The following is a 57,671-nucleotide window of genomic DNA, read 5'->3' on the forward strand; positions in this document are numbered from 1 at the left end:
GAATTGGTAGACGCGCTGGATTTAGGTTCCAGTATCTTCGGATGTGAGAGTTCAAGTCTCTCTTTCCGCACCAAGTTCTCGATAAGAACTAAAATAATCAACCACCTTTGTTGGAGTATCGCCAAGCGGTAAGGCAGCGGGTTTTGATCCCGCCATTCCCAGGTTCAAATCCTGGTACTCCAGCCATCTCTTTATGAGATAGAATATGCGGAAGTGGCGGAATTGGTAGACGCGCTGGATTTAGGTTCCAGTATCTTCGGATGTGAGAGTTCAAGTCTCTCCTTCCGCACCATGTTCTTAAAGTTTGAACTAAAATAACTTTGACTACCTTTGTTGGAGTATCGCCAAGCGGTAAGGCAGCGGGTTTTGATCCCGCCATTCCCAGGTTCAAATCCTGGTACTCCAGCCAATTATCTACTATAGATAATTATTAAACATTGCGGAAGTGGCGGAATTGGTAGACGCGCTGGATTTAGGTTCCAGTATCTTCGGATGTGAGAGTTCAAGTCTCTCCTTCCGCACCATGTTTAAATACTCTCTCAAAATACCTCATCAAAAAATACTTTCTTAATATTCCAACGACTTCTTTATTATATTTTTATTCATACTTAGATTCTTCATTGAAGACAATTTTTACGCTTCATTTTGATATAAAAAAGGAAGCCTAATGCTCCCTTTTATCGCAGCCTTGTTTGGCACAGTTTAAAAACTGCCACCCATTGCATGTTTGAGGACTTCCCGCTTAATTGGCCCCGCTTTATTCGCCATTTTTAACGCAAGACTACGCAGCGACTTTAATGGCTTGATCTCATTTGAAAAGCCGAAATAGCAGGCATCCATCATGCTCATCATCAATAAATTATCTTTACGACGCATTTTTTCGTATTGATGCAATCTAGCAAGCTCACCAACATCGTCAAATCCCTGTAAACATCCGCCTAGCGCTGCCACATCTTTAAAGCCAAGGTTAACGCCCTGCCCCGCAAGTGGATTAATCGTATGGGCCGCATCTCCAACTAACACCAAACGCCCTTTGCTATATTGGTTGGCATGTTGGCGCGCAAGTGGAAATACCGCACTTCGTTCAACGGTAAAATCTCCCGGCAATTCAAAAAAGTGCTCCAGTATTTCTTGTTTTAACGCCTCATTAGATAAACCTTTTAAGCGTTTTAGTTCACTGCCATGGTGATACCAAATTAAATTGGCATAAGGTGCTTGCATAGGTAAAAATGCGATTGGACCTGTGGGTTTAAACTCTTGCCATGTTTTTACTTGTTGTGGGCCATCGAGCTTTATCAGAATCCCCATACAGTGCTGCTGGTACTGCCATCCCGTCACACCGATACCCGCAAGGCTTCGCAGCGCAGATCGTCCGCCATCTGCAGCAATGATTAAATCTGCACTAAAGCGTTGCTCAGGATAAACCAAATCAATGCTGCTAATATGTTGTTCAATGGCAACTGGTGCATCTTTTACCGTCACCACCTTGATATTGTTTTCTTCAAACTGTGCCCATAAAGAAGCTTGAATTATGCTGTTTTCAACCAAGTGGCCCAAATGAGATGTCGATACCTCTTCTCTGTCAAACAGCAGATGCTCACTACCATGCTCATACGCTTCTAATTGATGATAAGGCGCATTACGGCTAAGACGTATCAATGGCATGGCACCGAGTTTATCTAACAATGCTTCCGAAAAACGGTTGATCGCCGATACACGAATATCTACTTGCTCACCTTCGAGTATCGCTATCGGGTCTATGGGGTTATTTTCAATCACGGTGACCTGACATCCTTGACGGGCAAGCTCCACTGCCGCAGCTGCGCCAACCATGCCGCCACCGACTATCAACACGTTATTTTTCATAAATTTGCCTAAATTAGCTGGTGTATTTACATTGTATCTTAATTAGTGAGAAAAAGATCTCTTTGCATGATTGTAGTCGAATAATTACAGCCGTCCTTGATCCCTACTTTGAAAGATGAAATCTATACTTGGCTAGTGACTATAGGTCAGATAAAATACGCCTCTTTTTAAGCTATTTTAGTAAGTGTTTGCCAGTTGTAGGGGTATTTTATTAACTGGCAAGACGTTGTGCTGATCATCGAATTGAAAACGAGGCTTTATTTCAATGGGTAAAAAATTGCATATCAAAACCTGGGGCTGTCAAATGAATGAATATGACTCCCAGAAAATGGCGGATCTGCTTGATGCCACCAATGGCTATCAGCTGACAGAGGAAGCTGAACAGGCGGATGTGATCCTACTCAACACGTGTTCAATTCGAGAGAAGGCACAAGAGAAAGTATTTCATCAGCTGGGTCGCTGGAAGCTATTAAAAGAAGATAACCCAGATTTGGTTATCGGTGTGGGAGGCTGTGTTGCTTCTCAAGAAGGTGACACTATCCGTCAGCGTGCACCTTTTGTTGATATCGTATTCGGCCCTCAGACACTTCACCGCCTACCTGAAATGATTAAACAGGTTCAGAGCAAAGAAGGATCTGTCGTTGACATTTCTTTCCCTGAAATCGAAAAATTTGACCGTCTACCTGAACCGAAAGCTGAAGGCCCTAGTGCATTCGTATCGATCATGGAAGGCTGTTCTAAATACTGTACATTCTGCGTTGTGCCTTACACTCGTGGCGAAGAAGTAAGTCGTCCTCTTGACGATGTTATCTTAGAAGTTGCGCAGCTTGCGGAGCAAGGTGTACGTGAAGTAAACCTATTGGGACAAAACGTAAATGCATTTCGCGGTGAGATGCATGACGGTGAAGTATGCTACTTCTCTGATCTATTGCGTTACGTCGCAGCCATTGACGGTATTGACCGTATTCGTTATACGACTTCTCACCCGGTTGAGTTTACGCCAGACATCATCGAAGCTTACAAAGATGTGCCAGAGCTAGTAGATCACCTGCATCTACCTGTACAAAGTGGTTCGGACCGCGTACTTAACCTAATGAAGCGAGGCCACACCGCCCTTGAGTACAAGTCGACTATCCGTAAACTGCGTAAGATCCGTCCAAACCTAAGTATGAGTTCAGATTTCATCATTGGTTTCCCTGGCGAAAGCAAAGCAGACTTTGAAGAAACAATGAACCTTATCAACGCGATTGGCTTTGATATGAGCTTCAGCTTCATTTACTCAGCGCGCCCAGGAACCCCTGCGGCAGACTTGCCTGATGATGTACCTGAGCAAGAAAAGAAAGAGCGTCTTTATCTTTTACAAAACCGTATCAACCAAATGGCACAAGATATCAGCCGTAAGATGTTTGATACTGAGCAACGTATTTTGGTTGAAGGCCCTTCGAAAAAGAACCCAATGGAACTACGCGGACGTACAGAGAACAACCGTGTTGTGAACTTTGAAGGCCCACATTCAGTGATCGGTCAATTCGTTGATGTACGTATTACAGAGGCGCTACCTAACTCGCTACGTGGCGAGTTAATACGTACTGAGTCTGAAATGGACTTGCGCCGTGATGTTGCACCGTCAGATATCTTAAGCAGAGCGCCTTCAGAACCTGAAGCCAATGAGATTGGTGTTGCAACCTTTACACCATAGAACATCTGTTTTGCGCCAGCACTTTGCTGGCGCATTCAATCTTAGGAAGTCATTTTGAGCAATCAAGTAAAGAATATTGAGTTTTATCTAGAACCTGCCGACAATAACCGCCTCTCTTCTCTTTGTGGTCCTTTTGACGATAATCTAAAACAAATTGAACGCCGTCTAGGTGTCGAAGTCGCGCATAGAGACAATTGGTTTAAAGTCACAGGCAATCAAGTCACAGCCAAAGCCGCTGTGGATATTATAAAGTCTCTGTATGTTGATACTCAGCCAGTAAAAGGCAAAGCCAAAGACATTGAGCCTGATAATGTGCATTTGGCAATTACCGAAGCAAATTGCCTGGAACAAGATGCACCTAACGTTTGGGAAAAAGAGGTGTTTATCAAAACTCGCCGTGGTGTCGTCAAACCGCGCAACCCAAACCAAAGTCAATACGTCGCCAATATCCTAACTCATGACATTAGCTTTGGCATCGGCCCTGCTGGTACCGGTAAAACCTACCTCGCAGTCGCTGCCGCTGTAGATGCGTTGGAAAGACAAGAAATAAGGCGTATTCTTCTAACTCGACCAGCCGTCGAAGCTGGTGAGAAACTAGGCTTTTTACCCGGTGACCTAACTCAGAAAATTGATCCCTACTTACGCCCTCTTTATGACGCCTTATTTGAGATGCTTGGTTTCGAAAAAGTTGAACGCTTAATTGAAAAAAATGTCATAGAAGTAGCACCACTTGCCTACATGCGCGGTAGAACATTGAACGATGCCTTTATCATCCTAGATGAGAGCCAAAATACCACAACTGAACAAATGAAAATGTTCTTAACACGTATCGGTTTTAATTCAAAAGCCGTTATTACTGGTGATATTACCCAAGTTGACTTGCCGAGGGGCGCGCGTTCAGGTCTACGCCATGCAATTGAAGTACTCAGCAATGTCGATGAAATTTCATTTAACTTCTTTAAATCACATGATGTAGTTCGTCATCCAGTTGTGGCACGAATTGTGGAAGCATATGAAGCCAAAGAAGAGCAAGAGCGTCAAGAAAAAGTCGCGAAGCAAAAAGCGAGACAACAAATTGCTGAACAACAAGGCCCAGAGTCATGAGTGTTGATGTAGATTTGCAGCTGGCCTGCGAGTTTGACAATCTGCCCAATGAGGAACAATTTCAAAATTGGGCCGAAAAAGCACTTCTGCCGTATAGAGAATACGCGGAAGTCACAATACGTATCGCAGACGAAGCAGAGAGCCAAGAGTTAAACAGCCAATACCGAGGTAAAGACAAGTCAACCAATGTTTTGTCTTTCCCATTTGAAGCACCACCAGGTATTGAATTACCCTTGGTCGGTGACTTAATTATCTGTCCTCAGGTGGTTTTTCATGAGGCACAGGAGCAAGAGAAAACCTTCCATGATCATTTTGCACATATGGTCATACATGGGTGCTTGCATTTATTAGGCTTTGACCATATAAATGAACAAGACGCCATGGAAATGGAAAGTCTTGAAAAAGAATTCTTAGCCGATTTGGGCATAGCTGACCCTTATCGTGATGATATTAATTAATTGGAGTAAAGAACTACAATGAGCGACGATAACTCGCAAAGTAGCCAGGGTTCTTCTAGCAGAAACTGGCTGGGACGCATCACTCAGATGCTGCAAGGGGAACCCCAAAATAAAGAAGAGTTGGTAGAAGTCATTGCTGACGCTCAAGAACGAGCGCTTATCGACCCTGAGACCAAAGACATGATGGAAGGCGTATTGAGCGTTTCTGAGCTCAAAGTACGAGACATCATGATACCTCGATCTCAAATGATAACCCTCGATGTGGAGCAAGACTTAGAGTCGCAACTTCCTGCCATGGTTGAATCAAGTCACTCTCGCTTTCCTGTAGTGTGCGAAGACAAAGACCATGTAGAAGGTATTTTGCTAGCAAAAGATCTATTGCCTTTGATTTTGAAGCGCAATGGTACGCTACCAGCCATCAAAGAGTATTTACGTCCGGCAATTGTAGTCCCTGAAAGTAAACGTGTAGACACTTTACTCAACGAATTTAGACAAAAACGCTACCATATGGCAATTGTCATTGATGAATATGGTGGTGTCTCAGGTCTTGTTACCATTGAAGATATTCTCGAAACCATTGTAGGTGAAATTGAGGATGAACATGATGACGAGGATGAGCAACAAGATATTCGCCAGCTCTCAAAGCACGTATTTAATGTGCAAGCATTAACGCCTCTTGATGAGTTTAATGAATACTTTAAAACTGAATATGATACACAAGAAGCAGACACCATAGGTGGGATCATCTTACACGCATTTGGTCATATGCCGAGCAAAGGCGAAATTATTGATGTAGAACCACTGCAGTTTAAAGTAACAAACTCAGATAACCGCCGTATACTACAACTTCAGGTCACTGTTCCGAAAACAGAGCATGTTGAAGACACCGCTGAATAAGCTTATCTCACTCGTAAAAGATAAGTATGCATGGCTTGCGTTAAGCGCAGGCTGTGCCCTAACCTTTGCATATGCACCATTTGGCATTTGGCCATTAACCTTGCTGTGCCTCGCCATTGCCATTTACGTTACTGATCAACCAACTCCTAAAAAAGCGGCAAAATACGGCTTTCTTTTTGGTTTTGGGTGGTTTGCATTAGGTATTAGCTGGGTCCATGTATCTATCGCACAATTTGGCGGTTTGCCTATTTTTGCTTCCATTTTGGCGATGGCTTTACTGTGCGCCTATTTAGCAATTTATCCAGCTTTGGCATTTGCCTTTGCAGTTCGCTACGGTAAACAGCACTGGCAAAAATTAGCGCTCCTTATCAGTGGATTTGCAATCACAGAGTATCTAAGAGGTAGCTTGCTAACTGGCTTTCCATGGCTTAGTTTTGGCTATACGCTCACAGACTCCCCCCTTAACACACTTGCTCCTTGGATAGGAGAGTTTGGCCTGACCTTAATATGTGTTGCTTTGAGCTATGCACTTTACTGGTTGGTTCGTTATCAGCGCTACAAAGCAGTTGCCGCCACCCTGCTTCCTATCGCACTGCTGTATTTGATCACTACACAAACTTCAGATACACGTTATAGTGGCCAACAGCTCAAAACGCTGTTAGTACAGGGAAATATTGCCCAAAGCTTGCGCTGGGAGCCCGAACAGTTTTGGCCTACTATGTCTAAATACCAAGATATGACTCGTCCAAATTGGACGGATGTTGACTTGGTTGTTTGGCCAGAAGCTGCTATCCCAGAAATAGAAGATTATGCTTTCGATTATCTGATTAATTTGGACAAAGCGGCTGCGTTTAATAATACCGCCTTAATTACAGGTATTCCTGATTATCAGTTTGCCACACGCAATGTATATAACACCCTCATTGTATTGGGCAAAGAACAAAGAGAAGATAGCGAAGGACAATATCGCTACCTCCACCGTAACCGCTATCAAAAGCATCAATTGCTCCCCATTGGTGAGTTTGTTCCTTTCGAAGATTTGCTCAGACCATTGGCTCCTTTGTTTGATTTACCAATGTCCTCCTTCTCGCGTGGAGATGCAGTGCAGAATAATTTGATCGCAAATGGCATTCACGTTTTACCAACCATTTGTTATGAAATTGCTTTTAGTGAGCTGGTGCGTGGCAACTATACCCATGATTCAGACATATTATTTACCGTCAGCAATGATGCGTGGTTTGGCGATTCTCATGGCCCACACCAACATATGCAAATTGCAAGAATGCGTGCACTGGAACTGCAAAGACCTCTTGTCAGGGTGACCAATAATGGTATCAGTGGCGTCTATGACCCAATCTCAAATCAGCAGATTACGATCCCGCAATTTACTAGCGATATACTCAGCACAGAATTAAAACTGATATCCGGCCATAGTTTTTTTAGTAAACACGGACATATGCCAGTATGGATATTTGTCGGTCTACTTTTACTCCTAGTAGGCGCAGTTAACAGCAAAAGTTATATCTCATCCAAAATGGAAAAGGCATTTTTTTAATGCCTTTTCCATTTGCCTCATTCTGGTGCAAGTTTAGAAACAAAGCCCCTAAATAGCGCAAAACTCCCCACTGAAAAACCAGTAAGCGCCTGAAAATATAGACTTTTAATTCTTGGCACTGTTCTTTCATATACCTAGCTTTAATATGAAAGCAGGAAGTCAGTCATGGACGCGTCCCAAATTAAGTACAGCAGTGCTCTCAGGCATGCAGTGGACTTGGTTCATAAACATGGTTTTAGTATCAGTGATACTGCTACATCGTGTCAGATCTCTAAACAGGCTCTATACCGAGCCGTGCGTGCACACAACACCCCACCGAATACACAGCTCGATAAACTAATTAAAAAGAAAGAAAAATTGCAACAGCAGCTGCGAGCGTTAGAAATTGAAATTAACCAACTTACTATCCAGAAATAAGATGATCACAACCAAACAATTACACTATATTGATGATAATACACAAAACCAACTCTCAATATTATTGCAGGCATGTATAGAAACAGGCGCTTCACTGGGCTTTTACCAATCTGCAGATAAACTCGCTTTGAGCGATTATTGGCAATCTGTCAGCACTGAAGTGAATGCTGGCGATCGACAACTTTATGCGCTTTATCATCATCAAGAATTAGTCGCCACTGTACAGCTCGCTCTGTGCTCTAAGCAAAATGGTCGCCACCGCGCTGAAGTAGCAAAGTTGCTCGTACACCCTCGTATGCAGCGCAAAGGGTTCGCAACCATATTGATGAAATATATGGAGCAGCAAGCCTCTCTCAACACACTTTCTTTACTCGTATTAGATACTCAAAGTGGCGACAAAGCTGAGCAGTTTTATCAAGCTATTGGTTATACCAAAGTCGGTCAGATCCCAAATTATGTTTCTGATATCAATGGCCAGCTTCATAGCACAAGCTATTACTATAAATACCTTGCAACCACAAACGTATCGCGCTTTGTAAATAAAATGCAAATGAAATAAGGTCGACACAATTTATTCATCATGGACGATTATTCTTTAATGGCCGCCTTTGGCAGTCAGTAAAATTAAGGAAGAAACAATGAAAACTCGCACTGCAAGCGCGCTGGTGAGTTTATGTATTTTGAGTGGTACATTTAAAACACATGCAAAAGTGTTCACCTGTTCTGGTATTGTCACAAACGTGATTTCTAAATATGATCAATTTGAGGTTCGATACAAAAGTGCTCAAACAGGTGAGCAAATGGCACCCATTTGGATTTATGAAACACACGCTTATTTACTCGGCCCTGTTTTAAAAGCCATAGAAGCTGGTAAAAAATTTAACACAGAATATATGCTGGTTTTAGAAAATAGAGCGAGTGACGATATACTTTGTATGGCAGGTCATGCGCTCATTGCAATTACTAAAAAATAAAGTGCATCAAATGGGCTCGCATAATACTAAGTACTTTTAGTGCACAGATTGCACTGTGCGGCTTTTTTGGCGTATTTTCTAATTATTTATGCAATTTTACAACTTGACTGTGCTAGCTAACAAGATTGATAGTTACGCGTCGTACATCAGCTTACTGCTCACAATAGCAATAAAAACCCCGACAATATAAAATACGTCTATGACACTTACTTGCCATTGCAAGACTATTTCTATCTCACCAGCTTTCTCTTTCTTTTTTATCTTTCTCCAAAAGTGATAACCAGCCAACACATTCAATAGAAAGAATACTAAATAATCAAATAAACGGTTCGATGTGTTTGATATTGAATGATAGACTCGGAGAATAAAAAAGGCGCATACAACATTATAAATGCAGTTTAATATTGAAAATAAAATAAAAAATATCGTTACATAATATCCCACTTTATGCTCAATTGGGACAAACACCAGCAAGAGTAAAAAAGCCAACACTGAAATAGGCAGAATGTACAACGACGCGACGACCGACTTGGAAACTTTTATTTTTGGAAGCATCTCTAATCTTCTCTCAACTGATAAACTAATACCAACCGATATTAGCTCAGTCACAAGTAATTGGACAGATAAGTCCCAAGGCAGCCAAAATGCTCATTACAGCTGCCTTCTCACAACTTATTACAATACAACCAATTGCGAATATCAGCGAGAAATTAACTACAACACCTAACTCTTATTGCGGCACTGATTATCAGTGGCTGATATAAAAGGTCGTAGAAACCCAGTTCAAGCCCAGTTACTTCCCACCAGCTAAATCGATAAATGTGCCAGTCGCATAGGAAGCGTCATCGCTTAATAACCACACTACAGCGTTTGCGACTTCTTGTGCCGTGCCACCGCGCCGCAGTGGTAATAGCTCAGCAACTCTATCGACCCTGTCAGGCTCACCACCATCAGCATGGATATCAGTATAGATACAACCGGGACGTACACAGTTTACACGAATGCCCTCTTGAGCAAGCTCTAACGACAAACCTTTGGTAAAGCTGTCTATTGCCCCTTTTGCAGCAGCATAGTCAACGTATTCATTTGCCCCACCGAGATAAGACGCCGCAGAAGAGACATTCACAATTGCACACCTGTTTACTTGTTTAGACTGGCGTATATGCTTTATCGCCTCACGCGCACAAATAAAATACGGCGTGACATTTTGCGTCAGCATCCAATTAATACGCTCTGCGCTCATTTCTTCTACGCGCATTTGTGTTTGCAACACCCCAGCGTTATTAACGAGGTGTGTTACCAGTCCCAAACGCATTTGAATCGCTTTGAACATATCAACGACTTGCTGCTCATCACTCACATCTGCCTGAAAAAGTTCTGCTTTACCACCAGCAGATAGGATCTCTTTTCTTACCTGCTCAGCAGCTTGGTGATTTGATTTATAGTTAATGGCAACAACATACCCTTTCGCTGCCAAACTTTTTGCACTCGCAGCGCCAATACCGCGACTTCCCCCGGTGATCAATACAACTTTCATTTGCTCTCCTTAAGTAAAAAAGGCTGCGCCCCTCATTAATTACCTAATCTATAAACTAACCAAACAACCTGAGTCAATAAAATTGCGTCAACTCAAAGGGTTCTGTCCATTCACTAAGTAGATCTATGATCATAGTTTTTGCCCGTATTCCTCTCCTTTGCTCACAAAAAAGCACGGCTTACATGCCGTGCTTTTCGATGATAATAGAAGGTCAACACAAATTTAATAGTGCTTTTTTTGCTCTTGTTATGCCTTTTTAAACATCTTTAACAACTTGATATTTAAACAGTCTTCTAAGCGCGTAATGTAAGCAATACATTTGTGTCTGTTCTAATCTATTCTCTAGACTGCTTATTTAATCTTTTAATATTTGAGACTCTAAACGCTCCCACTTATATGGGTCTACCTTCATAATTTGACCAAACTTTCTTATTGCATCTAATTGCTCTCTCGAAATTGGCTTTTTCATTTCAAAAAAGATAGCGCAAATAGTTTCTAGTGCTAGTTTGTTTTCATTAACTTGTATGAAATCCCATACTTCATCTAATTCTTCTTCAGTAAAACTAGTCTGGAACATCTCCAATAGCAAAGTCATTTTTTCTATCATAATTCACTCCAAATATATAGATTATTTGTTTTGTTCTCTGGGAGGGTTCTTAGGTATTTTCTTATCATTAGGGTAAGCGGTAATAATTTTACCATTCTCTTGCTCATTTCCAATGATAACCTCAATCTTAATACCTTTTCTTTTTCCTCTATATTTCCATCTACCTTCCCTCGCGGGTACTACAGAGCTAGGGGCAGTAGCTACATCAGAAATCACCTCCATCACTTCTTCATCAGTCCAATCTGATGGAAATTCTGATTTCCCTGGCGTATTTCGACCCGGCCCATGTCCTCCTCCCAATTCATCACCATCTAAAATATGTTTAGTAGCTTCTTCATCTGCAAGATTAGTATACTCACCATCTTCATTTGATACGTCTTCATCAACCTGATTGTTAGACTCCTTGTATGCATTTATAGCTTCTGAACCTGCATAGCCTGCTAATGTCGCAGCACCCACGTAGCCTAAAGTTTTACCAACTGCGATTTTACCAACTGCAGCTGTGACGGTTTTACTAATTGCGGCTATAGCAGGTGGAACAAGCGGAGCTAAGGCAATGGCAAATTGACCATCAGGATCGATATAACTCTGAGGGTTGTTTCGGCTATAGCTATATGTTGAAAACAACTGAGGTTGAACAAACCGGTTTGGCAGTGCAAAAATCGGATCTGGCGAGATAAACTGACCATGGACACTGCTGAGGTAACGCTGCTCAAAGTAACCAAGGCCTGATATTTCATCAAACTCTTTGCCGGTAAAACGGTATGGTGTGATAGCATCATTGCCTAAGCTAACCGTTTGATTACCATATGGGTCATAGTTGATGGCACTGGTCACTCGACCGCTGGTATCAAGACTCAACTCAGTTGATGCGAGGTGATTGGTCAGGTAGTACTGTTCACTTTGGTATGCACCAGATGACTGACGTGATAAAGCTATGCGTTTACCGTTGAGCGTCACGTACTTGTATAACTGACCATGCCTAAACTCGATGTCTCTGTCGACATAAACAACGGTATTCGTTAGGCCATCAGCCGCTTTACTGTACTTAAATAAGCGCAGGTTGGCATGATCATAGCCAAACTCTAACTGACCTTTGTCTGCACTGACAGATGTGAGGCGGTTTTCCCTGTCCCACGCATAGCGCGTTGCGCCATCGGTTAATCGATTACCTACAGGATCGTAGCTCAGCGATGAGGCCTTGCCTTGCACGGTGAGATGAGTGAGGGCATTGGGGCCACCCGCTTCAGTTGCAGCACGACCATTACGATGCCATGCCGTTTGCGCATGTGTTCCGCCGCCATACATATAAGTGGTTTGCTCACCACCTTGCATTAAACCAATCAAGCTTTTTGCTGATTGTATAGACTGTGTACTTGCACTGACTCTATTACCAATCAAGTCATAGCGATAGTCGTAACTAACACCACCTACTTGGCCGTTTATCAAACGATACCAATCATCATAAATAAAGTTGGCAGAGGTATTGAGGCCGCTCATCATGGTTGACGATACACCTAGATGTTCAGCAATTTTAGCCAATGATTGGCTGTCTCTGAGGTCATCAATTTGCGTTATATTGCCGGCACTATCGTGGTGATAACCCATTTTTTGATAGGTTAAGCCATCTTTTTCGCTTTGCAGCTGAGTCAAACGCAAGGCATCATCATACTGGTAGGTGCCAAGTACGCCGTTATTCAATTGGTATTGTTGTGGCATACCAGCAGCGTTGTATTCAATGCTACCGGCAACGCCAGATACAGACTGAATCAAACTACGTACATTGTACTGATAGGTAAGTCGCGTGTTATCTGGGTAGGTAAAAGCACTTAAACGATTGGCTGCGTCATATTCATAGCCCATTTGATATTGGCTAGTTTGTCCAGATGGTAGCTTAATCGACTTATTAAGCTGCGCTACTTGACCACGCGCGGTGTAACTGTGTGTTTGGCTACCAAAGGGGTGGATAATCGACTTCAAACGGCCAGAAGATGCCTCTGTACTGCCATAATACGCATACTGCGTATGTGCCGATAACTTGCTAAAGTCAATACTTGGCGCCCAGTCACTTGCGTGCGGTAAAGCCTGCTTAGCTAAATGATAGCTTGCCACCTGACGACCAAGACCATCCACTTGATACGCAACTGGTAAGCCTCGGGCATCGAGTGTCGCCAGTAGCGTATCGGCTTGATATGCATACCACTTTTGACCTCGGTTCGGGTCGTTCACATAGGTTAAGCGTCCTGCTTGGTCATAGACCATTGAACGCACATTGTTTTGTGGGTCGATATACTGAGTTAAATTACCCTGTAAGTCATAGTTATAGCGAGTCTGCCATGAATTCAATGACGATAATTGACCATCGGCTGATACAGCGACCGTTTCATCTACTTGACGTAATCGTCCCTGCTGACCATTGAATGCATCAAAGGTTAAACGTGTTGCAACGCCAAAATGTGCACTGGTTGGGTCTGTTTGTTCTGCATCAAGGTGTAGTTCGGCAAAAGGGGTGTACGTAACGGTTGCATACGCATTCACGCCTTGGCCATTTTTAAAATTGTGTGTGAGTTTGATCACTCGGCCTAGTGCATCGTAATGGAACTGCTCATTGGCGGATTTAGACTCGAGTTGATAGTCATACCCTGTTGCAAAATAAGGGAGGTAGTTCGCTACAATTGAGCCTCGCCCGTTGTATTGAACGCGATCACTGACAACAACTTGTCCGCTGCGCTCACTGTCAGAACGTACCATCAATCGACGGCTATAACCGTCTAAATAAGTATAGCTGTTATGATATTGTGTACTACCCGCTTTATGCCTTGCATGTACCCAATTATGTGCTCCACTACCGATGTGATAACTAAATTCAGAAGAGGGTGATAGCGTGCTGTCTCCGGGTTTAATGACTTTGGTTAAACGCCCCAATGCATCATATTCGAACACAGAGCGCTGCTTATCATAATGTTGATACCCTGTAATGACCCCTAACGATAAGTCATACTCTGCTGTTGCTGTTAACGTATCTGTTCCTGTATTCAGGTCAATTTGAGTCACATAGGTGTTTAAGCTGGCATCATAACTGAGTTTAGTTTCATGTCCCGGCTGTCGTCCCCATAAAGGGCCATATACATTGCTCACTTGACCATATTGATTATGCTTTTGTCTAACCGTGTCGATATAGCCATTCGGGCTTTGAGTATTAAACCATTGACGAGCTTGAGTCATTAGTCCACGAGACAATGCCCCCTGTTGTGCCGAAAAGCTTTCATCGTCATAAAACCACTGCTTTTTAGAGACCACATTACCTAAGGCGTCCGTGATCACCGTCTGGGTCGGTAAATTCACCATTCCCTTGTGAACAGCGGCACCAAGTTGTGCACTGTACTCATTGTAAATAATGCGTGCATCTTGCCATTGTCCGTCTTGACGACCAGACTGCTCGATATAAATGACGTTACCAAATGCGTCATAATCGAACTTTTCACTCACAGTAACGGCGGCACCACTGCCTTTTTCTTGGCGAGTCTGAGTCGACGCTACCATAGCCGCAAACTGCACTGAGCGCTCATCACCTGCACCACCTTGACGCCAAGTTCGAGGTTCAAAAGTAAAATGCTGGCTATCAAATACTCCATGCTTATCTTGTCGAACAAGCTCTGTCATATTGCCCGACAGCACTTCATGGACATCCCCGACATCAAATAGAGCAATGCTTTCTTGTGCTGTTTGGTTGGTGCTTTCAGGCAACGTTGTCGTGATTTGTTTAAAGCCTCTAAAGGCTTTGTCTGGTGCATAATAATAACTATCTTGATAGTTAAACACCTGCTGGGATACGGTCCCAGAGACACTGTCGCGAGTTGAAATGGCCGACACCACTGGCATTGAAATAGGGCTGCTACTCTGCCATGCTTTCCCCGCCTGTTTCGCCTGATACATATACTGCGCGATTGATTGATACTGTAACTCAGTGGTCAACCCCATACCGTTGTCCACTTTGGTCAAGATATTGGCTGGTTGCTCGGAAAAAAGGTCAACAAAGTAAACCGTATTAACGGCCCCTGAACTTAACTGCCAAACAATGTCGGTGCTGCCATTGCCATTCATATCAGCTAAATCTACGCTAATGTTTCTTGCCGTTGTGGGCGAGTCAACATCATAACTATTTGTAAATGCAGCTGAGCTGGCATTTTGCGTGCTAATGCCTTTATTAAGCCAAATACTTGCACGCATACCCGCAGCATGAACCAAATCGGCTTTGCCATCGGCATTCATATCAATGAGTTGAACATTATCTAAATTGAAAAGCCTTGGTGAGTTGGTGAATGCCACAGGCTCCCCAAAACCACCGAGTCCTCGGTTAGGAAAGTAACGTACGCCTGCATTAACGATTGCCACTAAATCAGGTAAGCCATCTCCATTCATATCAGCGAAGCGGATGTTGTTATCCCCAAACTCATACCCACTTGCATGCGAATGCAATGGCAGTGTCTTCGGCTCACTCCAGCCGTCCTCTAGGTTGAGCTGTGCAATATGACTCAACACGCGTCCCCGACTTGAATGGGCATATAAGACATCGGTACGCTTATCATTATTGATATCAATCAGAATGGTATTGCTATTATTTAGCTGATAATACAGACCATTTAGGCTGAACGATGTCTGCCAATTATTCGCTTCATCCAGCTCTTGAACTAACGTATCGCGCTGTCGACCGATCAATAAGTCCGTTTTACCGTCTCCATTCATATCGGCTAAATGAACACTGTCATCTGTCAGTCGATAACCCGATGTGATAGTCATATTTTTATAATTATCCCATACAGGTTTACCAGTTTGATCTGTTCCCTGATTTATCCAATATGCGTGGCGTCTCACTCCGGTGTTAATTACATCAACCAGGCCATCACTATTAAGGTCAACAAAACCCGCATTGTCATTCCAAAACGGAAGTGATTTTGCACTCTCCAGAGACTGTACTTGATAACTGCCTGGGTACTCACCGTATTCAAAGCTGATGGTCGGTTGACTCAACTGCCTGTCACCAGAGAGCGTCGTAAACGATTTCAACCGTGACTGCGGGTGCCAATCGGTGCTCGGGTGATAATTGAGCTCATAATGAGAAACTGCACTACTTTGTACCTGTGTAGAGATGCGCTTGAGCCGGTAATTCATGATAAGCGCAAACCCAGGTTTATAATTAACCACCGCATCTTCACGGCGCTCATAATCCAGTGATACCTGTACTTCATTTGCGCTATAACGAAGTCGCGTAGGATAAACCGTTGCGCTGCTATCTAAACTTTGATAATCAATGTCAATCGTATTACCAGAGGTGTCAGAAATTTTATCCAAATGCCACGCAAATGTTTTTCCATCGCCCTGTGTACGTGACTGCACTGATGTACCAAATTGCCACTGGCTGCCATCCGGTAAAGTTACTCGCCAACCGTCATTGGTCAATTCATATATTGAAGGGTCGCCAGATAGCTTTGCTTGATAGCGCTGTTCGCCTAAGTGCACCAGTTCTGAACCATCAGATAATACAAAGCGACTACTTGAAGCTTGATAGTCAGGCAGCCCTTTATCTGTTTGGTGTCTGATGGACGGAATTGACAACTGGTGACCGATGCCCACCAAACCATTACCAAATCCGGCGTTGTAATCGATACTTAATTCAGGGGTTAACCCACCTCGGCCAGTAGGCAATCCAATGGGTAATTTAAAGCCGCCGCTTCCTTGGTTTCCCGAGATAGAATAGAGCTCACCAAGGCCAAATTGCTTACCCGGCCCCTGAGGTAAATTGATATGTGTTTGCTGTATTGCACTGTTATCTATGGCCCATGCCGAAAAACATGTGCTCACTAACGACAAACTCACAAATGCCAGCTTGTTAAAGCGTTTCATAAAAAGTTCCTGTTTTTAAGAAAAATGGCTGCATTAAATGCAGCCATTGAATTTCGAAGTGAGATTAAAGCTCGTTAGGTTTTACCTGATAGGGACCTTTATTGGTCTCAATCCAGATTCCTTCATCGGAAGCATTTCCAAGTAACGAACTATGCATCAACCTGCCCATTACCTCTGTAGTTCCAAACGTAGAAGGCAATAGATCTGAACACGTTGTTGGGAAGGATCTCGGCGTGTGAGTATGATTAAATTCAAGTTCAATATCATAAATGTCTGAAATTGTTATACCCGAATTAGCAAGGTCAAGCGTCAAGACCCATGCCGTCGCCGCTATATTTTGCTCATTAAAGCTATTGATCAACGGCTTAACTTCGTGTCTTTCAGCGTCTATCGATGCCTGAGCCTGACCAAAGATTTTGTTTCCATCAACTTTTAACTTGCCATTACTACCAATATCCCATCCGTGTATTGGTAGATACTCAAACTCATTTTGTAATCTTAATAGCCCTTTTTCGAATACATATGTGCCTAGGTGCGGCGTTCTGCGGACAGATTGCCCACCCATCGACAGTGTATAATTAAGCGTGCCATAGAAACGCGCTGAATAAGTGATAACATTGACCGATATCGACTGAATTTTATTCAGGTGATTTCCGCCGTTTGCAGGACAGTTATACCACTCAAATCCAGGCGGTAGCGGGTTGAAAATAAACTGAGGAGCAGCAAATGCCGCATCGAAAGTTTTCGCTGTGCTAAAACCTATTTTGAGTGCTTCAGTGCGGTTACCAGAGTTACCACCAGGCTCCCCTCCAACTTGGATAGCACTCTTGGCTAATCGCCTCTCAAATGCCTCCTCTGAAGTACAAGGTGCACAGTCTATGCCGGGTGTAGAATCAATAACATCATTTCTCTGCTCGCCGTAGCCAAAACCATGCCTTTTCATTGAGTAGTAACTCTTAGATGACACAAGCGCCTGATTATTCTCGTTGTGGTCATCAGAAATTAGCCTGTAAAATGCCGTTGATAGATCTGAGGCATGCTGAGCCCGCATCACTTGAATTTCTCTTTCGGTATATTTCGGACGCGGTGTCGAAGCAGTACCAGAAAAAGATTGATTATCAATCATCTCAGCGGTTACAGAGCGATTCCACTTATTATTGTATGCCAGTGCCGTGTAGAACACCCACTCTTGAGCATGCGTAAATGTATTTTCCATTTCTAGCATCGCTTTGGACAAACGCTTAGCGTGAATAGGATCAGCCCCATATCGTCCAGACAGACTACTTTGCAGTTGCTGCATTTGCGAGATCAACCATGCCGCTTGTCTGTATGTACCAATGAATCTTTCCGTTTCATGCTCAAGGCTTAATTCAGCTTGTGCTACGTTCAGCTCCAGTGTTTTCATATCAAGCCATAAGGTTTCAATACGCCTTGACTGCTCAGCATCTAACAATGCTAAAGTAGTGTCATTAATTTTAACACGCTCTTCAGCACTTAAACGTGCACTTTGCGCTAACAGCTCGCCTTCTTTCTTGATGTAGCGCATATTGGCTCTATGAGAAACCATTTCACCAACTGCATTGGTCACACCTTCAATTGCTGAAGCATATCCTTGTGCCCCTCCCAAGAAAGAGGTGCCTATACTGCTAATTGCTTTAAACATAGATACTTTATGTCTTGAACGCTCAGCTTCTGCCCTGATTTTAGCCAGCTGCTGTTGGATTGAAGCATGCTCTTCTCCATAGTGGAGTAAAATACTCGACACTTCGTGAACACCTTCTTTTTGTGCAAGGATACTTTCAAGCTCCAGATGAATTGTACCTTTTTGAAATATATGGGTATAAGGTACGCCATCTTCTGTCGACTTTTGCGCTGCAATAGCGGCACATGTTTCCTCATTGAGTATTTCATTCTGTGGAGAATCGTAAGTAATCCGCCCAGTTGCGCCATTCGTCAATTCACAAGAACCAACTCTTTGACGTAACTGAGAAATGGCGCGATCCAAGTTTAAACTAGCTGCATCAATATTTTGCTGCTGCCAAGACAATTGACTACCCTCTGTCGGCTTGTTTTCAACAAAGCACCTTTCTCCGTCAATAATACAATTTTGCGAACGTAGCTCCCAGCCTAATAGCTGCTTCAACTGGTGGTTGTATTGATCAAACTTGTCGTCATAAGTTGTTGCGATTGTCGATAGGTTGTGATTAAACGCATCGTAACTGTTGTGAGCCGTAGTATATGCAGTTTCAGCTCGCGTAACTAAATCAGGCACCAACCCCTTGCTTAAATAATCAAATGTCGACTTCTCATTGTGGTTGTGTAACACAGGGAATGCACCAAATGGCAAGCCCATCAAGTTAGTCTCACCTTTGAGCCAAGAGAGCAGGTTATCTAAGCGCGTATTAGCCGATACAAACTTTCCGTGCGCGATGGGCAGTTCATCTATATCAGAGCCACTGGTGATGACGTCACCAAATAACGCTTTAAGTGTGTTATCGATAACTTGTACGTCGCTGCGAAGGGTATTAAGTTCATGTACGTATTCCGCGTAGTAAGCTTCCCCCAAATGGCCAGAGATCATGCGCGACCGAGTATGTTGATAGAAAGTATCAAGTTTCTGTGCCATTACGTTGTACACCATAACGACATCTTTATAGCCACTAAATAATACAGTTTCAGGCGCTGTGCTTAGCTCACCATTCGCCAATCGACGCTTCACTTCACGAATTTCACCTTCGCTATATACTGGTCTAGCCAAACTGCCATCCCAATAACGAGGGGAACGTTTACCTCTATTGGCAGAATAAGCTAGTAGCCTTTGTGCATAGTCAGATCCGCTACCAGCAAGCAAGCTACGATAACGCGTAAATGCGCTATCTACTGCACTCTCGGCATTGGCTAGCTCCCTTTCGACGTCTATTGCATTCGAGAAAGCTAAATTTGCACCTCTCGCATAATCCAAATATTGGTTTGATAAGATAAGGTCCGCTTCAGCTGTATCATGGATCACATCGAGCCAAAGTAGATTAACAACTTCGTCATTGACAAATTGAGGTAACCCTTTCATGTATTCTAATTCAGCTTTAACATCATCAGCTCGAGTGCGCTCTGCATTACCCCACAAATTCGTAAAACTCACAGTATTCTTGCCGTTAATCGCGCTGTTAACCAACTGTTTAGTTTGAGTGTCACGTTCAAACAATTTTGTCTGATATCTAAATGCAGCTAACTCTCTGTCATACATTCCAGCAGCAGGGTTTTCTTGCTGATCAGCTTCTTCCCAATATAAACGTTTACGAAGCAAGTATGTCTCGTCGCGTTTATTGGTTACTTTGACCGCAACCATGTCAGATAGCGCTGTATGACCATTTTTTTCGTTGTAAGCGTGTAGCCTAAACCAGTGGTCGCCCAACGGTAAGCTTTCATCTGATGACCAACTACATTCTGATTTTGCTTCACTACACACAAAATCAATGGATGTATTATTGATTGACAACATGTAGCCAGCTACTGAACTAACTTTAGGCCAAGTTACCTTAAATGGTTCAAATACTGTACTTGGAGCTAAGATAACCGGTGTTTTTGGCTTAGTTGGTTTCTCTACTTTCGTGATGATGTTAACTTCTTGCCACGCACCGCAGGATGTGCGACATGCGCGTACTTTAAAGGTATAGTCGCCATCCTGAGTAAGCGCTACCACTTTAGTTGTACCATTAACAGTAACTATGGAAGATTCCACACCGTCTTTTATGTAGACAAACTGATAAGTGACCCCTTCTCCTGCATTGTTCCACTCCAGCGTGATAGAGTTATCTGTGACCACTGCTGCGCCATTGTATATTGGGTAACTTTTAACCACAGGTATAAACATAGTGATCCCAGAGGACTTTATGGGCACTAGGAGCTCTTTGTTCTGGAGGCCTAACGACACACTATTTGGCGGTAATTCAACCTTAAAACTCACCGCAGAATTATATCCAGAGCAAAGCCCGTCTATATTACAAGCTCGTACTTTATAGCTATAATTTTGTGCATCTTGTAAACCGCTGACATCCAATGTGGTAGCAGTGTATTTTTTATCCGATCCACTTAGTTGGTAGTAAACATCAAAACCAACTGAATTTGCAGCTGCAGACACACGACTCCAACTCAGCCTAGTATTACCAGTAGGTAATATGCCATTAATGAGCCCTGATGCTGATATATTAGAAGGCATACCCGGCGCTAAATACTGTACCGTACCTGATACTGTTGAATAAGGGCTACATGACTCTACACCTCTATCTGAGCGGCAGCCTTTTAGTCGAATACTGTACGAGCCAGCCGATGTCAGGCTAATTGTATGAGAACCATTTGAAATATCAGTTGACCCTGCATCTACCCATGCGTTACTACCAAGCTTCTTCTGTATTTTTATATCGGTGGCGCCTTCAAAATCGATTGTGCTGCCAGACGTGCGCCAATTTACGTCGACATTTCCCTTGTATGTTTTTGTAGTTGATAGAGTTCCTGTTCCACCACCAAGCACATGGGTAGTCTGACAATATGATGAGAGTGTTTTATCTTTGAATTTGGTGTTTGATGCACCACTTTCCCAACCAACCTTGCCTGTGCGCTCTAAACAAAAAGTATATGTACCTGGTGTTGCAGCTGTAAAAGTGCGCTCTTTTATAGTAGGCAAAGAACCATAGTTATGATTTTCTTGAGCTCCATGCGCTTGCACATCTCCATCGGGGTGCTTTATTGTTAACTGATACTTGGTTGAAGGCCTGTGTGTATAGTGATAGGTAATACCGGCTTGTTCTTCACTAGTGTTTTCCGGTAATCGGGCAACAGTCCATTTATAAGGGATCTGTGCACCCTTTGCGTAGTACGTATTTAAAGTGCTTACGTCGGCTGGTGTTAGTGTACAGTCTTCTGACCATAAATTAACCCCAGTGTCTTCGTAACTTTCTTTTTTACAATATGCTAATAAATCAGGTGAGAGTACGCCCCCCACCAACAATAATAGCCCATTTAATTTATACTTCATTGCTATATCATCTCCTTTTTTCGCAATTAAAGTGCTTTGGTATAACCACCTTTTCATTACTAATAACTACATAATAAAAAGGTAAAAAACCTGATTAACCATTAACAAAAATAGCATACCAAAAAGAGGGACGACAAAACAATTGAGCAGAAAATCCCACAATTAAATAAAACTAAATAAAATAAATTGAAACGTAAATAAAACTAATAACAATCATTTAAAAATTAAAGTCAGTGCATTTAAAACACATGAAAAAAAACGAAAAACAACATTAAAATACAGGTTATTAAAACAATAATTACATGCAAAATTAATATTTTAATAGGAACAATAAAAAAGGAGCTTCTCAGCTCCTTTTAGTAACTTTACTTTTAATTAGTCTATAAACTTTGTTGGTGCCGGTGGCACGGTTAGTTTCTTTTTAGGGTTGTCTTCAAGTTCTTTTAGTAGCTCTTTAACTGCGCGTTCAACTGATGGATCTTGACCTGCTTGGATAAGTTCAGGACGATCTATCACTTCAATGTCAGGGACTACCCCTTCATTTTCAATGATCCAGTTACCATCATTATCCAGTATACGGAACGTTGCAGCGATCACTTGACCACCATCCACAAGTCTTGGATTACCTGAGATACCAATTAAGCCACCCCATGTACGTGTACCAATTAACTTACCCAATCCAGCTTGACGGAAGTAATAAGGAATTGCATCACCACCTGAACTTGAATAGCCATTGATCAGCATGGCTTTTGGTCCATCATGCGCAAATTGTGGCGTTTTTGTTGGCGTGACACCACGACGTTTCCAATAGTTAAGCGGTTTTCGCGCTAGCCAAGTGATCACATGTTCTGGAATAAAACCACCACCGTTGTAACGATCATCAATGATCATCGCTTCTTTCGTTGTTTGTGGCATAAAGTTCTTAAACATCGAACGGTTACCTTCGTAGGCAGTATTTGGCAAGTGCACATACCCAATTCGACCACCTGATAACTGCTCAACATAGGCTTTACGTGATTCAACCCACTGTAAATAACGTAAACCGGTTTCGCTCTTCACAGGCTTAACCGTGATTTTCCAGCTATCTTCAAAGCTCGCTGACTTACTCAAGATAAGTTCAACTTGTTCGCCCTGAGTATTTTCCAACAGCTCATAGAAGTTGCTGACTTCATTTACATTTCGACCATTCACAGCCAAAATGAAATCACCTTCGCTGGCGCGCACACCTGTTTCGTTTAATGGAGAACGGAAATCTTCATGCCAGTTTTCACCTTTAAAGATGTGCTTAATCGTCACGAAACCTGAACGGTGGCTTGCCACTTCAGCACCAAGTAGGCCATGTTTTTTACGCTCGCCTTTTGGCTCATCACCAGACTGAACATAAATGTGGCCAGCATTGATTTCACCAGCAATTTCACTCAGTACATAATCAATATCTGTGCGATGTGCTGCAGCGTCGGCCATAGGCTGGTAACGCTTCAGCAGTGCATCCCAATCTTGTCCATGATGGTTTTCGTCGTAGAACCAGTCACGTAGAGTGCGCCAACCTTCTGTATACATTTGCGACCACTCTACACGCGGATCGATCTTCAAATTCATCTTGCTAAGATCTAGCTGATTCGCTTTTAAATCCTGCTTAGCCTTTGGCTTGATCACACTATACTTAGTGCCCGCGCGTGCAATGATATGCTCACGATTTGCCGAGACCTTATACGCGCTGACACCTTTAGCAACCGTACTGACTTTGCCATCAGCTTTGTTTTCGACCAACTTAAGTGCGCCACCACTTAGCGTAAGTACGCCGCCTTTAACACCCGTCAGTTCACGGTAGTTACCAGCTGGGGCTGGAAGTGAAACCACCCGCGCCATAAAACCATCAACTTGAATATGAGTATCTAATTCAGGTTTGTCCTTACTCGACTTTTCATCACTCACTATCGATGTTTCGTCGCTTTGCGGCGCATTAATTGGCTTAATGCTGTCATTCACCGCAACCGAATAAATACGTGTTGCGCGGTTAAACAAGTAGGCAAATTCGTATGAGCTAAATGCTAAGTTATAATCACGCTCAGAGGTGAAATAAATATATTGACCATCATCAGAGAACGTCGGGTTAGCTTCTGAGGTCATCTCATCCGTTAAACGGTTTAGCTTTTTGCTATCCACATTGTAATGCCAAAGTGATGAGTAGCGGTTTTCATTGTTTTTAACAAAAACGATGTCTTTACTATTTGGCGACCAGGTATATTGTGTGATCCCATCATCGTCGTGAAGGCCACGATCTACTTGGTGTAATTTGCCACTTTCGACATCTAACCACCATACAATATGGTCTTTGTCAGCAAACAAAAGCTTGCTATTGTCCGGTGACCAAATTGGATCAAAGCGCCAAATCGTGCCGTTGTCTGTCAGTTGTTTTACCGCATTATTGTTGGCGCGATCTTTCAGGTAGATCTCATATTCACCAGTTACATCGCTTAAATAAGCAATATAGCGGGCATTAGGTGACCAAGTTGCAGCTATTTCACGGCCCACTGGCGTGTGTGATAAATTACGCGTGGGTCCATTTTTAACAGGCACAGAGAAAATCTCACCACGGGCGGTAAATACGGCGCGCTTACCATCGTGAGAAACGTCCATGGAGTCGATGAATTTACTGACATTTTTAGTGTAAGGCAGTGCTGATTTTCGTACGCCACCAACATTAATTGTCAGCTTTTCTGTCATTTTATTTGCTTCATTGAAGCGATATAAATAACCACCGTTTTCATACACAATTGAGTCTGGACCAGCAGATGGCCACAAGACATCAAACTCTTTGTGATCAGTCATTTTAACAGGCTTTTTGCCTTCACGATATTTGTAAAGATTCAGCGTGTAATCTCTATCAGATACAAAGTAAATGCTGTCGTTTACCCAAGTTGGCTGCTGATCTGTTGCTCGGTGTGTTGTCAGCTGCTTGGAAGTATTTTTTTCTAAATCATATACCCATACATCTTGCGCACGACCGCCGCGCGAGCGCTTCCAAGTACGGAATTCACGGTCAATTGGCGTGTATACAAACTTGCTGCCGTCACCAGATAGCATGCCGCCGCCACCTTCTGGGATCGCAAGCGGCTGCTCTAAACCACCTTCAACTGGTACCATATAAGGGCGACCCATACGTTTACCCCATGGTGTGCGATTAGCGCGGAACACAATATGTTTACCATCTGGCGTCCAGTCTAAAACACGATAATCAAAACCGCCACGCGGTGGCATCGGGCCAACATCGTTGTAGTAAGTAAGCTGTTTTAAGCCTGAACCATCGCGGTTAATCACATATATCTGACGGCTACCATTGTACTCTGCGGCAAATGCAATTTTTTCGCCGTCAGGTGAAAACTTAGGGAAAGTTTCAAATCCAATATGATCCGTCAAACGCGTGCTTTGACCTGTATTGGTATTGGCCACGTAGATATCGCCAGAGTAAACAAAAGTTACGTGCTCTTTGTGAATATCAGGAAAGCGTAATAAACGGGTATCTTCAGTGCTGTAGGCGCTCGCCATAGGGCTGGCAAGAGGCCCAAGCACAGCAGCCATCGCTGCAAACAAGTGCTTAATTTTCATTATTATCTCGTATATATATTTGACTGTTACATGATAACAATTTCACTCATAAAGTCAGGTTGATGCGACAAAAAGCACAAAAATACCCGTCAATTAGAGCATAATAATTGTCACATAATGTAAATTGATGAATATATGGCTCGCAGTATCCACTGCGAGCCAACTGTATTTGAGATGCGATGAATTAGGCTGGATTGTCAAAAAAGCGGGCGACACTAAAAGGGGTCAAATCGATGGAAGTCGGTTGCTCAGTGACTAACTCTGTGATCAATTTACCAGTAATCGCAGAAGTTAAAATACCGGTTCTGAAGTGACCACAAGCGTTGAGATACCCCTCTACTCCCGGCACCTTACCTAAGATTGGCAACTCATCCGGCGTACCCGGTCTAAGGCCAGCCCAACAACGTTTGATATTTGACTCGTTTAAAATGGGTAAGCACTTCATCGCCCCTCTCGACAACTCCTGTATTTTGTCCAAGCTATTAGTGGTATCAAAGCCCTTTTCCTCAGTCGAGGAGCCTATGAGTATCTCTCCATTATCTTTTTGCGCAATATAGCAGTCACTGGTACTAATACAGCCATTCATGATTTTAGGCATGCGTTCAGATAATACGATTTGCCCTTTGACGGGATAAACTGGCATATCACGCCCTGTCGCTTGTTTAAATAGCGAATTTGCCCAAGCACCTGTTGCATTTACCAAGGTGTCGCAATGCAGTTCACCTGAAGCAGTCTGAATACCGACTACACGCTTGCCTTCTCTGAGCACCTGTTGAATTTCCGTATTTAAAAAAAGCTCTACACCATTTTGTCTGGCGGCTTCAGTATACGACTCAACTAAACGATAAGGATTTACTTGGTGATCGCAAACGAAGTCAATTGCACCAATAGCGTCGGGAGTCACAAAAGGCTCTTCTTCTTTAAGTTGCTTCGCATCAAGCCAACGGATCTGATCTCGCAAGTGAGGAATACCACTGACGATTTGATCGGCGTACAGCTCATCTTCACGGTTATACATAATAAATTTAAGGCCTGTACGCTCAAACTTAAAATCAACATTGTGTTTATTGCGTAACTCTTCGTATAGATCTGGGTACATGGCGTTGGATTTGAGAGCAAATTCAAAAAAGCAGTCCGGTAATTGGTGTGGGCGCATAGTTGGGATCTCCTCTCCCTGCGCTTCACTGTGTAATTTAGATAACGTCTTAAAAAATATAACACCGCACCCTAATCCAACTGACTCACCAATAGCCCACAAACCACCGGCCGAAGCGCGCGACGCATTACCTGCTTTTTTTATATCAACTAAGGCTATTTTTAAATTCGTATCACGACTCAAAAAATAAGCACATGCAGCCCCAACAGCTCCACCACCTGCAATAATGACATCATACTTGTTCATTTAATGATTCTTCCATAAAAGTAAAAGGGATAGGGTCGAGCGGAAAGCGTGGCTTTATCACGCCGGTATCTTTGTCATGACCCGCTTGGTGTAGTAAATCAAGGGCAAAGCTGCTACATGTTTTGCCTTGGCAATCACCCATGCCTATTCGAGTGCGCATTTTCAGCGTTGTCAGATCTTTTACGCCCTCTGAAATCGCTTGCTTAAGTTGCCTCTTTGTCGCTTGCTCGCAGCGGCAGACCACAGTGTCATCTTGCGCTAACTCAAGCAAACCAGATTGACGCTCACTAAAACGATCAAAGCCAAATCTAAAACGCTTTATCCGGGCATGTTTACGCGCGATTTTTTGTTGTTCATTTTTCGCCTCAGTAGCACTTAATACGCCCCGCTGCTTTACGATGTTCAATGCCGCAATTTGGCCTTCACAAATTGCTGCATCAGCGCCCAGCAACCCCGTACTATCTCCTACAACATACGTCTTTTTTTGGTTGCTTTCGAACTCACTGCTAAGCGTAGGAATGTAGCCGCTTACTTTCGTATATGTATGTTCTAGTCCCAACAACATAGCAAGCTGAGTACGTGCAACAAACCCATAACCAACGCCAATAGCATCAACATCTATTGATTTTGCCTGGCTAAGGTCTGCTCGCCAATATTGATCATAAGGAGCAACTGTGACACGTTCTAAGTGCTCATCTCCCTGTGCATTGACGACGCCATAGCCATAGTGAAAAGGTATTTGATGTTTTTTTAGATAACTCATCATACTGAGGCCACTCAGCGTTAGTTTTGGCTTGTTCAACAAAGCGACGGCTTCTTTAGCCAGTTTATTAAATGCACTTGCTTCGTATACACCAATGACATTGACACCGGCTTTGTGTAATTGACAAGCAACAAGTGGCAACAGTGGTCCAGTACCTACTAACACCATTTTTGTGCCCGGTTTTACCAGCCCACTTTTAATCTGTAATTGAACACCTCCAAGTAGCATAACCCCTGGTAACTGCCAGCCAGGAAAAGGGACACTGCGCTCATGGCACCCCGTCGCTAAAATGAGTTCATCGTACTTTTGTGTTGTCAGTCCACCACTTTCATTTAACAATAATGATTGCTGTCCCTCCGGTCCTAAAACCCGAGTTTGTAATTTTAATTCGATGAATGACTTATAATTTTCGTAACGTCGACGCAGCGCACTCATCGCACGCTGCAAATTATCATCTAAGTGGGGCAAAGTGGCTGTGTTACGCAATGGCCCTCGATATATTACGCCACCAATCTTAGGCGCTTCATCAATTATGATTGATGGGATCCGATATTTTCCGAGCAGAGCTGCCGCGGCAGTACCGGATGGTCCGCCACCAACAATGACAACAGGGTTAGGCTTTTCCATGGTTTAACCCCTTATCTTTAAAGCGATTGCTCAATGTCTCGACTTGCATATTTGGTTCGACAAGTGTTTGACAAGCTCTCTGTTTGTAGCGCTTGTTAACCTTAATATGGCAGCAGTGGCACACTCCCATAGCACAATATGCTCCTGATACCACTTTGCGATCATTCTCACAAATACGCTTCATATCCGCGGCTTGTAACACCGATAAGACAGTTTCACCTTCACACGCAGTTATTGGCTGCTCATCTATGAAAACTTTAAATGTAATTGAGTCTAAGGGCGTAATATCCTTTGTACGCGTCGCTGATGTCATCTTTTTTACCTTGCATTGCCAAATGTCAATTCAGCCTAGGGTAAAAAACTGCCAATAAAAACCTATTTTTTACAACAGTTAAATATTTGTTGATCTAAATTAAGAAAGCGATAAATAGGGCCTATTTGTAATGTCATGTAATATATTTTTCCAAAAAAACGTGATCCTAAAGATTTAAAATAGTTAGTATTTTTTCATTATATTAGTAACTTAAAGCAAGTATAAAAAAATAAATCAGCCTTCTATCACTAAATTTTTTAGAACCCAACTTCAGAGCGCCCCCTAGCTAAACCAAGCCGATTTAAAAGATTAGAATTAACCTTTTGGTAATATTGTGACGCCACTATCTTCCTTAACGTGTTCTATCACCATATAAGTGTGATTTGTACCAACACCTGGAATTTCCACAATTTGTCCAAGCACTTCTCGATACTGTCGCATATCCGACACTCGGATTTTCAATAAATAATCAAACCCACCAGCCACCATATCGCATGCCACAACATGAGGTATTTCTACAACATGCTGCTTGAATGTTTCAAATACTGACTCGGTCGAGCTTTTCAATGTAATTTCGACATGTGCAACGAGCTGTTGTCCAAGCTTTTGTGCATTTAGTCTCGCAGTATATCCCTCAATATACCCTTCAGATTCCAATTTTTTTACGCGATCAAGGCAAGGACTGGGGCTTAAATTAACCGCTTTTGCTAGGTTAACATTTGAAATTCGGCCATTTTTTTGCAATTCATCCAAAATGGCTTGGTCGATACGATCTAAAACGCGGGTTTTTATTGAAGTCGTCATACAGTATAAAATGCTGAGATAAGGTCTAATAAAACACGAATTTACCGTAATTCATAAAAATAAGACAGCACATTCTGCTGCACTTTCTATACAATGCTCGGAAATTATTATGGATGTCCCTTTTTACATGAAGTTTGTTTCTGCTAGCAAAGGGGCTAAAATTTAACCACCACAAAATTACGCAGCGCTCATTCTATATAATGAGGCAAGAAAGCAATCGCAGCCCTTGGCTCTGCTTTCTGTAGTATTTAGGTTTTCAATAGAGGGTTTAACCTATGCTATTTCAAGGCGACTTAACAACCCAGTGTCCGATCCGTCAAAAGATCCGTGACTTCTACCGCATTGATGAAGAAACTGTTATCGATCACATTTTACCATTGGCAGAGGTCGGTGTTTCTGCCCGTACTCGCGCATGGGAACGTGCTCGTCAGATGGTATTAAATATCCGTAAAGACCAGCACGGTCAAGGCGGTGTAGACGCACTACTAGAAGAGTACTCTCTATCTTCTGAAGAAGGTGTTGTACTGATGTGTTTAGCAGAAGCACTTTTACGTGTGCCTGATGCACAAACACAAGATATGTTAATTCGCGATAAGTTGAGCAAAGGGGACTGGAGCGCACACTTAGGCAATAGCGATTCACTATTTGTAAATGCATCAAGTTGGGGCCTATTGTTAACTGGTAAAATGGTTAACTACGCGGACAAAAATAAAGAAGAACAATTTGGTTTACTAAAGCGCACCATGGGTCGTATTGGTGAACCAGCCATTCGTAAATCAGTGCAGTATGCAATGAAGATCATGGGCCAACAGTTTGTTATGGGCACCACGATTGAAGCCGCACTTGAACGCGCAAAAGAAAAAGAAGCCACAGGCTACGCATACTCATACGATATGCTAGGTGAAGGCGCACGTACTATGGCTGATGCAGAGCGTTACTTCAACAGCTATATGACTGCTATTCATGTCATTGGTAAAGCGGCAAACGGTCGTGGTCCAATTAAGAGCCCAGGTATCTCTGTAAAACTATCAGCTATCCACCCACGTTATGAATTTACGCACCGTGATCGTGTTATTGAAGAGCTTGTGCCTAAACTTAAAGAATTAGCACTTGCAGCAAAACAGTATGACATCAACTTCACTGTGGATGCCGAAGAAGCAGATCGTTTGGATATCTCTTTAGATATCATCGAAGCGGTGTTCTCAGATGACGCACTGGGTAATTGGAACGGCTTTGGCCTTGCAGTGCAAGCATACCAAAAACGCGCTATTTGGGTTATCGATTGGCTAGAGACTTTATGTCGTCGAGTTGGTCGCAAGATGATGGTTCGTCTTGTAAAAGGTGCTTACTGGGATACTGAAGTTAAACTGACGCAAACTGATGGTCTTGAAGACTTCCCTGTATTTACACGTAAAGCAACGACTGACGTCTCTTATAAAGCATGTGCTATCAAATTGATGAACGCACGTGATGTGATCTTCCCTCAGTTTGCAACGCACAACGCCTATTCTGCAGCGACTATACTAGAACTTGCCAATGGCGAATTCAATAACTTCGAGTTCCAGTGCCTACACGGCATGGGTGACTCACTGTACAACCAAGTAGTAACAGAAGACAAAGTACAGTGTCGTGTTTACGCACCTGTTGGTCAGCACGAAGACCTACTTGCTTACCTTGTTCGTCGTCTCCTTGAAAACGGCGCAAACTCGTCATTCGTAAACGCGATTGTTGATGAGTCTATGCCTGTTGAGTCGCTACTTGAAGATCCGGTTGAAAAGATCCAACGTGTTAAGCACAAGCGCAACATGCAGATCACTTTGCCTATCGACCTATACGGCGCAGAGCGTAATAACTCTAAAGGGTTAGATTTAACCAACATCAATCACATCACGCCAATGCGTGACAACTTACAAAAGTGGGTTGATGATAACCTGATCACTGCAGCGGATGTGCCTGAAGGTCACGAAGCAGTATTGAACCCAGCAAACCACAGCGAAGTTGTTGGCTCTATCCGCCACCAAGATGCACAAGAAATGCAACAGCTTGTTGCTAGCGCAGAAGCCGCTTTTGCAACTTGGTCACAGACGCCAGTAAGCGAACGTGCAGAAATTCTGCGACGCACAGGTGATGCACTTGAGCGTCATCGTGATGAACTTATCGCGATGTGTATCAAAGAAGCGGGTAAAATCACCCAAGATGGCATCGATGAAGTACGCGAAGCCGTTGATTTTTGCCGCTACTACGCAGCAAAAGCAGAAGAACTTGCACTGGATGAGCGCTTTAGCCCACGCGGTGTGATCTTATGTATCAGCCCTTGGAACTTCCCACTGGCAATCTTCCTTGGACAGGTTGCTGCAGCTATCGTTACTGGTAATACAGTTATCGCAAAACCTGCAGAGCAAACATCACTAGTTGCGCTTCGTACCATTGAGCTAATGGAAGAAGTCGGTTTACCAAAAGGTATCGTACAGCCTGTTATCGCTCGCGGTAGTGAAGTTGGTAAGCACATCGTGCCTGATACACGTGTCCAAACGGTGATGTTCACTGGCTCTACTGAAACGGGCACACGTATTTCACAAACATTGGCTGAGCGCGGTGGCGATCAAGTGCCGCTGATCGCAGAGACAGGTGGTCAAAACTGTATGATCGTTGACTCAACGGCACTGCCTGAGCAGGTTGTTGATGACGTTATCTCTTCAGGTTTCCAAAGCGCTGGCCAGCGCTGTTCTGCACTTCGTGTACTCTTTGTACAAGAAGAGATCGCAGACAAAGTGATCAACATGATCAAAGGCGCAATGCAAGAATTGCACATTGGCGATCCTGCACATCTGTCTACTGATGTGGGTCCAGTGATTGACCAGAAGGCCTTGAATGCACTAAATGAACACGTTGAATACCTAAAAGGTAATGCAACACTACATTATGAGTGTTCACTACCTGATATGGGTGATAACGGTCACTTCTTCTTTGCACCACGCTTATATGAGATCAGTGACCTTTCAGTGCTGAAAAAAGAAGTATTCGGTCCATGTGTTCACGTGATCCGCTTTAAGGGCAGTGATATCGATAATGTGATCGATCAAGTAAACAGCACAGGCTTTGGTCTTACAATGGGTATCCATACACGTATCGAAGAGCGTGCACAATACCTCGCTAAGCTATCTCGTGCGGGTAACATCTACGTAAACCGCAATATGATTGGTGCTGTAGTTGGAGTACAACCATTTGGTGGTCGTGGCCTTTCTGGTACTGGTCCAAAAGCAGGTGGTCCAAACTACATTGCCCGTTTGGTAAAAGAAAACCAAGCAGAGCAAAACATTCAGGCGACTAACCTTAAAATAGATAACGAAGAGATCACGGCTTACCAAGGTGCGCAAGAGCAAGTATCACGCATGATGTCGCTATCAAAACGTGACGAGAAGGCTTGGCGTGCAATGCCACTGAACAACCGTGTATCAGCGGTGCGTCAGCTACTGGCTAAACTTGCTAACGTTGAGATCTTAGATAACCTTGCCGATGATTTGAATAAGACACTGGCTGATGCGCGTGAGCAGCTTATCCGTGTTGAAAAGCGTCTAGATACCGTAATTGAATTACCAGGCCCAACAGGTGAATCAAATACATTACGCTACGAATCGCGCGGCTGTGTGGTTTGTTATGCAGATAAAGACACCTCTTTCAACTTCTGGGTGCTTTCTGTGATCACTGCATTAGCAGCAGGTAACACTGTTATCACTGTCGTTTCTGACTTATTCCATGAAGAAGCGATCGCGTTTAGAGACAAGCTACTAAGCAGTGGCATTGCTGAGGGCGTACTTCAGGTTGCTAAGCTAAACCAGCTACCAGCAATCCTGGCCCATGAGCACCTAGCTGGCGCAGTCGTTGGCAATGGTTGTGAGCGCAAAGGCTATGTCAGCACCCAACTTGCAGCCCGCAGTGGTGCCATCTTGCCTGTGATCAGTGCAGAGTACTACGACACGCTACTAGGACGTCTCGTTACTGAAAAAACCATCAGTATCGACACTACCGCATCAGGTGGTAACACATCACTGATGACATTGGTTGAAGATGATGCCTAACTTTGGCATTCAGTAACCTCTTTAAAAAGCCAGCACAAGCTGGCTTTTTTGTTTCTGGATAAAATTCAGCCTGCCAGCTCATTATTTACCATACATAAAATCAACAAGTTAACATCACTGATGTAAAGTGAGTTAACTTTTGTAAAACACAAATTACAAACTTTCATTTTGATTTGCAGCAAAACTATTTCAATTTTTCCCAGTCCAGTATATTGTGCCTGTTTCTCTCACAAATATAGGGGCAATTTGTGCTTAATAATAAAACGCTAGGTAGTATGCTCATTGTCGCAGGTACGACAATTGGCGCAGGCATGCTGGCGCTGCCAATTGCATCAGCAGGACTTGGGTTTTCAACCTCGCTAATATTGATCATTGCAACTTGGTTGTTAATGACCTACACCGCCCTGCTCATGCTAGAAGTGCATCAATTTGCAAATAAAGAAGCCACACTGAATACCTTAGCAAAGCAAATTCTCGGTAAAAAAGGCCAATACATTGCAAACTTCTCTATGGTATTCCTGTTTTACGCTTTATGCGCAGCCTATATCGCAGGTGGCGGCTCTCAACTACAAGAAAAGCTCAGTAGCTTTACAGGGATGGATATTGCGCCGCAAGTTGGTTCTATTGTTTTAGCATTACTGGTTGCCACAATCGTCGCACTAGGTACCAGCACCGTTGATAAGTTGAACAGAATACTATTCACAATAAAAATAATTGTCTTGGCAAGCTTATTCTTTGTTCTTACGCCTTATGTCCATGGCCAACACCTACTCAACATGCCTATGGAACAAGGCCTTATCCTATCTGCTATCCCTGTTATTTTTACTTCATTTGGCTTTCATGGTTCTATTCCATCGATTGTTAAATACGTTGGTTTAGACATAAAAACTTTACGTCGAGTTATGATTGCGGGTGCTGCTCTGCCATTGACTATTTACGTTTTTTGGCAGTTGTTAAGTCAAGGTGTCATGGCACAAGAGGCACTGCTACAAAGCGCTGGTTTACCCGGTTTTGTCGCCGCGATTTCGAATATTGCACACAATAGCCAAGTACATACTTTTGTGACCATCTTTGCTGATCTGGCACTCGCCACATCATTTTTAGGTGTAAGCCTTGGACTCTTTGACTTTTTTGCCGACGCATTCAAGCAACAAAATTCAGGGTTAGATAGAGTAAAAACCGCACTGATCACCTTCACTCCACCGCTGGGGTTTGCATTATTCTACCCTCAAGGTTTTATCATGGCCTTAGGCTACGCTGCGATAGCCTTAGTTGTTTTAGCCGTTTTTCTACCTGTCGCCATGGTGTGGCAACAACGAAAAGTACAAAATTCAGGTTATCAAGTACAAGGTGGCAATCTCGGATTAATATGTGCCGGTTTATGTGGTGTATTAATTATTTCAGCACAAGGTCTGCAAATGTTTGGCGTGATCCCAGCTCTGGGGTAAATGCAAAAATGGATTAGGCACTCAGCCTAATCCATCTCAAAATGTAAGAACGCGTTACTACTTTTTACAATTCAAGTGTCGCTTTAACTACCCTGATATGAATATAATTGACTCACTTACCAAGGAGTTAATTATGATTAGGGTTACAATGGCTACCGTGCCATTATTGCTACTGAGCGCATGTGGTGGTGAAAGCGACACACCGCTGCAAAAAGATAACACTGCACAGCCAAATACACCGACAACACAACAGCCTAGTAATGACTGTGGCGCCAACTTCACAGCCGAACGCTCGCTCAATCAATTTGAGTTTTCCAGTGTATTTTGGCATGCAGATAGCGAAGTGTTACAACCTAAACCAGAATTTAGACTCTATGCCGATAAACACTCTTTAGGGGCAACTCACACACTTTCATCAGACGAGACCCTGTGTATGTTGAGCGCAGCAGTATTTGGCTCGACCAGTGCTGAAACTTGGCAAGGCGCCAGCAACAGCAGTTTCAAGCAAGGAGAGCTATTTTACTATGCGCCCGAGCTAATTTTTAACACCCCTCTACCTGACTTTACGTCTTTAGCAGATTGGCGCAATAAAGGTCAACCGAGTACTGTCAGTCAACCGATTGAAGCGGTTAAACTAACAATTCACTACAGAGACAGAGATAATAATCTCATCACTTTTGGTGACCAAAACACCACAGCAGCTAAATTGGTATGCAATAACTCCACACTGGACCTAACTCTCCAAGTTCAGCCAGTCATCGCGACTGCAGTAAGTAAAATGGACCCAGCCTATTGTGAAGAAAAGCAAGTTGGGTTAGAGAGTGAAACACATTGCTTAGCAGTCGCTATTGTTCAAGAAACGGGGTTAGAAAACTGTCAGCTTGACTCAACAAGCGCGATAATACCGGATCAAACTGGGAATAAATCGACAGTGAAAATTGCGGGCTCTTTAATATTTAACTCTGGCACAGACGCAGCTCTGAAAGTAAACAACATCAAAATATAAGCCTTAATAAGGCAAACTAGCTCTTTGGTTTAATTATTTAAAGAGCCATTTTTCCATTTGATTTTCTGGCTAAAATGCCAAATTAATGGAGCAAAACAAAGAATAATTGTCACTGTATTTACAATGGGTAATACTGACTTATATAGATACGTTGAGTAACTTAAATCCATTAGATGTCTATCGACAAGGCGGAAAAGCTGTAACACCGGTGCAGGTAAAACGACTAATTGCACCATGATACTTTGCCACATATACATCTTGTCTTTTAAAGCCCAATAAGCAACGATGGCGATAAATACAATGTCGTTCAACGCCCAAAAAATATACCGATAAACAATGCCGCTATCAAACGACAATATGGGGCCGTATGTAAAGTTTCCAGCGACATAAAAAACAAGACAGAGAAAAGAATAGCGGAATGCCGCTTTATCCTTGATAACAATAAAGATACAGCATGCAACAAAGGCAAGCAGTGTTAGAGAGTCATCAAGAACAGTGATAAATGTATTGTGAAACTCATCACTGTTCAAATAAGAAACTAGATCGCTTTTGAACACGTTAGCTCACTTAATCAGGCGAAAAAGTTATTTTTCTTCACCGTTACCACCATCGCTACCAGTTCCATTACCACCAGGCATATCGGCAAATTTATATAATTTAGACATAAAAACTCCCTTAAACATTTTTAAAAAAAAGCTATAGTACGGTAGCCCAAATTGCGCTTAGACGCAATCTTTTCTAGTTACTTTCCCTTCTAACCTCAATAGGATCAGACTCTTTCGCTTTACCTTGTAAAATTGATATCTCTACCCGGCGATTGCGCTTTCTGTCCACATCGTTGGCATTTGGTACTAAAGGACGAGTATCCGCATGGCCAACCACAACCATTCTATTTTTGTCAAAACCACTGACTGTTTGCATTTCACTCGCCACGGCGACCGCTCGGGTTGCTGATAGGTCCCAATTATTGAAATATAACTCATTGGAAACTTGGAAGTCGTCGGTGTGTCCAGATACGGTTATCTCCCCCGGTACATCTTTGAGCAACTCTGCAATATCATGTATTACCGGTTTAAATTTAGGTTGTAAAAAAGCACTGCCCGACGGGAATGAACCGTTTTCTTGGATCCTAATGATAATTTGTTGGCCTAGTGACTCTAATTCTATCGCCCCATCCATAATTTGCTTTTCTAACTGCTGGGAGATTTTTTTGACTAGCTCGTTAACCTGTTCCTGATCCGCAGCAGCAACGGCTTGCGTCATCGATTGTTCTTGTGCCGTACTGGCTGATTCACCGCCTCGCTTATTACCCCGCTGCTCTTGGCGTCCACCAGCCGAGCTCTCTTCACCTGCTTGGAACTCGAGCATTTGCTGGGTCATTTCTACCGTTTGTTGCTGAATGGTTTCAATGGGAGTCGGCTCAGGTTTACCCGGTGTAAACTCCATTGCGATGACACTTGTACCTTTGGGAATATCTTTAACCTCAATTTTGTTCTGAACACCAAAAGCAAACTTCATTGAACCTGCAATCTGCTTAAATTTCAGAACGTCCATCTCAGAAAACGCCAGTAGCAGAACGAAGAAACACATTAGCAGAGACATAAGATCTGCGAACGTCCCCATCCATGCAGGCAACCCTGGGGGCGGGCATTTACATTCGTTCTCGTCTGACATTATTTACTCCTCACCACCATCACCACGTTTAGACTCTGGCAGGTAGTTTTTCAAAATGCCTTCAATTACTTTTGGATTTTGACCATCTTGGATCCCCAAGATTGCATCCAAGATCAGCCGCTGATTTCGCTCTTCTTCGTCTTTTCTGAGTTCTAGCTTAACTTGAATTGGAATAGCTACAACGTTGGCTAAAAATGCACCGTAGAGTGTCGTTAATAGTGCAACAGCCATCGCAGGTCCAATTGCTTTGGGGTCATCCATATTAGACAGCATTGCCACTAAGCCAATCAGCGTACCGATCATTCCCATGGCGGGTGCGATATCTGCAAGTGATTTAAATAGCCCTGCACCTAGTTCATGTCGATTTGCGGTCAGTGCGATGTCTTTTTGCAAAGTTGCTCGAACCACATCGGCATCGTGTCCATCGACTAGCATATCGACGCCCTTTCTCATAAATGGGTTGGGAATTTCAGCTTCTTCTAGTGCGAGAAATCCGCCCTTGCGTGCAGAGTCTGCAAGCTCTACAGCTTTTTCAATTAATTCCTCTGGCGTTTCTATTTTAAACATAAACGCCTTACCAGCCACTTTACCAATGCCTAAGAACTGCGCCAATGTAAAGTTAGACAACACAATAAAGATAGAGCCACCAAATACAATAACGACTGACGGGGTATTGTAAAACATGGCAAGTTGCCCATCACTACTGAGTACCATAGACATGACAATAAGACCTATAGCACCTAGGATACCTATAACGGTTGCTAAATCCACACACCCTCCAAAGGCATTTATTCGTGAGATATCACGCAGTTATTCTTATACGTTGAGTTATCGGCAGGTTTTGCAATAACTTAATTCAATTATATTAAAAAGCCTTTAAATTGCGAGAATTAACCCAAACTATCAGATCAATTTCGCAATGATAGCCAATAAAAAAGTCTATCAGATACTTTGACCTCAATCTTTATAACCCATAAAATTGGCTTCCTAAAGTTTTGCTTGAGAGTGAATAAAAATATGGCAGTCAAAAAACCGGAAAACATGAGCTTTGAAGAAGCTGTCAACGAGCTCGAGTCGATCGTACAAGAAATGGAACACGGAGAGCTAACGTTGGAGCAATCCCTAAAACAGTTTGAACGAGGAATTAAACTCACTCAAGCCTCTAACCATAAACTTCAACAAGCAGAACAGAAAGTCAATATTTTACTCGCCAATGACGAAGCTAGCGCGCCGAGCGAGTTTTCCGATCAGGTAGATTAACTGCGTGGAATTACATCAAAGATTAAGCATCGCCAAACAAGATGTCGAAAAAACAATAAACGCTTATTTTGAACAAGACTTGGATACCGATGCAACGGCAAAGGCAGCTGCGCTCTATTCGATTAGTAACGGTGGAAAACGACTGCGACCATTTTTAGTTTACGCCACTGGCGAAATGCTCGGTGCTAACATTGAAGATTTGCATATTGCCGCAGCAGCGGTCGAGTGTATCCACAGTTATTCTCTCGTCCATGATGATTTACCAGCAATGGATGATGACGACCTTAGACGTGGAAAACCGACCTGCCACATTGCATATGATGAGGCTCAGGCAATACTAGCCGGAGATTCATTACAAACACTGGCCTTTGAATTACTTGCATCACACCAGTTTGATGTGCCAGCTCAGCAGCAGCTCGCTATGATTAAAGTATTGGCACAAGCCTCTGGGTTGCAAGGTATGGTGGGTGGGCAAGCACTAGATATTGCGGCAACAAATGCGCAGATCAGTATTGAAGCACTCGAACACATACACAGATTAAAAACCGGCGCACTGCTTAATTGCGCCATTGAATTAGGGGCACTTTGTGCACCGAACACAACAGAATTAACACGTAGTCAGTTAAAGGACTTTGGATTAGCTATTGGACTAGCGTTTCAGGTTCAAGACGATATTCTCGATATTGAAGGCGATACACACACGCTCGGTAAACCACAAGGGTCCGACTTAGAACATAATAAGTCGACTTACCCGGCATTACTGGGCATGGAAGGGGCAAAAGCGAAAGCGCAGGCGCTTATCACTCAGGCGCTAGCTGCACTGGATAACATTGATGCAGATACGCGCCTACTTGCAGAACTAGCAAGATACATAATCGCTCGAGATCATTGATATTCGCACCGACCTAAATGACTATTTGATGACAAGTTCCTTTTAAATTTATAAAACTATCGGCAAGCTTTGTATATAATTGGGCAAGGTTTGCTAAGGATATTACAAATAATATGACTCTTGATAGTAGCAAGTATCCATTATTGGCATTAGTTGATCAGCCTCAACAGCTAAGGCAGTTACCTCAGCACAAGCTGAATGACTTTAGTGCAGAGCTGAGAGGCTATTTATTAGACTCTGTGTCGCAGAGCAGTGGCCACTTAGCGTCAGGTTTAGGTACCGTTGAACTCACCGTCGCACTCCACTACGTATATAATACCCCAGTTGATAGACTCGTTTGGGATGTAGGCCATCAAGCCTATCCACATAAAATCTTAACTGGCCGTAAAGAACAGATGCATACCATTCGCCAAAAAGATGGCTTGCACCCTTTCCCGTACCGCGAAGAAAGCGAATTTGACACTTTCAGTGTTGGCCATTCTAGTACATCGATTTCGGCAGCACTTGCTATGGCTATCGCGGCTGAAAAAGAAGGGAAAAACCGCAAAACCGTAGCAGTGATTGGCGATGGCGCAATGACCGCAGGTATGGCTTTTGAAGCGATGAACCACGCTGGTGATGTTAAATCAGATATGCTGGTTATCTTGAATGACAACGAAATGTCTATTTCAGAGAACGTTGGTGCATTGAACAACCACTTCGCTCGTATTTTATCCGGCAGTTTTTACACTAATATCCGTGAAGGCGGTAAAAAACTGCTGTCAGGCGTCCCACCGGTTAAAGAGCTTGCCAGTAAAATGGAAGAGCACTTAAAAGGCATGGTGATCCCAGGCACCTTCTTCGAAGAGCTTGGCTTTAACTACATCGGTCCCATCGATGGCCACGATGTCGATATGTTGGTAGATACGCTGAGAAATATGCGCAACCTAAAAGGTCCGCAACTGCTGCACGTCAAAACTCAAAAAGGTAAAGGTTACCAACCGGCTGAAGCAGATCCGATCGGCTATCACGGTGTACCAAAGTTTGATCCTAGTATTCACAAACTACCAAAAAGTAAGCCAAGCGCCCCAACATTCTCAAAGGTGTTTGGTGATTGGCTATGTGATATGGCAGAGCAAGACCCTAAGTTAATGGCCATCACCCCAGCAATGCGTGAAGGCTCTGGTATGGTACGCTTTTCTAAAGAGCACCCAAGTCAGTACTTTGATGTTGCTATCGCAGAGCAACATGCAGTCACATTAGGAGCTGGTTTTGCATGCGAAGGGCTCAATCCAGTAGTAGCTATCTACTCAAGCTTCCTGCAACGTGCTTACGACCAAGTTATTCATGACGTGGCAATTCAGGATCTGCCCGTGCTATTTGCAATAGATAGAGCTGGCATCGTTGGTGCTGATGGAGAAACACACCAAGGTGCTTACGACTTAAGCTTTATGCGTTGTATTCCTAATTTAGTGATCATGGCACCGAGTGACCTCAATGAATGTCGACAAATGCTCTACACTGGACATTTACTCGATAAACCCGCTGCTGTGCGCTATCCAAGAGGTTCAGCTGGTGACGTTGAGCCCAGCTCTGAGATGGCCCAATTACCAATAGGCAAAGCGAATACGGTTCGAGAGGGCCAGAAACTGGCTATCTTAAACTTTGGTACATTACTGGACAACGCCCGCAGTGTTGCGCAAAAACTGGATGCAACGCTGATTGATATGCGCTTTGTTAAGCCACTGGATGAATCTTTGATAGCCACCCTTGCGCAAACTCACACGCACTTTATCACCCTTGAAGACAATGCCATCGCGGGCGGTGCAGGTAGCGCAGTCAGTGAGTTTTTGGCACAGCAAAATATAGCGCGTCCGGTTAAACACTTGGGTATCCCTGATGAATTCATCAAACACGGTACACAAGACCAAATGCACAGCGAAATGGGCCTCGACAGTGAGGGGATCCTAGCAACTGCAACTAGCTGGATTGCCAGTTAATTAGATGTCGGGTGACTGCTGAAGCTGTCACCCTACTTTTACACCTTAACCCCTAACCACTCACTAGCAACAGTATTCTTTCGTAGTATCACAGCGCTGAAATAATCACACAATAAAACATACCAACCTCTATTAATGCCTAATTAACAACAATACACATCCAGCTTTATAACTTTGTTGTGTATTTTAGAGTTTTCCCCTTGTTCAATGATTACCTCACCACCTAAAAAGCTATGGCAGTGAAAAAACTGGTGAAAAATTAATATAATCATTAAAAAACAAATATAATCATGGTGATACATAAGTATCAAAACATAAAACGAGCATATTAAAAGCAACGAACATGCCGCAAGTATGAAATCAGTTAAATGAGACTGTGAATTTTACTACTCATTAAACAGCTTCTTAGGGGAAAATCAGCCCTCTATGAAACATTTCATATTGTTGCATGAACAATAGACAGTATTAATTTAATGTGATAAAAATTTGTGAAAATTACAGCTCATATACGAAGTTAGTACTTTGTAAGCCATGGTTTAGTTTCGTAATTGCGCCGATGATATTTGAGCATGCTGGATAGCTCTGTGCGCTAAATTGGTTAAACAGCTAGAGAACAACTTTTAGATTGTTACCAAGTGAGTACCGATTAGAGCCAATCACACTTGTCATACATGGTTGTCTTTTAAATATTGTAACTGAGTAACGGAATAGGTGTTAAAAGGAAGAGGAAATGGTGGATTTTTTTGCAAGATATATCACAGGCGATGACCTAAGAGCACTGCGTAAGAAAAAAGGGGTAACAACAGCAATCATGGCAAAACATCTTGGTGTTTGTCGTAAAACCTACGAAAATTGGGAAAGAGATGTAGGGCAGCCAAAGTTAAATCAATTTTTTGCCATTTGTGCATTTTGCTCTATTGACCTCAGCGAGTTAATTACGAAAATAAGAAGCCACCAAAGTTCTTAACTGCTTATGCTGCTATTTATAATTCTGGTAATAGGTTCTGTGATAGATGCTTTAGAACCTATTTCAGGACTAGGGTAGTATCCTTATTTTAGCGTCGAGGCCATCAATTGTTTTAACCGTCTTTTCATTTGCTCTAGTCCCCCATCCAGAATGGTTATAGCTTATACACTATTTATATTGATAAAGTTTCATGTTTATCAAATAACTGAAAAATAAAACCTTATCATCGGCTCAAAAAGCAACCTCAAAATCACGCTTGCATTTAAATTCATATTTTTATCAATATAAATTTCGATACAACATGATAAGGAAAGTTGCTATGTTCAAGCACTCAATTTCAAGCATATTTTATTTGCTGTATATTACCCTCTTCAGCGGTAATGCAGTTGCAGTAAACTACTCAGTCGGTGTAACTTATTTTACCGCAACTGATTACAGCCGAACGGAAAAGTTAACACCAAATAATGCAGACTATCGCGATATACTGATCAAGATTTGGTATCCAACAACGACCCCTGATTCAAAAAATACTAGCTACCTACACTATCACACCGATCAATTCCCTTATTCAACTGCTAGGCCCTCCAATTTTGACCGACAGTTACACCAGTATCTAAAAACATTGCCGTTTGAATTATATAAAAATGCACCTCTTGCCAACCGCTCAAGCCCCTTTCCTATTGTAATGTACTCGCACGGATATCAATCTACTGTGGAAGACAAAGAAATATTAATGATAGAGCTAGCTCAAAAGGGCTTCATTGTGGTCAGCGTAGGTCACCCTCATCACGCCCAATTTGTCACCCAAAGCCACAATCGCAGTGCCACATATGACCCTGATGCACGTGCGAATGACTTCTATATTAGTGAACTAGCAGATGTTAACTTTAATGAGCTGGTTGCTGAGTTAGACTCTTTGGCCGGAATTGAACTCAGTGATGAACAAGTTGCGCGCGTATATCAATTGATGAGCTGGACCGAGGGCGATCGAAAAGCACTCAGTACTTGGGTTGCTGATATGCACTTTGCACTCGATCAAATGACTCGCCTACAGTATGGACAGTATTGGGGGATGCATTATCTGGGTGAGCACCTACAGACCTTTAAAGGTAAACTTGATCTTTCCCGTTTAGCAGCAGTTGGACTCTCATTTGGTGGCCCAACAGTTGCCGCCTTTTGCGAGCAAGTATATCAATGTAAAGCAGCCATCAATTTTGACGGGCTTCATTTTAATTTATCGCCTACCGTACCCTCTACAAAGCCATATTTAATGATGCATTCGGAACTACCGCTAAGTGCAGATCACAGTGTCGTATTTAAGCAACAAATCGCAGACACCTATATGATGCAAATTGACGGCGCGCTGCACTGGGACTTTTCTGACTACCCTTATGTTTTTCCGCAAGATAGAAACCAAGCATATCTGGGAAGTATTGACCCTTACCTAGTCACTGACATCGTAAATTCAACCAGTTTGAAATTTATCGATTTATACCTAAATAATACAGGTACGCACACCGAGCTTATCCAGCACTTAGAAAGCTTCCCAGAAATTCAATATCAATCCAAACAAGGTCAATAATATCTAGTAAAAGCAGACAAAACCTTGATAACCCGTTATTCGACTCTCTTTAATACCGCTGACACTCAAGGTTTTGGCACATATCAAGTCTCTCGTTCTGATGCCCTTCTTCTGTCGAAGCTGGGCAACTCTGTGCGTTTTTACCTGCTATTTTTTGGCTTTTTGACTGTTCCAGACAATACTTAGATCCAATTATACAGCCATATAAAGGCCTGCTCATGCCACACCAATCGAAAGACATGGAAGAAATGCTGTTTTTTAGTCAAATGCTTAACGAGTGCTCTCCACTGGAGTTGTTAAAACAAATCCTAATGCACTCTCATCACGCGATAGTGATCACTGACGCAGATCCAAGTGCAGGTTATCGGATCATTTATGCAAACCCTGTATTTTGTCGCCATACCGGATACGAGTTGGCCGAGCTGGTCGGAACATCCCCTCGAATACTACAAGGACCAAAAAGTAATCGACGGGTAATAGATAAACTCACTCCCGCATTGCAAGAAAAAGGCTTTTTTTATGGCGCCTCTATTAATTACCGCAAAGATGGCAGCATGTATCCTGTGGAGTGGAATATTTCTGAAATTAAAAATGAACAGGGTGACGTCACTCACTACATCTCAATGCAAAAGGATTTAAGCAACTTCCACCGCCTAGCGAAGCAAGTTAAGAAAAGTAATGAGAGCTTTAAAGATTTTTACCTTTCAACCACTAAAAAAGACAAAGAGGCGCAGAGCAAAGACGTCTTAGAATCATTGAAAGACAACCAAAAAATTTATGCTGGTGGGCTGAGAACTGACGAAAATGCAGACTTATTTGAAGATGCCTTTTTCGACTTTTCCCCAGATGAAATGGGGGCTTTGGGACACAAGGTAGACAAAGGCTTACTCAGTGCGGACGATTTTTGGCGCGAAAACCCCATCGATGATGAAGACGTTTCTTCACTGGTCGAATCTATTCAAGAAGTGGATGTTGAGCTTGGATTATTGCAATCCCAAGGAAAAAGCAAAGAACGCCTAGAGCACATTGCCAACGGGTTTAAGGAAGTCGCTAACAACCTGTACTTTTGCGTTGAATTTAACGATGGCGCGTTGATCATAGATGAAGTTGCCAATGTATTAATGGTACTTCCAACAGACTATGACTTTCCGATTGAAATGTTGGTTACCTTCAACAAAGAAGTTTACGAGTGGTTGGACGGAGCCGTAATTAGCAAAAATACTAGCAATATCTTCGAAGGTGAAAACAATACCATCGCAGCTGGAAACCAACTGTTATTGTTTCTCAAATAAGTAGTTTGGCCGAACAGCTGTGTTCGGCCAAAAATAGGCTTTACTGATCGTTTTTGTGATGCATTCTGGCGAGGAATTTACGTTTTCTTTTCGCAATTTTGTCGCGCTGCTCCTCTGTGAGAATATGATGGATAGCATGCTTCGCTTCCAGCATAGTCAGCATAAATGCCTGTTTTTTTGGTGAGTGTGTTTCTAGCAACAATTGAGCTTGTGCTTTATCAAAAGTTTCAGCTTCGATGATTGACTTGAATGCTTGCCGCGGTTTCTCTGGGTAAGACTCTTTTAAATCTTCTAGCTGCGCTTTATAAGTAGTAAAAACTGTCTTTAATTTTGTTTGCTGCTCTTGGGTCAATGCAAGGTGACGTATGGCTTTTTCCGACAATAGTCGCTTTTCTAAATGTGCAAACGGCTTCATATGGTGATGTTTTGCTTTAAGCTCATGACTGTTTGCGTCACCTGCTAAAGCACTCAGTGGGATCATACCCACACTCATACAACTGGCTAGTAATAGGCTGGCTAATTTATTCATCAAAGTATCTCCGGTTGATTGCTGGTAAGCGATAAGTCGCTCTTACTCCTTTTAATTGAAAGCGTCCTGTTTAACGACAGGGTTTACTTTAGCAAGCCAAAAGAAAAGCAACGTCAAGCCTACGTAAAGTTTTGTCAAAAGTAATTAACAAGACTTCTCACCCCAGTTATTTTCCTTAAAAATGTGCAAACAATATTAAACCTGACAAATTACCGTCACGATGGGTAAAGAAGTGTAAATTCAATTCGAAGCCTTTTATAGTTAAGTAAAATGAATACTCCAACAATAGGTTAATGAGATTTATGAGTACTTCTGTCCTGATCATCGATGATGACCAATCACTATGTGAGCTACTTTGTGAATATTTAGAGGGAGAGCAATTCACTGTTGAGTGCAAATATGATGGGGAACAGGGTCTACAAAGTGCGTTGACGAATGAATATGCGGTAATATTGTTGGACGTCATGATGCCAAAAAAAGATGGCTTCGAGGTGCTCAAAGCGCTGAGAGCACAAAAGATGACGCCAGTGATAATGCTGACCGCAAAAGGCGATGATTTTGACCGTATCTTTGGCCTTGAACTAGGTGCCGATGACTATATACCTAAGCCCTTCAATCACAGAGAGTTACTCGCTAGGATCAAAGCCATCACTCGCCGCGTCGCGCATCTCACACAAAACAATTCACATCTCCAACTAGAGGTCCATGGCCTAGTATTAGATATGGCTTCAAGAACAGTGTGTTTAAACGGCCATCCCATTTCGCTTACTGGAACCGAGTACGAAGTATTGTACCAATTGATGAAAGCGGCGGGAGAGGTAGTCAGCAAACAAACTCTATGTCAAAGTGTGCTCGGCCGCCCACTGGTTGCATACGATCGCTCTGTCGACATGCACGTCAGTAATGTACGTAAAAAACTGGCTCAACACAGCAATCATACATTTATTAAGACCTTGCGTGGTTCTGGGTATATTTTTTTAACGGCTTAACATGAAAAAGTTTTTAGCAATTAAAGTATTTTTTTGGTTCTGGCTGACAGTGCTGTGCACAATTTTGCTGCTGATCAGCATTAGTTTGTTGCAGCCTGATATGCTGGCAACAAAAGATATTTCGCCACCAATGCTAAAAAACTTATTCCACCTTAAAAAGTCACTTAAGCGACATATTGAGCGAGCGCCAGAGCAATCTATTGAATATGTGATCTCCAATCGACGCCATGCGAGGCGTGCCAAAGTTTACTTAAAACACCGCGAAGCAGAGAAGAGCCTTGTCAGTACACAAACCTTGCATGAGTATGACTTAGCACTTTTAAATTTTGCGATCGATGGTGAACCCAAGGTCATCAATACTGAGAAGTTTCGCGCATATGGCCCACTTAAAATTCAACTCCGTGGTGATGAATTCCAGCTTTTTATGGTGTTAGACAATCGTGAAGGTGACCTATTTTTAAAAGTTCGACTAATGCCGCAATGGTTAAAACTCTTGGTATTGTTACTTGCAAGTATGTTACTCAGTTATTGGTTTGCCAGAGGACTACTCAAACCTATCCGACAATTACAATTGGCCGCAGCTAAACTTGCTCATGGAAAACTTGATGCACGTGCTAACGTAGATAGCCGTCGCCAAGATGAGTTGGGGCAATTGGGAAAGGACTTTGACACCATGGCGTCACAGCTTGAATCCCAAGTACTCAGCCAAAAGCGTCTACTCGCAGATATTTCACATGAACTGCGCTCTCCGCTGACCCGCTTGCAAATGGCAACAGGTATTGCTGCAGGCAAAGCGAGCGGCGATCTAGACTGTTACCTACAGCGAATAGAAAAAGAGTCTCAACTATTAGAGCATATGTTAAGTGATATTTTGCAACTCTCTAAACTAGAATCGGGGAACAATCATTTTGAACCTCACCCTATCTCTCTTTTTGATTTGCTAACACCCATCATTAACGATGCCGAGTTTGAGAGCCAACAACTCAACAAGCTATTGAACACAAATGAGTTGCCAGAAGCAGTCGTACATGGCGATGCCATTTTGCTCAACCGGGCGATAGAGAACATTATTCGCAACGCATTAAAATACGCAACCTCACAAGTAAGTATTATCTGCCATATTCAAGATCGAGATTTGGTGATTCAGGTCTGTGATGATGGTCCGGGTGTCAGTGACGAAATGCTAGATAAGTTGTGTATCCCTTTTTATCGGGCCTCTCAATCGAGAACGCCTGATAGCAGTAAAATGGGTGGTTTTGGGCTGGGCTTGGCAATTGCACAACATGCGATAAAAGTGCATCATGGTCATATTGAGTTTAAAAATCAGCAAGGTCTTAGTGTGACCTTAACAATTCCATTGCAGCAACCCTAATGTTTTATAGTCACAGTACTTCACTTATCGACAATCAATCAGCCATTGAACAACATTGGCAATCATGCACCAAAGGCAATTTAACAACCCCATTTGGCGAGATTTTTTATTTGCGTCATATTCCTGAACACGCAAAATATACTTTACTGTTGGTAAACGGTCGTATCGAAAGTGCCTACAAATATAAAGAGTTGCTGTGGGAGCTTGGCAACAATAATATTGGCGTCGTCACTTTTGACCACCCAGGCCAAGGGTTCTCGTCCCGATTACTCGCGAATCGACAGATAGGCCATATAGATCATTTTAAACAATACCGTGAAGTGCTCGAGCAAATCATTTCTGAACAAGTGCTCCCCTATACCAACAATTGGCTATTTTTGGCCCACTCCATGGGCGGCGCTATTGTGCGAAATTATCTTGCACATACGCCAAACACAGTCGCCAAAGGCGCATTTTTATCTGCGCCAATGTTTGCAATCAATACATCCCCCTATCCGATGTGGTTTGCAAAATGGGTGGCCAATGCCGCGTGTAAACTGGGTCAGTCTCACCAGTATGCTATTGGCCAACAGCCATATCAGCCAAAGCCTTTCACTGACAATGAACTCACAGGCTGCAGCATACGGTATCAGCAATTTAGAGCACTGTATGATACCCACGATGTATTGCAATTGGGGGGCGTGAGCTTTGGTTGGCTGTATGCCGCACTGTCAGAAACAGCAAACACGCACAAGCAACAAATATCAATCCCAATTAGCATCGCCAGCGCAGAGCATGACAGCATTGTAGATAGTGATGCACATAGGTATTTTGCTGCGCAGCAAGAGCAATGTTTCGTAAAAACTTATCCAGGTAAACATGAACTTTTGTGCGAAATAGACACGATCCGTCAGGCTGTTTTAGCCCAATGTTATGAGTTTGCCGAGTCAGTTACACTCAACGAAACTGGGTCTTGATGCACCAATACGTCTATTTCGCCCACACTGCTAGCTTGGATCCGAGCAACAATTTCGTCAGCGATTTGATGCGCTTCCATTAACGGCATATCGTCATCTAATTCAAGATGGAGCTGTACAAACTTTACTTTACCACTTTGTCGCGTTCTTAAATTATGAACGCCGTATACCGCCGCGTGGGAGTTGGCGATGGCAATGATGTCTGCCTTTTCACTTTCAGGGAGCTCTTTATCCATAAGGTGGTCAGCACTCTCACGCGCAATCCCCCAGCAGTTAAACAATAAATATATTGCAACGCCAATTGCAAATACAGGATCAGCCCAGCCGATGTGATAATGGCTGAGCATCATGGCGATCAACACCGCAATATTGAGAAGAATATCCCCTTTGTAATGCATTGAGTCTGCTTTAATGGCGAGTGATTGTGTCCGTTTGACCACTTGATGCTGAACAACAACCACCAGCAAAGTACACACAATTGCAAACACACTTACCCATACACCCAGCAAGCTTTGATTGATCTCAACAGGGTTAAAAAGACGTTCTACCCCATGAAAAGCAAGCAGACATGCTGAGCCGGAAATAAATGCCGCCTGACCAAGCCCGGCCAGTGCCTCGGCTTTGCCGTGGCCAAATCTATGATCGTCATCCGCAGGACGAAGCGCATAGCTTAAAACAAAAAAACTCATCAGTGATGCCGTCACATCCAACATTGAGTCTGTCAAAGAGCCCAACATGGCTGCGCTTCCTGAAGACAACCACGCCCAAGCTTTCGCAGCAATCATTACGCCAGCCATTACAATGGTAAAAATACTGGAAAAACGTACTAATGCGTCATAGTTTTGCGCCACACTTCCCCCTTAATAACGCAGAAGACCACCTTCTCATCATACGATAATTTAATCATTAGATAGAAACTTTGCATCAAAAAAACATTGATTTACCTATATTTAGTGCCCCACTTTGGTAAATGGCAACCACACTGCATAAATACAGCCTATGCTATATAATTGATGGCCTCCAAAATTTAACACTACATACAAGTGGCTTTATTTCCTAGTTGCTCAACGCCCAATAAGCTATACTGCGCTCAAATTGAGTTAGAGGTTAATCATGTTAGACATCGTTTTATATCAACCTGAGATCCCACCAAATACAGGTAATATCATTCGTTTATGTGCCAATACAGGCTACTCATTGCATTTAATTGAGCCGCTGGGATTTGACTGGGACGACAAACGAGTAAGACGCGCAGGACTGGATTACCATGAATTCAGTGAAGTAAAACGCTACCCGTCGTACGAAGCTTATTTAGAGCAACGCAAACCAAAACGTGTTTTCGCCTGCACGACAAAAGGTAAAGCATACCACCACGCACCAAAATACCAAGCTGGCGATACCTTACTATTCGGTCCTGAAACAAGAGGATTGCCTGAGGAAATTATCTTTTCGCTGCCTGAAGAACAAAGACTCAGAATTCCAATGAAGCCAGATAGCCGCAGTATGAACTTATCCAATGCTGTATCTGTTTTTGTCTATGAATCTTGGCGACAATTCGACTTCGACGGCGCCGTGTAACCTAACACGCAGAGACTGATCAGTGTTTAACATACACAAACACCAAGGATCGAAAAAGCCGCTTAAAAGCGGCTTTTTACTCTAGAATATGCGCTAGATAGGAAGTGTTATAGCTGATCTTCTAGGTCTGCAAGGCCTTTATCTTCGCCTTCTTCATCTTTAATTGTCGCTTGAAGTAGCAACATTTCGCGTAACTTGCCTTCGATCTCGTCAGCAATCGCTACATTTTCTTTTAAGAACTTAATTGAGTTAGCTTTACCTTGGCCAATCTTGTTGCCATTGTAGCTAAACCAAGCGCCTGCTTTGTCAACTAACTTGTGCTTCACACCAAGGTCAATTAACTCACCTTGCTTCGAAGAACCTTCACCATACATGATGATAAATTCAGCTTGCTTAAATGGCGGAGCAACTTTGTTCTTCACAACTTTAACACGCGTTTCGTTACCAACAACCTCATCGCCTTCCTTCACAGAACCGATACGACGGATATCTAAACGTACTGATGCATAGAATTTCAGTGCGTTACCACCAGTGGTTGTTTCAGGGTTACCAAACATCACACCAATTTTCATACGGATTTGGTTGATGAAGATACAAAGTGTGTTTGAACGCTTAATGTTACCCGTTAACTTACGCAGTGCTTGTGACATCAAACGCGCTTGAAGACCTACGTGAGAGTCACCCATATCGCCTTCAATTTCTGCTTTTGGTGTTAGTGCCGCTACCGAGTCAACGACAACAACATCTACTGCACCTGAACGTACTAACATGTCGCAAATTTCTAGTGCTTGCTCACCAGTATCAGGCTGAGATACCAGTAACTCGTCAACATTAACACCTAGCTTTTCAGCGTAAACAGGGTCAAGAGCGTGCTCAGCATCAACGAACGCACAGGTTTTACCCATTTTTTGCGCTTGTGCAATAGTTTGTAATGTTAAGGTTGTTTTACCTGATGATTCAGGACCATAAATCTCAACGATACGACCAGTTGGCAGACCACCGATACCCAAAGCAATATCCAGTCCCAACGAACCAGTCGATACTGACTCGATGTCTAAAGCTTGGCTATCACCCAGCTTCATAATTGATCCTTTACCAAATTGACGCTCAATTTGCGACAATGCAGCATCTAATGCTTTTTGTTTGTTATCGTTCATCTGTTTCTCCAATCTAGCGTAATGCGAACAAGTATACTGTATAGAATTACAGTATCAAGAGCCTTTTACTGTTTTATTAAAGAAATTATTTTTTCTAAAATAAATTCAATGGCTTGAAATCTAACTTCCGCTCTTGCCCCTGGAAAAACTTGCAAATATGTGTGGCTATCTCCCTGTATATCCACCGCAAACCATACAGTACCCACAGGCTTTTGTTCACTCCCACCGCTTGGTCCCGCAATACCCGATACCGATATTGCAATATCGGCGTTACCCGCTACTCTCGCACCTGCCGCCATCTCTATTACTGTCTGCTCGCTTACAGCGCCATAATCAGCAAGCGTTTGCTCTGATACACCCAATAATTCATGCTTAGCCTCATTGCTATAAGTTACAAAGCAACGATCGATATAGGCTGAGCTTCCCGGCGTATCTGTGAGCGCATAACTAATTCCACCACCAGTACAAGATTCAGCGGTAGTGATCACGAAGCTTTTATTCGTTAGAATAGCGCCCAATTGTGCCGCAAGTGCGGCGATTTTAGTGTGTATTTCCATACAAAAAACCTTAGGTAGAAGCATGTCATTAGATCTTTATTCTGAACATACTATAAAGCAACAAACACCTATGATGCAGCAGTATCTTAGGATCAAAGCCCAACATCAAGAGATCCTGCTATTCTACCGTATGGGTGATTTCTACGAATTATTTTTTGATGATGCCGTTCGCGCGGCACAATTACTCGACATTTCGCAAACACACCGCGGCAAAGCGGGCGGAAACCCAATCCCTATGGCTGGTGTACCTTATCATGCGGTTGAAAACTATCTTGCACGACTCGTACAAATGGGTGAGTCTGTGGCCATTTGTGAGCAAGTCGGTGATCCAGCAACCAGCAAAGGACCTGTCGAACGTAAAGTCGTGCGCATTGTCACACCAGGTACAGTCACCGATGAAGCGTTGCTGCAAGAACGTCAAGACAACTTGCTTGCTGCCGTGTGGCAAGACAAAAGCAAATATGGTGTGGCCTACTTAGATATCAACTCCGGCCGCTTTAACATAGTCGAGCTGGCAACCGATGAAGCACTGATCTCAACGTTGCAACGCTTGCAACCTGCCGAGCTTTTATACCCAGAATCATTCCAAAATCTCATTGTCCTTGAGCAGATCAAAGGTAGCCGCCGCCGTCCAGACTGGGAGTTTGATTTAGATACTGCAAGGCATTTGCTTTGCCAGCAATTCGAAACCAAAGATTTAATAGGGTTCGGTGTTGAAACAGCGACCGCGGGCTTAATTGCGGCTGGCTGTGTGATGCAATACGTCAAAGATACGCAGCGCACAGCACTGCCGCACATCAGGGCCATTACGCTTGAAAAAAATGAGCACGCCGTTATTCTCGACGCGGCGACACGAAAAAACCTAGAGCTGACTCTTAACTTATCAGGTTCTATCGACAATACGCTTGCTCAAGTACTTGATAAAACGGCAACTCCAATGGGCTCTCGATTGCTCAAACGCCGCATTCATACGCCGATCAGAGACAGACATGAGCTAAACGCTCGACTAAATGCTATTTCAAGCATCATTGATATGCATTTAGGCATGGAGCTGTATGATGCACTGCGCCAAATTGGTGATATTGAGCGTGTGGTAGCAAGACTTGCTCTTTGCAATGCAAGACCGAGAGACTTAACCCGTCTTCGCAGTGCCCTACAAGCGCTGCCACCACTTCATCAACTTCTCAACGAGAGTAATGACGAACGTATTCAGCAGATCAAGGCTCAATCCCCTGAGCTACCTCATTTACAGGATTTGTTAGAGCGTGCGATCATTGACAACCCACCAGTGTTAATTCGAGATGGCGGCGTCATAGCAACCGGATACAATGCCGAGTTAGACGAGTGGCGAGCGCTGAGCGAAGGTGCAACTGATGTCCTCGACCAACTTGAAGAGCGCGAGCGCGAACGCACCGGTATTAGCACATTGAAAATTGGCTATAACAAGGTACACGGCTTCTACATTGAGATTGGTAAGGCCAGCGCTCATCTTGCGCCGCCTGAGTATATCCGACGCCAAACTTTGAAAAATAATGAACGCTATATCATTCCTGAGTTAAAAGAGCATGAAGACAAAGTACTTGGTAGCCAATCAAAAGCACTGGCTCTAGAGAAACAATTATATGAACAATTGTTCGAGTTAATTGCACCTTATCTAGAGCAGTTGCAAACAATGGCCGCTGCACTAGCGGACTTGGACGTGCTTAATACATTAGCTGAACGCGCACAGACACTTGACTATTGCAAACCTGAACTGACATCGGCTGATGGGATTGATATTCAAGCGGGCCGCCACCCAGTGGTGGAACACGTCAGCAATGAGCCGTTTATCGCAAACCCTGTTCACTTAAGTAAAGAAAGAAAGATGTTGTTGATCACGGGTCCAAATATGGGCGGTAAATCGACCTACATGCGCCAAACTGCACTGATAGTCTTAATGGCTCATATAGGCAGCTTTGTGCCTGCTAGCAGCGCTCAAATAGGCCAAGTTGACCGCATCTTTACACGCATTGGCGCCAGTGATGATCTAGCTTCTGGGCGCTCAACATTTATGGTCGAAATGACAGAAACTGCAACCATTCTAAATAACGCAACGCAGCAGTCTCTAGTATTGATGGATGAAATAGGCCGAGGTACTAGCACCTATGACGGCCTATCACTTGCGTACGCCACTGCGGATTATTTGGCAAATAGAATTTCAGCGAAAACCTTGTTCGCAACTCACTATTTTGAATTGACTGAACTAGCGGAGCAGCAGTCAGGATTAGTGAATGTTCACTTAGATGCGATCGAGCACAATGATACTATTGCATTTAAACATACTGTACTTGATGGCGCTGCGAGCAAAAGCTTTGGATTACAAGTAGCGAGCTTGGCTGGTGTGCCAAAAACAGTTATCAAACTTGCCAAGCAAAAGCTGGCTCTGCTCGAACAACATCAAAGTGTCGTAGACAGTACACCTGCCAATGTACCTCAGCAGCACAACCTTGTTTTGAGTCCAGAACCATCGGAAGTTGAACGCTTCCTCGAGTCAATCGATCCAGATGACCTTACGCCAAAGCAAGCCCATGCATTGCTTTATCAATTGAAAGACAAACTTTAAGAAAAAGGGCTGCGTAATTGCAGCCCTTTTTATTTCAAACCATCTCAGTGTTTAAAGTATGTGGTTGTACTGTAAACCAAATACAGATGCATGGCCTTTTGATTTAAAGCCCCACTCACTACCAGAATTGTCTTTTTCAACAAAGCGCTGAGTTTTACCACGAATAATACTCACACCAATATCTACGCTCGCGACTTTACTCAATTGGTACTCAGCACCAAACGAATACCAAACGCGATCTGTATCCGGAATCGAGATAGACATATGATGTTCATCTGCTGGTGATTCGTCATACGCAAAGCCCGCTCGCAGTTTTAAATCTTCATTCCACTGGTGATCCGTGCCAATCGAGTAGCGTAGTGAATTACTAAAGTTCTCATCTTTGCTAAACACTGTGCCTACGTTATCAACATTCGCCGCCAGTGTCTGAAAGCTATTCCAGCCAGTCCACAAAATACTGTAATGCAGTGCGGTTTGCTTATCTAACTGATGAGAACCTGATACCTCAGCGATAGCAGGCAAAGTGATCGCGACACTGCCAGGTAAAGCCTTTCCGGCAGTACCATTGAAAGGTGCAACTGCCGGTAGCTGATTGCTGAAAGTGCCCTTAAAAGTGATATCTGTTTCACTGCGATAGTGAAAACCAAAACGATTGTCTGCGTCAATGTTATAGACTGCGCCTACATTCCAGCCAAACCCTGTGTCATCTCCCTCAAGGTTGACGACTTCGGTATTACTTGGAATACCCTGTTTATTTGCGCCCAGGTTTCTTAAAATTTTGGCATCGGCGTATACATGGTTCAAGCCAAGTGCCAAGCTCCACTTATCATTTATTTGATATGAGGCTGCAATGCCAGAGTTAATGGTCACTATTTCCGTTTCACCCGCGATTTGACCAGCAACATAGTCATCACCAAACTCTGTTGCAAGGCCAAACTGTGAGTACAGACCACCACCTAGCGACCATTTGTCATTGATCTGCGCAGTGACAAACGCACTCGGCACAATTGCACTAGGCGCTATACTTTTGTTGTCCAGCGCTGATGCTGGTACGCCATTGTTCGTACTAGTACCTTGCAAGCTGACATCTGGCTTTACATACATAGCGGCGACGCTCACTTGCGTTCCTTGTAATTTGTTCATCAATGCAGGATTTCGAGAAACCACAGACGCATCGTCTGCTACACTGGCCTCTCCTGCATACGCCCTACCTAAACCCGATACGTTTTGCTCAGCTAACTGAAACGCAGCAGCCAAACTATGCATGGATGTGACCATTGCACCCGCACCCAATAGTGCAACCATAATTCTGTTCATTCTTGCCTCTTAACTTCGAATTACAATAAAAATAATGGCTCGACACACTACAGAAATACGCATTGAAAATCTTCAACTTTGAGACTTTTAACCCACCAGTTGCGTAAAATAAAAACTTTTAGTTACTTTTAGTAACAAGTCAGACCACAAATTAGACATCTTTATGAAAACTTTAAATGAGACTAATTCTCAATATCATTGAACCAAAGGCGAGTTTCACATATACTCTTTGCCATCAATGTGAGGAGAAATACCATGATGGTGTTATTGATTATGGCAGCGCTGCTGTTTTCAGGCGTCAGCGTGTACTGTTTATGCAAAGCAAATTACTGTGCCTGTCAAAGAGCTGGACAATGTGACAACCCCGTTAATCACTATTGGCTGGGAGCAATTATTGCTGCTTTGCTTGCACTAGCTTGCTGTTGCTTTGCACTACATAGCGAAAAAGGCACATTGCTTTGGATTGTATTGATGTCTAGTTGTTTAGCGGGTGCGCTGTTGTCTGCAAAAGTACAAAAATTAAAGCGTTGCAAACAAGCTAAACAAGCAAACTCTCTTGCAACAGACGGGATAAATTAATTTGATAATCGAGAGGTTTAACATTGGCGACAATTTTTACGTCATCTCTTGCACTTAGATCTAAATCTTTCAATGTAACTTGGTGCATGTGCTTTACGTTGTAAAATACTCTTACAACGGGAGAAGTTGGCAAAGTATCATTACCAGCCATAACCAGCCCCAAACGCTCATTGGTCAGTTTTACAATCGTGCCCACCGGATGAATACCAATACACTTTATAAACTTTTGCACAAGCACCGCATCAAACTGGCTTTTATTTGAGAGTAAGAATCTAAGTGCATGGACTG

The 57,671-nt window shown here is 43.1% G+C and carries 42 protein-coding genes and 4 tRNA genes (1 of these 46 running past the window's edge); 27 read left to right on the top strand and 19 right to left on the bottom strand.

Going from position 1 to position 57,671, the window contains the following annotated elements:
• Positions 1-111 precede the first annotated feature (111 nt).
• The 4 genes from MHN81_RS03755 to MHN81_RS03770 all read left to right on the top strand — a co-directional run bounded on the left by MHN81_RS03755 (position 112) and on the right by MHN81_RS03770 (position 524).
• Positions 112-186 (top strand) — tRNA-Gln (locus MHN81_RS03755).
• A gap of 21 nt (positions 187-207) precedes the next feature.
• Positions 208-292, top strand: a tRNA-Leu gene (locus MHN81_RS03760).
• Between the two features lie 42 nt (positions 293-334).
• Positions 335-409 (top strand) — tRNA-Gln (locus MHN81_RS03765).
• Between the two features lie 30 nt (positions 410-439).
• Positions 440-524: transfer RNA gene (locus tag MHN81_RS03770), tRNA-Leu, on the top strand.
• Between the two features lie 178 nt (positions 525-702).
• Here MHN81_RS03770 and MHN81_RS03775 read toward each other — a convergent pair.
• Positions 703-1,866 carry an FAD-dependent oxidoreductase gene (locus MHN81_RS03775; protein WP_023398938.1) on the bottom strand — a complete coding sequence of 388 codons (1,164 nt, stop codon included), beginning with the start codon at positions 1,864-1,866 and terminating at the stop codon, positions 703-705.
• A 265-nt stretch (positions 1,867-2,131) separates the two neighbouring features.
• Here MHN81_RS03775 and miaB point away from each other — a divergent pair, with 265 nt between their 5' ends.
• The 8 genes from miaB to MHN81_RS03815 all read left to right on the top strand — a co-directional run bounded on the left by miaB (position 2,132) and on the right by MHN81_RS03815 (position 8,970).
• Positions 2,132-3,565, top strand: coding sequence for a tRNA (N6-isopentenyl adenosine(37)-C2)-methylthiotransferase MiaB (miaB, locus tag MHN81_RS03780; protein ID WP_023398937.1), 1,434 nt, complete (start codon positions 2,132-2,134; stop codon positions 3,563-3,565).
• Positions 3,566-3,619: 54 nt separating this feature from the next.
• The gene (locus MHN81_RS03785) at positions 3,620-4,669 is read left to right on the top strand and encodes a PhoH family protein (RefSeq protein WP_023398936.1); all 1,050 of its coding nucleotides are present in this window, start codon (positions 3,620-3,622) and stop codon (positions 4,667-4,669) included.
• Positions 4,666-5,127: an rRNA maturation RNase YbeY gene (gene ybeY, locus MHN81_RS03790; RefSeq protein WP_239425055.1), complete on the top strand. Its 462-nt coding sequence runs from the start codon at positions 4,666-4,668 to the stop codon at positions 5,125-5,127. Before MHN81_RS03785 ends, ybeY begins: the two co-directional genes overlap by 4 nt.
• Positions 5,128-5,145: 18 nt before the next feature.
• Positions 5,146-6,024, top strand: a complete 879-nt coding sequence (corC, locus tag MHN81_RS03795) for a CNNM family magnesium/cobalt transport protein CorC (protein WP_023398934.1) — start codon at positions 5,146-5,148, stop codon at positions 6,022-6,024.
• Positions 6,002-7,579 (top strand): apolipoprotein N-acyltransferase, encoded by a 1,578-nt coding sequence (gene lnt / locus MHN81_RS03800; RefSeq protein ID WP_239425056.1) that lies wholly within the window; start codon positions 6,002-6,004, stop codon positions 7,577-7,579. The genes corC and lnt overlap by 23 nt, the downstream gene beginning before the upstream one ends.
• A 165-nt stretch (positions 7,580-7,744) precedes the next feature.
• Positions 7,745-7,996: a hypothetical protein gene (locus MHN81_RS03805; protein WP_239425057.1), complete on the top strand. Its 252-nt coding sequence runs from the start codon at positions 7,745-7,747 to the stop codon at positions 7,994-7,996.
• A 1-nt stretch (position 7,997) separates the two neighbouring features.
• A complete protein-coding gene (locus MHN81_RS03810) occupies positions 7,998-8,555 on the top strand; it encodes a GNAT family N-acetyltransferase (protein ID WP_052027371.1) in 558 nt (185 codons plus the stop codon).
• 79 nt (positions 8,556-8,634) lie between these two features.
• Positions 8,635-8,970, top strand: a complete 336-nt coding sequence (locus MHN81_RS03815; protein ID WP_023398930.1) for a hypothetical protein — start codon at positions 8,635-8,637, stop codon at positions 8,968-8,970.
• Positions 8,971-9,763: 793 nt separating this feature from the next.
• On the opposite strand, the gene MHN81_RS03820 is transcribed toward MHN81_RS03815, so the two are convergent.
• The 9 genes from MHN81_RS03820 to MHN81_RS03860 all read right to left on the bottom strand — a co-directional run bounded on the left by MHN81_RS03820 (position 9,764) and on the right by MHN81_RS03860 (position 29,568).
• A complete protein-coding gene (locus MHN81_RS03820) occupies positions 9,764-10,507 on the bottom strand; it encodes an SDR family oxidoreductase (protein ID WP_239425058.1) in 744 nt (247 codons plus the stop codon).
• Positions 10,508-10,862: 355 nt separating this feature from the next.
• Entirely contained in the window at positions 10,863-11,114 is a 252-nt protein-coding gene (locus MHN81_RS03825) for a MafI family immunity protein (RefSeq protein ID WP_239425059.1), read from the bottom strand.
• A 21-nt stretch (positions 11,115-11,135) separates the two neighbouring features.
• On the bottom strand, positions 11,136-17,018 hold the full coding sequence (locus MHN81_RS03830; protein ID WP_239425060.1) for a toxin TcdB middle/N-terminal domain-containing protein: 5,883 nt from the start codon (positions 17,016-17,018) through the stop codon (positions 11,136-11,138).
• A gap of 64 nt (positions 17,019-17,082) precedes the next feature.
• The gene (locus MHN81_RS03835) at positions 17,083-22,050 is read right to left on the bottom strand and encodes a fibronectin type III domain-containing protein (RefSeq protein ID WP_239425061.1); all 4,968 of its coding nucleotides are present in this window, start codon (positions 22,048-22,050) and stop codon (positions 17,083-17,085) included.
• Between the two features lie 375 nt (positions 22,051-22,425).
• Positions 22,426-25,659: a S41 family peptidase gene (locus tag MHN81_RS03840; RefSeq protein ID WP_023398919.1), complete on the bottom strand. Its 3,234-nt coding sequence runs from the start codon at positions 25,657-25,659 to the stop codon at positions 22,426-22,428.
• Between the two features lie 184 nt (positions 25,660-25,843).
• Positions 25,844-27,061 (bottom strand): FAD-dependent oxidoreductase, encoded by a 1,218-nt coding sequence (locus MHN81_RS03845; protein ID WP_239425062.1) that lies wholly within the window; start codon positions 27,059-27,061, stop codon positions 25,844-25,846.
• Positions 27,048-28,451, bottom strand: coding sequence for an FAD/NAD(P)-binding oxidoreductase (locus MHN81_RS03850; RefSeq protein ID WP_023398917.1), 1,404 nt, complete (start codon positions 28,449-28,451; stop codon positions 27,048-27,050). Before MHN81_RS03850 ends, MHN81_RS03845 begins: the two co-directional genes overlap by 14 nt.
• The gene (locus MHN81_RS03855; protein WP_023398916.1) at positions 28,438-28,764 is read right to left on the bottom strand and encodes a 2Fe-2S iron-sulfur cluster-binding protein; all 327 of its coding nucleotides are present in this window, start codon (positions 28,762-28,764) and stop codon (positions 28,438-28,440) included. Before MHN81_RS03855 ends, MHN81_RS03850 begins: the two co-directional genes overlap by 14 nt.
• A 315-nt stretch (positions 28,765-29,079) precedes the next feature.
• Complete coding sequence (locus MHN81_RS03860; RefSeq protein ID WP_023398915.1) at positions 29,080-29,568, bottom strand: winged helix-turn-helix transcriptional regulator; 489 nt, start codon at positions 29,566-29,568, stop codon at positions 29,080-29,082.
• A 275-nt stretch (positions 29,569-29,843) separates the two neighbouring features.
• On the opposite strand from MHN81_RS03860, the gene putA reads away from it, so the two are divergent.
• The 3 genes from putA (at position 29,844) to MHN81_RS03875 (ending at position 36,101) form a co-directional block, all read left to right on the top strand.
• On the top strand, positions 29,844-33,647 hold the full coding sequence (gene putA / locus MHN81_RS03865) for a bifunctional proline dehydrogenase/L-glutamate gamma-semialdehyde dehydrogenase PutA (RefSeq protein ID WP_239425063.1): 3,804 nt from the start codon (positions 29,844-29,846) through the stop codon (positions 33,645-33,647).
• Positions 33,648-33,895: 248 nt separating this feature from the next.
• Positions 33,896-35,095: an aromatic amino acid transport family protein gene (locus MHN81_RS03870; protein WP_023398913.1), complete on the top strand. Its 1,200-nt coding sequence runs from the start codon at positions 33,896-33,898 to the stop codon at positions 35,093-35,095.
• A 133-nt stretch (positions 35,096-35,228) separates the two neighbouring features.
• The gene (locus tag MHN81_RS03875) at positions 35,229-36,101 is read left to right on the top strand and encodes a hypothetical protein (RefSeq protein WP_023398912.1); all 873 of its coding nucleotides are present in this window, start codon (positions 35,229-35,231) and stop codon (positions 36,099-36,101) included.
• A gap of 29 nt (positions 36,102-36,130) precedes the next feature.
• Here MHN81_RS03875 and MHN81_RS03880 read toward each other — a convergent pair whose 3' ends face one another.
• From MHN81_RS03880 to pomA, 3 genes are all read right to left on the bottom strand, one after another.
• On the bottom strand, positions 36,131-36,658 hold the full coding sequence (locus tag MHN81_RS03880) for a hypothetical protein (RefSeq protein ID WP_239425064.1): 528 nt from the start codon (positions 36,656-36,658) through the stop codon (positions 36,131-36,133).
• Positions 36,659-36,839: 181 nt separating this feature from the next.
• Positions 36,840-37,775 (bottom strand): flagellar motor protein MotB, encoded by a 936-nt coding sequence (locus MHN81_RS03885; RefSeq protein ID WP_023398910.1) that lies wholly within the window; start codon positions 37,773-37,775, stop codon positions 36,840-36,842.
• Between the two features lie 3 nt (positions 37,776-37,778).
• The gene (pomA, locus tag MHN81_RS03890) at positions 37,779-38,546 is read right to left on the bottom strand and encodes a flagellar motor protein PomA (RefSeq protein WP_023398909.1); all 768 of its coding nucleotides are present in this window, start codon (positions 38,544-38,546) and stop codon (positions 37,779-37,781) included.
• Between the two features lie 246 nt (positions 38,547-38,792).
• Here pomA and MHN81_RS03895 point away from each other — a divergent pair, with 246 nt between their 5' ends.
• The 6 genes from MHN81_RS03895 to MHN81_RS03920 all read left to right on the top strand — a co-directional run bounded on the left by MHN81_RS03895 (position 38,793) and on the right by MHN81_RS03920 (position 45,747).
• Positions 38,793-39,035: an exodeoxyribonuclease VII small subunit gene (locus MHN81_RS03895; protein WP_023398908.1), complete on the top strand. Its 243-nt coding sequence runs from the start codon at positions 38,793-38,795 to the stop codon at positions 39,033-39,035.
• 4 nt (positions 39,036-39,039) lie between these two features.
• Positions 39,040-39,927 carry a (2E,6E)-farnesyl diphosphate synthase gene (gene ispA / locus MHN81_RS03900; protein ID WP_023398907.1) on the top strand — a complete coding sequence of 296 codons (888 nt, stop codon included), beginning with the start codon at positions 39,040-39,042 and terminating at the stop codon, positions 39,925-39,927.
• 113 nt (positions 39,928-40,040) lie between these two features.
• Entirely contained in the window at positions 40,041-41,906 is a 1,866-nt protein-coding gene (gene dxs / locus MHN81_RS03905; RefSeq protein ID WP_239425065.1) for a 1-deoxy-D-xylulose-5-phosphate synthase, read from the top strand.
• Between the two features lie 730 nt (positions 41,907-42,636).
• Complete coding sequence (locus tag MHN81_RS03910; protein WP_023398905.1) at positions 42,637-42,873, top strand: helix-turn-helix transcriptional regulator; 237 nt, start codon at positions 42,637-42,639, stop codon at positions 42,871-42,873.
• Positions 42,874-43,192: 319 nt separating this feature from the next.
• Positions 43,193-44,455 carry a hypothetical protein gene (locus tag MHN81_RS03915; protein ID WP_239425066.1) on the top strand — a complete coding sequence of 421 codons (1,263 nt, stop codon included), beginning with the start codon at positions 43,193-43,195 and terminating at the stop codon, positions 44,453-44,455.
• Positions 44,456-44,673: 218 nt separating this feature from the next.
• Positions 44,674-45,747 (top strand): PAS domain S-box protein, encoded by a 1,074-nt coding sequence (locus tag MHN81_RS03920; RefSeq protein WP_239425067.1) that lies wholly within the window; start codon positions 44,674-44,676, stop codon positions 45,745-45,747.
• A gap of 40 nt (positions 45,748-45,787) precedes the next feature.
• On the opposite strand, the gene MHN81_RS03925 is transcribed toward MHN81_RS03920, so the two are convergent.
• Entirely contained in the window at positions 45,788-46,276 is a 489-nt protein-coding gene (locus tag MHN81_RS03925; protein ID WP_023398902.1) for a Spy/CpxP family protein refolding chaperone, read from the bottom strand.
• A 302-nt stretch (positions 46,277-46,578) separates the two neighbouring features.
• Between MHN81_RS03925 and MHN81_RS03930 the strand changes: the two genes are divergently transcribed.
• The 3 genes from MHN81_RS03930 to MHN81_RS03940 are packed head-to-tail and all read left to right on the top strand — an operon-like array spanning position 46,579 to position 49,593.
• A complete protein-coding gene (locus tag MHN81_RS03930; protein WP_239425068.1) occupies positions 46,579-47,265 on the top strand; it encodes a response regulator in 687 nt (228 codons plus the stop codon).
• 1 nt (position 47,266) lies between these two features.
• A complete protein-coding gene (locus MHN81_RS03935) occupies positions 47,267-48,637 on the top strand; it encodes an ATP-binding protein (RefSeq protein WP_239425069.1) in 1,371 nt (456 codons plus the stop codon).
• Positions 48,637-49,593, top strand: a complete 957-nt coding sequence (locus MHN81_RS03940) for an alpha/beta fold hydrolase (RefSeq protein WP_023398899.1) — start codon at positions 48,637-48,639, stop codon at positions 49,591-49,593. The genes MHN81_RS03935 and MHN81_RS03940 overlap by 1 nt, the downstream gene beginning before the upstream one ends.
• On the opposite strand, the gene MHN81_RS03945 is transcribed toward MHN81_RS03940, so the two are convergent.
• Positions 49,548-50,444, bottom strand: a complete 897-nt coding sequence (locus MHN81_RS03945; protein WP_023398898.1) for a cation diffusion facilitator family transporter — start codon at positions 50,442-50,444, stop codon at positions 49,548-49,550. The two genes, MHN81_RS03940 and MHN81_RS03945, sit on opposite strands and share 46 nt — an antisense overlap.
• Before the next feature lie 262 nt (positions 50,445-50,706).
• Between MHN81_RS03945 and trmL the strand changes: the two genes are divergently transcribed.
• Positions 50,707-51,171: a tRNA (uridine(34)/cytosine(34)/5-carboxymethylaminomethyluridine(34)-2'-O)-methyltransferase TrmL gene (gene trmL, locus MHN81_RS03950; protein ID WP_023398897.1), complete on the top strand. Its 465-nt coding sequence runs from the start codon at positions 50,707-50,709 to the stop codon at positions 51,169-51,171.
• 107 nt (positions 51,172-51,278) lie between these two features.
• Here trmL and recA read toward each other — a convergent pair whose 3' ends face one another.
• Both recA and MHN81_RS03960 read right to left on the bottom strand, forming a co-directional pair.
• Positions 51,279-52,328 carry a recombinase RecA gene (gene recA / locus MHN81_RS03955; RefSeq protein WP_023398896.1) on the bottom strand — a complete coding sequence of 350 codons (1,050 nt, stop codon included), beginning with the start codon at positions 52,326-52,328 and terminating at the stop codon, positions 51,279-51,281.
• A 65-nt stretch (positions 52,329-52,393) separates the two neighbouring features.
• Entirely contained in the window at positions 52,394-52,885 is a 492-nt protein-coding gene (locus tag MHN81_RS03960) for a nicotinamide-nucleotide amidohydrolase family protein (RefSeq protein WP_239425070.1), read from the bottom strand.
• 22 nt (positions 52,886-52,907) lie between these two features.
• Here MHN81_RS03960 and mutS point away from each other — a divergent pair, with 22 nt between their 5' ends.
• Positions 52,908-55,487: a DNA mismatch repair protein MutS gene (gene mutS, locus MHN81_RS03965; protein WP_239425071.1), complete on the top strand. Its 2,580-nt coding sequence runs from the start codon at positions 52,908-52,910 to the stop codon at positions 55,485-55,487.
• 51 nt (positions 55,488-55,538) lie between these two features.
• Here the strand turns inward: mutS and MHN81_RS03970 are convergent, their stop codons facing one another.
• Positions 55,539-56,804 (bottom strand): outer membrane protein transport protein, encoded by a 1,266-nt coding sequence (locus MHN81_RS03970; RefSeq protein WP_239425072.1) that lies wholly within the window; start codon positions 56,802-56,804, stop codon positions 55,539-55,541.
• Between the two features lie 255 nt (positions 56,805-57,059).
• Here MHN81_RS03970 and MHN81_RS03975 point away from each other — a divergent pair, with 255 nt between their 5' ends.
• The gene (locus MHN81_RS03975) at positions 57,060-57,383 is read left to right on the top strand and encodes a hypothetical protein (protein WP_023398892.1); all 324 of its coding nucleotides are present in this window, start codon (positions 57,060-57,062) and stop codon (positions 57,381-57,383) included.
• On the opposite strand, the gene MHN81_RS03980 is transcribed toward MHN81_RS03975, so the two are convergent.
• On the bottom strand, positions 57,343-57,671 hold the 3' end of the coding sequence (locus tag MHN81_RS03980) for an HD-GYP domain-containing protein (protein ID WP_239425073.1). 925 nt of this gene lie beyond the right edge of the window; 329 of the gene's 1,254 nt are visible here — the last part of the coding sequence; its start codon lies beyond the right edge, outside the window — the gene reads right to left on this strand; the stop codon is at positions 57,343-57,345. The genes MHN81_RS03975 and MHN81_RS03980 overlap by 41 nt on opposite strands.

Origin of the sequence: Pseudoalteromonas sp. Of7M-16 (genome assembly GCF_022347805.1) — a bacterium.
Lineage (GTDB): Bacteria > Pseudomonadota > Gammaproteobacteria > Enterobacterales > Alteromonadaceae > Pseudoalteromonas > Pseudoalteromonas luteoviolacea_F.

Coding starts and splice junctions, on each gene's coding strand:
- MHN81_RS03960 (WP_239425070.1), bottom strand. CDS start 52,885: ATGGAAATACACACTAAAATCGCCGCACTTGCGGCACAATTGGGCGCT.
- MHN81_RS03810 (WP_052027371.1), top strand. CDS start 7,998: ATGATCACAACCAAACAATTACACTATATTGATGATAATACACAAAAC.
- MHN81_RS03825 (WP_239425059.1), bottom strand. CDS start 11,114: ATGATAGAAAAAATGACTTTGCTATTGGAGATGTTCCAGACTAGTTTT.
- MHN81_RS03840 (WP_023398919.1), bottom strand. CDS start 25,659: ATGAAAATTAAGCACTTGTTTGCAGCGATGGCTGCTGTGCTTGGGCCT.
- MHN81_RS03830 (WP_239425060.1), bottom strand. CDS start 17,018: ATGAAACGCTTTAACAAGCTGGCATTTGTGAGTTTGTCGTTAGTGAGC.
- corC (WP_023398934.1), top strand. CDS start 5,146: ATGAGCGACGATAACTCGCAAAGTAGCCAGGGTTCTTCTAGCAGAAAC.
- mutS (WP_239425071.1), top strand. CDS start 52,908: ATGTCATTAGATCTTTATTCTGAACATACTATAAAGCAACAAACACCT.
- dxs (WP_239425065.1), top strand. CDS start 40,041: ATGACTCTTGATAGTAGCAAGTATCCATTATTGGCATTAGTTGATCAG.
- recA (WP_023398896.1), bottom strand. CDS start 52,328: ATGAACGATAACAAACAAAAAGCATTAGATGCTGCATTGTCGCAAATT.
- MHN81_RS03820 (WP_239425058.1), bottom strand. CDS start 10,507: ATGAAAGTTGTATTGATCACCGGGGGAAGTCGCGGTATTGGCGCTGCG.
- MHN81_RS03920 (WP_239425067.1), top strand. CDS start 44,674: ATGCCACACCAATCGAAAGACATGGAAGAAATGCTGTTTTTTAGTCAA.
- MHN81_RS03875 (WP_023398912.1), top strand. CDS start 35,229: ATGATTAGGGTTACAATGGCTACCGTGCCATTATTGCTACTGAGCGCA.
- MHN81_RS03940 (WP_023398899.1), top strand. CDS start 48,637: ATGTTTTATAGTCACAGTACTTCACTTATCGACAATCAATCAGCCATT.
- MHN81_RS03850 (WP_023398917.1), bottom strand. CDS start 28,451: ATGGAAAAGCCTAACCCTGTTGTCATTGTTGGTGGCGGACCATCCGGT.
- putA (WP_239425063.1), top strand. CDS start 29,844: ATGCTATTTCAAGGCGACTTAACAACCCAGTGTCCGATCCGTCAAAAG.
- MHN81_RS03915 (WP_239425066.1), top strand. CDS start 43,193: ATGTTCAAGCACTCAATTTCAAGCATATTTTATTTGCTGTATATTACC.
- MHN81_RS03935 (WP_239425069.1), top strand. CDS start 47,267: ATGAAAAAGTTTTTAGCAATTAAAGTATTTTTTTGGTTCTGGCTGACA.
- MHN81_RS03815 (WP_023398930.1), top strand. CDS start 8,635: ATGAAAACTCGCACTGCAAGCGCGCTGGTGAGTTTATGTATTTTGAGT.
- MHN81_RS03895 (WP_023398908.1), top strand. CDS start 38,793: ATGGCAGTCAAAAAACCGGAAAACATGAGCTTTGAAGAAGCTGTCAAC.
- MHN81_RS03845 (WP_239425062.1), bottom strand. CDS start 27,061: ATGAACAAGTATGATGTCATTATTGCAGGTGGTGGAGCTGTTGGGGCT.
- MHN81_RS03975 (WP_023398892.1), top strand. CDS start 57,060: ATGATGGTGTTATTGATTATGGCAGCGCTGCTGTTTTCAGGCGTCAGC.
- MHN81_RS03970 (WP_239425072.1), bottom strand. CDS start 56,804: ATGAACAGAATTATGGTTGCACTATTGGGTGCGGGTGCAATGGTCACA.
- MHN81_RS03930 (WP_239425068.1), top strand. CDS start 46,579: ATGAGTACTTCTGTCCTGATCATCGATGATGACCAATCACTATGTGAG.
- lnt (WP_239425056.1), top strand. CDS start 6,002: ATGTTGAAGACACCGCTGAATAAGCTTATCTCACTCGTAAAAGATAAG.
- MHN81_RS03835 (WP_239425061.1), bottom strand. CDS start 22,050: ATGAAGTATAAATTAAATGGGCTATTATTGTTGGTGGGGGGCGTACTC.
- MHN81_RS03885 (WP_023398910.1), bottom strand. CDS start 37,775: ATGTCAGACGAGAACGAATGTAAATGCCCGCCCCCAGGGTTGCCTGCA.
- MHN81_RS03925 (WP_023398902.1), bottom strand. CDS start 46,276: ATGAATAAATTAGCCAGCCTATTACTAGCCAGTTGTATGAGTGTGGGT.
- ybeY (WP_239425055.1), top strand. CDS start 4,666: ATGAGTGTTGATGTAGATTTGCAGCTGGCCTGCGAGTTTGACAATCTG.
- MHN81_RS03805 (WP_239425057.1), top strand. CDS start 7,745: ATGGACGCGTCCCAAATTAAGTACAGCAGTGCTCTCAGGCATGCAGTG.
- miaB (WP_023398937.1), top strand. CDS start 2,132: ATGGGTAAAAAATTGCATATCAAAACCTGGGGCTGTCAAATGAATGAA.
- MHN81_RS03860 (WP_023398915.1), bottom strand. CDS start 29,568: ATGACGACTTCAATAAAAACCCGCGTTTTAGATCGTATCGACCAAGCC.
- MHN81_RS03855 (WP_023398916.1), bottom strand. CDS start 28,764: ATGACATCAGCGACGCGTACAAAGGATATTACGCCCTTAGACTCAATT.
- MHN81_RS03910 (WP_023398905.1), top strand. CDS start 42,637: ATGGTGGATTTTTTTGCAAGATATATCACAGGCGATGACCTAAGAGCA.
- MHN81_RS03775 (WP_023398938.1), bottom strand. CDS start 1,866: ATGAAAAATAACGTGTTGATAGTCGGTGGCGGCATGGTTGGCGCAGCT.
- trmL (WP_023398897.1), top strand. CDS start 50,707: ATGTTAGACATCGTTTTATATCAACCTGAGATCCCACCAAATACAGGT.